Annotated in this window: 51 protein-coding genes (1 of these 51 running past the window's edge); 20 read left to right on the forward strand and 31 right to left on the reverse strand. The window is 60.0% G+C overall.

The genetic code is table 11. The features are described 5' to 3' along the window. Positions 1-88 precede the first annotated feature (88 nt). The 17 genes from AC3WWR_RS18155 to rpsB all read right to left on the reverse strand — a co-directional run bounded on the left by AC3WWR_RS18155 (position 89) and on the right by rpsB (position 19,375). A complete protein-coding gene (locus AC3WWR_RS18155; RefSeq protein WP_008057327.1) occupies positions 89-1,036 on the reverse strand; it encodes an acetyl-CoA carboxylase carboxyltransferase subunit alpha in 948 nt (315 codons plus the stop codon). A 140-nt stretch (positions 1,037-1,176) separates the two neighbouring features. Further along, a complete protein-coding gene (gene dnaE / locus AC3WWR_RS18160) occupies positions 1,177-4,698 on the reverse strand; it encodes a DNA polymerase III subunit alpha (RefSeq protein WP_020799856.1) in 3,522 nt (1,173 codons plus the stop codon). A 77-nt stretch (positions 4,699-4,775) separates the two neighbouring features. Beyond that, positions 4,776-5,402, reverse strand: a complete 627-nt coding sequence (gene rnhB, locus AC3WWR_RS18165) for a ribonuclease HII (RefSeq protein ID WP_033041566.1) — start codon at positions 5,400-5,402, stop codon at positions 4,776-4,778. A gap of 11 nt (positions 5,403-5,413) precedes the next feature. Next, the gene (gene lpxB, locus AC3WWR_RS18170) at positions 5,414-6,544 is read right to left on the reverse strand and encodes a lipid-A-disaccharide synthase (RefSeq protein WP_020799858.1); all 1,131 of its coding nucleotides are present in this window, start codon (positions 6,542-6,544) and stop codon (positions 5,414-5,416) included. 2 nt (positions 6,545-6,546) lie between these two features. Further along, positions 6,547-7,323: an acyl-ACP--UDP-N-acetylglucosamine O-acyltransferase gene (gene lpxA / locus AC3WWR_RS18175; protein ID WP_020799859.1), complete on the reverse strand. Its 777-nt coding sequence runs from the start codon at positions 7,321-7,323 to the stop codon at positions 6,547-6,549. After that, complete coding sequence (gene fabZ, locus AC3WWR_RS18180; RefSeq protein ID WP_007940511.1) at positions 7,320-7,760, reverse strand: 3-hydroxyacyl-ACP dehydratase FabZ; 441 nt, start codon at positions 7,758-7,760, stop codon at positions 7,320-7,322. The genes lpxA and fabZ overlap by 4 nt, the downstream gene beginning before the upstream one ends. A 108-nt stretch (positions 7,761-7,868) precedes the next feature. Next, complete coding sequence (gene lpxD / locus AC3WWR_RS18185) at positions 7,869-8,924, reverse strand: UDP-3-O-(3-hydroxymyristoyl)glucosamine N-acyltransferase (RefSeq protein ID WP_020799860.1); 1,056 nt, start codon at positions 8,922-8,924, stop codon at positions 7,869-7,871. Positions 8,925-8,927: 3 nt separating this feature from the next. Then, positions 8,928-9,431, reverse strand: coding sequence for an OmpH/Skp family outer membrane protein (locus AC3WWR_RS18190; protein WP_008057318.1), 504 nt, complete (start codon positions 9,429-9,431; stop codon positions 8,928-8,930). A 45-nt stretch (positions 9,432-9,476) separates the two neighbouring features. Then, positions 9,477-11,852 carry an outer membrane protein assembly factor BamA gene (gene bamA / locus AC3WWR_RS18195; RefSeq protein ID WP_020799861.1) on the reverse strand — a complete coding sequence of 792 codons (2,376 nt, stop codon included), beginning with the start codon at positions 11,850-11,852 and terminating at the stop codon, positions 9,477-9,479. A gap of 72 nt (positions 11,853-11,924) precedes the next feature. Continuing rightward, positions 11,925-13,277, reverse strand: a complete 1,353-nt coding sequence (rseP, locus tag AC3WWR_RS18200; protein WP_033041570.1) for an RIP metalloprotease RseP — start codon at positions 13,275-13,277, stop codon at positions 11,925-11,927. A 35-nt stretch (positions 13,278-13,312) separates the two neighbouring features. Further along, positions 13,313-14,503, reverse strand: coding sequence for a 1-deoxy-D-xylulose-5-phosphate reductoisomerase (ispC, locus tag AC3WWR_RS18205; RefSeq protein WP_492598929.1), 1,191 nt, complete (start codon positions 14,501-14,503; stop codon positions 13,313-13,315). Continuing rightward, a complete protein-coding gene (locus AC3WWR_RS18210) occupies positions 14,500-15,306 on the reverse strand; it encodes a phosphatidate cytidylyltransferase (protein ID WP_020799864.1) in 807 nt (268 codons plus the stop codon). Before AC3WWR_RS18210 ends, ispC begins: the two co-directional genes overlap by 4 nt. Further along, complete coding sequence (gene uppS / locus AC3WWR_RS18215; protein ID WP_020799865.1) at positions 15,306-16,061, reverse strand: polyprenyl diphosphate synthase; 756 nt, start codon at positions 16,059-16,061, stop codon at positions 15,306-15,308. Before uppS ends, AC3WWR_RS18210 begins: the two co-directional genes overlap by 1 nt. A 13-nt stretch (positions 16,062-16,074) precedes the next feature. Next, positions 16,075-16,632, reverse strand: coding sequence for a ribosome recycling factor (frr, locus tag AC3WWR_RS18220; RefSeq protein ID WP_008057309.1), 558 nt, complete (start codon positions 16,630-16,632; stop codon positions 16,075-16,077). Further along, positions 16,629-17,372 (reverse strand): UMP kinase, encoded by a 744-nt coding sequence (gene pyrH, locus AC3WWR_RS18225; protein ID WP_003222124.1) that lies wholly within the window; start codon positions 17,370-17,372, stop codon positions 16,629-16,631. The genes frr and pyrH overlap by 4 nt, the downstream gene beginning before the upstream one ends. Positions 17,373-17,583: 211 nt before the next feature. Next, positions 17,584-18,447 (reverse strand): translation elongation factor Ts, encoded by an 864-nt coding sequence (gene tsf, locus AC3WWR_RS18230; protein WP_008019553.1) that lies wholly within the window; start codon positions 18,445-18,447, stop codon positions 17,584-17,586. Between the two features lie 190 nt (positions 18,448-18,637). Next, complete coding sequence (rpsB, locus tag AC3WWR_RS18235) at positions 18,638-19,375, reverse strand: 30S ribosomal protein S2 (protein WP_008057307.1); 738 nt, start codon at positions 19,373-19,375, stop codon at positions 18,638-18,640. A 372-nt stretch (positions 19,376-19,747) separates the two neighbouring features. Here rpsB and map point away from each other — a divergent pair, with 372 nt between their 5' ends. The 4 genes from map (at position 19,748) to AC3WWR_RS18255 (ending at position 25,472) form a co-directional block, all read left to right on the forward strand. Next, the gene (gene map / locus AC3WWR_RS18240; protein WP_020799866.1) at positions 19,748-20,530 is read left to right on the forward strand and encodes a type I methionyl aminopeptidase; all 783 of its coding nucleotides are present in this window, start codon (positions 19,748-19,750) and stop codon (positions 20,528-20,530) included. Between the two features lie 40 nt (positions 20,531-20,570). After that, positions 20,571-23,273, forward strand: a complete 2,703-nt coding sequence (locus AC3WWR_RS18245) for a [protein-PII] uridylyltransferase (RefSeq protein WP_020799867.1) — start codon at positions 20,571-20,573, stop codon at positions 23,271-23,273. Between the two features lie 79 nt (positions 23,274-23,352). Continuing rightward, positions 23,353-24,555 carry a succinyldiaminopimelate transaminase gene (gene dapC, locus AC3WWR_RS18250; RefSeq protein ID WP_020799868.1) on the forward strand — a complete coding sequence of 401 codons (1,203 nt, stop codon included), beginning with the start codon at positions 23,353-23,355 and terminating at the stop codon, positions 24,553-24,555. 167 nt (positions 24,556-24,722) lie between these two features. Continuing rightward, positions 24,723-25,472 (forward strand): M12 family metallopeptidase, encoded by a 750-nt coding sequence (locus AC3WWR_RS18255; protein ID WP_020799869.1) that lies wholly within the window; start codon positions 24,723-24,725, stop codon positions 25,470-25,472. A gap of 22 nt (positions 25,473-25,494) precedes the next feature. Here the strand turns inward: AC3WWR_RS18255 and AC3WWR_RS18260 are convergent, their stop codons facing one another. Continuing rightward, on the reverse strand, positions 25,495-27,126 hold the full coding sequence (locus AC3WWR_RS18260) for a Na+/H+ antiporter (protein WP_033042550.1): 1,632 nt from the start codon (positions 27,124-27,126) through the stop codon (positions 25,495-25,497). Positions 27,127-27,323: 197 nt separating this feature from the next. On the opposite strand from AC3WWR_RS18260, the gene AC3WWR_RS18265 reads away from it, so the two are divergent. The 4 genes from AC3WWR_RS18265 (at position 27,324) to AC3WWR_RS18280 (ending at position 30,501) form a co-directional block, all read left to right on the forward strand. Then, on the forward strand, positions 27,324-27,686 hold the full coding sequence (locus AC3WWR_RS18265) for an ArsC family reductase (RefSeq protein WP_008057297.1): 363 nt from the start codon (positions 27,324-27,326) through the stop codon (positions 27,684-27,686). A gap of 32 nt (positions 27,687-27,718) precedes the next feature. Next, a complete protein-coding gene (gene dapD / locus AC3WWR_RS18270; protein ID WP_020799872.1) occupies positions 27,719-28,753 on the forward strand; it encodes a 2,3,4,5-tetrahydropyridine-2,6-dicarboxylate N-succinyltransferase in 1,035 nt (344 codons plus the stop codon). 141 nt (positions 28,754-28,894) lie between these two features. Next, entirely contained in the window at positions 28,895-30,100 is a 1,206-nt protein-coding gene (locus AC3WWR_RS18275; RefSeq protein ID WP_492598930.1) for an aminotransferase class V-fold PLP-dependent enzyme, read from the forward strand. Beyond that, on the forward strand, positions 30,097-30,501 hold the full coding sequence (locus AC3WWR_RS18280; protein WP_020799875.1) for a SufE family protein: 405 nt from the start codon (positions 30,097-30,099) through the stop codon (positions 30,499-30,501). The genes AC3WWR_RS18275 and AC3WWR_RS18280 overlap by 4 nt, the downstream gene beginning before the upstream one ends. A 37-nt stretch (positions 30,502-30,538) precedes the next feature. Here the strand turns inward: AC3WWR_RS18280 and tcdA are convergent, their stop codons facing one another. Then, positions 30,539-31,348, reverse strand: a complete 810-nt coding sequence (gene tcdA, locus AC3WWR_RS18285) for a tRNA cyclic N6-threonylcarbamoyladenosine(37) synthase TcdA (protein WP_020799876.1) — start codon at positions 31,346-31,348, stop codon at positions 30,539-30,541. A gap of 216 nt (positions 31,349-31,564) precedes the next feature. Here tcdA and AC3WWR_RS18290 point away from each other — a divergent pair, with 216 nt between their 5' ends. From AC3WWR_RS18290 to AC3WWR_RS18305, 4 genes are all read left to right on the forward strand, one after another. Next, the gene (locus tag AC3WWR_RS18290) at positions 31,565-34,156 is read left to right on the forward strand and encodes a glycosyltransferase (protein ID WP_020799877.1); all 2,592 of its coding nucleotides are present in this window, start codon (positions 31,565-31,567) and stop codon (positions 34,154-34,156) included. 229 nt (positions 34,157-34,385) lie between these two features. Then, a complete protein-coding gene (dapE, locus tag AC3WWR_RS18295) occupies positions 34,386-35,537 on the forward strand; it encodes a succinyl-diaminopimelate desuccinylase (RefSeq protein WP_020799878.1) in 1,152 nt (383 codons plus the stop codon). Next, positions 35,537-36,346, forward strand: coding sequence for a putative RNA methyltransferase (locus tag AC3WWR_RS18300; protein ID WP_020799879.1), 810 nt, complete (start codon positions 35,537-35,539; stop codon positions 36,344-36,346). The genes dapE and AC3WWR_RS18300 overlap by 1 nt, the downstream gene beginning before the upstream one ends. Before the next feature lie 84 nt (positions 36,347-36,430). Next, positions 36,431-36,808: a hypothetical protein gene (locus AC3WWR_RS18305; protein ID WP_492598931.1), complete on the forward strand. Its 378-nt coding sequence runs from the start codon at positions 36,431-36,433 to the stop codon at positions 36,806-36,808. A 90-nt stretch (positions 36,809-36,898) separates the two neighbouring features. Here AC3WWR_RS18305 and AC3WWR_RS18310 read toward each other — a convergent pair whose 3' ends face one another. Then, complete coding sequence (locus tag AC3WWR_RS18310) at positions 36,899-37,108, reverse strand: cold-shock protein (protein ID WP_008035470.1); 210 nt, start codon at positions 37,106-37,108, stop codon at positions 36,899-36,901. 164 nt (positions 37,109-37,272) lie between these two features. On the opposite strand from AC3WWR_RS18310, the gene plsB reads away from it, so the two are divergent. From plsB to AC3WWR_RS18325, 3 genes are read left to right on the forward strand one after another with little or no spacing between them, the layout of a single operon-like run. Then, the gene (gene plsB, locus AC3WWR_RS18315) at positions 37,273-39,777 is read left to right on the forward strand and encodes a glycerol-3-phosphate 1-O-acyltransferase PlsB (RefSeq protein WP_432669069.1); all 2,505 of its coding nucleotides are present in this window, start codon (positions 37,273-37,275) and stop codon (positions 39,775-39,777) included. Positions 39,778-39,828: 51 nt separating this feature from the next. Continuing rightward, positions 39,829-40,227 (forward strand): YbaY family lipoprotein, encoded by a 399-nt coding sequence (locus tag AC3WWR_RS18320; RefSeq protein WP_008058778.1) that lies wholly within the window; start codon positions 39,829-39,831, stop codon positions 40,225-40,227. Positions 40,228-40,266: 39 nt separating this feature from the next. After that, the gene (locus AC3WWR_RS18325; protein WP_020799634.1) at positions 40,267-40,956 is read left to right on the forward strand and encodes a DUF4197 domain-containing protein; all 690 of its coding nucleotides are present in this window, start codon (positions 40,267-40,269) and stop codon (positions 40,954-40,956) included. 496 nt (positions 40,957-41,452) lie between these two features. Here the strand turns inward: AC3WWR_RS18325 and AC3WWR_RS18330 are convergent, their stop codons facing one another. Together AC3WWR_RS18330 and AC3WWR_RS18335 are read right to left on the reverse strand one after the other, a co-directional pair. Next, positions 41,453-44,518, reverse strand: coding sequence for an efflux RND transporter permease subunit (locus AC3WWR_RS18330; RefSeq protein WP_033043313.1), 3,066 nt, complete (start codon positions 44,516-44,518; stop codon positions 41,453-41,455). 6 nt (positions 44,519-44,524) lie between these two features. Continuing rightward, positions 44,525-45,625 carry an efflux RND transporter periplasmic adaptor subunit gene (locus AC3WWR_RS18335; RefSeq protein WP_020799636.1) on the reverse strand — a complete coding sequence of 367 codons (1,101 nt, stop codon included), beginning with the start codon at positions 45,623-45,625 and terminating at the stop codon, positions 44,525-44,527. 93 nt (positions 45,626-45,718) lie between these two features. Here AC3WWR_RS18335 and AC3WWR_RS18340 point away from each other — a divergent pair, with 93 nt between their 5' ends. Further along, positions 45,719-46,357 (forward strand): TetR/AcrR family transcriptional regulator, encoded by a 639-nt coding sequence (locus AC3WWR_RS18340; protein WP_020799637.1) that lies wholly within the window; start codon positions 45,719-45,721, stop codon positions 46,355-46,357. A gap of 138 nt (positions 46,358-46,495) precedes the next feature. On the opposite strand, the gene AC3WWR_RS18345 is transcribed toward AC3WWR_RS18340, so the two are convergent. Next, positions 46,496-47,278 (reverse strand): class I SAM-dependent methyltransferase, encoded by a 783-nt coding sequence (locus tag AC3WWR_RS18345; protein ID WP_020799638.1) that lies wholly within the window; start codon positions 47,276-47,278, stop codon positions 46,496-46,498. A 93-nt stretch (positions 47,279-47,371) separates the two neighbouring features. Here AC3WWR_RS18345 and AC3WWR_RS18350 point away from each other — a divergent pair, with 93 nt between their 5' ends. Then, positions 47,372-47,992 carry an energy transducer TonB gene (locus AC3WWR_RS18350; protein ID WP_432669067.1) on the forward strand — a complete coding sequence of 207 codons (621 nt, stop codon included), beginning with the start codon at positions 47,372-47,374 and terminating at the stop codon, positions 47,990-47,992. Between the two features lie 3 nt (positions 47,993-47,995). Here AC3WWR_RS18350 and AC3WWR_RS18355 read toward each other — a convergent pair whose 3' ends face one another. The 7 genes from AC3WWR_RS18355 to ppc form a co-directional block, all read right to left on the reverse strand. Beyond that, positions 47,996-48,691 (reverse strand): extensin-like domain-containing protein, encoded by a 696-nt coding sequence (locus AC3WWR_RS18355; RefSeq protein ID WP_432669065.1) that lies wholly within the window; start codon positions 48,689-48,691, stop codon positions 47,996-47,998. A 2-nt stretch (positions 48,692-48,693) separates the two neighbouring features. Next, positions 48,694-49,515, reverse strand: coding sequence for an isocitrate lyase/PEP mutase family protein (locus AC3WWR_RS18360; RefSeq protein ID WP_020799641.1), 822 nt, complete (start codon positions 49,513-49,515; stop codon positions 48,694-48,696). A gap of 33 nt (positions 49,516-49,548) precedes the next feature. Further along, complete coding sequence (locus tag AC3WWR_RS18365; protein WP_173667173.1) at positions 49,549-50,409, reverse strand: DUF72 domain-containing protein; 861 nt, start codon at positions 50,407-50,409, stop codon at positions 49,549-49,551. After that, a complete protein-coding gene (locus tag AC3WWR_RS18370; RefSeq protein WP_432669064.1) occupies positions 50,406-50,711 on the reverse strand; it encodes a hypothetical protein in 306 nt (101 codons plus the stop codon). Before AC3WWR_RS18370 ends, AC3WWR_RS18365 begins: the two co-directional genes overlap by 4 nt. Before the next feature lie 234 nt (positions 50,712-50,945). Beyond that, positions 50,946-51,620: a tRNA (adenosine(37)-N6)-threonylcarbamoyltransferase complex dimerization subunit type 1 TsaB gene (gene tsaB / locus AC3WWR_RS18375; RefSeq protein ID WP_020799644.1), complete on the reverse strand. Its 675-nt coding sequence runs from the start codon at positions 51,618-51,620 to the stop codon at positions 50,946-50,948. 87 nt (positions 51,621-51,707) lie between these two features. Next, positions 51,708-52,355 carry an adenylate kinase gene (gene adk, locus AC3WWR_RS18380; RefSeq protein WP_020799645.1) on the reverse strand — a complete coding sequence of 216 codons (648 nt, stop codon included), beginning with the start codon at positions 52,353-52,355 and terminating at the stop codon, positions 51,708-51,710. A 289-nt stretch (positions 52,356-52,644) separates the two neighbouring features. Then, entirely contained in the window at positions 52,645-55,275 is a 2,631-nt protein-coding gene (gene ppc, locus AC3WWR_RS18385) for a phosphoenolpyruvate carboxylase (RefSeq protein ID WP_020799646.1), read from the reverse strand. Positions 55,276-55,475: 200 nt separating this feature from the next. Between ppc and AC3WWR_RS18390 the strand changes: the two genes are divergently transcribed. The 3 genes from AC3WWR_RS18390 (at position 55,476) to lptF (ending at position 57,337) form a co-directional block, all read left to right on the forward strand. Continuing rightward, entirely contained in the window at positions 55,476-55,820 is a 345-nt protein-coding gene (locus tag AC3WWR_RS18390; protein WP_020799647.1) for a hypothetical protein, read from the forward strand. Between the two features lie 270 nt (positions 55,821-56,090). Beyond that, positions 56,091-56,498 carry a DUF4398 domain-containing protein gene (locus tag AC3WWR_RS18395; protein WP_020799648.1) on the forward strand — a complete coding sequence of 136 codons (408 nt, stop codon included), beginning with the start codon at positions 56,091-56,093 and terminating at the stop codon, positions 56,496-56,498. Positions 56,499-56,545: 47 nt separating this feature from the next. Continuing rightward, positions 56,546-57,337, forward strand: coding sequence for a lipotoxin F family OmpA-related lipoprotein LptF (gene lptF / locus AC3WWR_RS18400; protein ID WP_020799649.1), 792 nt, complete (start codon positions 56,546-56,548; stop codon positions 57,335-57,337). 90 nt (positions 57,338-57,427) lie between these two features. Here the strand turns inward: lptF and AC3WWR_RS18405 are convergent, their stop codons facing one another. Continuing rightward, positions 57,428-57,671, reverse strand: partial view of a PA3694 family proteiin gene (locus AC3WWR_RS18405; RefSeq protein WP_020799650.1) — the 3' portion only. The gene runs 86 nt beyond the window's last position; only the last 244 of its 330 coding nucleotides appear in the window; its start codon lies off the right edge, out of view; the stop codon is at positions 57,428-57,430.

The raw sequence follows: 57,671 nt of genomic DNA on the forward strand, positions 1-57,671 counted from the left end.
GCCGCAGGCTGCGATCTTTTGATCTTGAAAAAGCAAGATCAAAAGATCGCAGCCTGCGGCAGCTCCTACAAGGGTACCGCGAGGTCTGTTACAGACCGTAGCTCATCAGACGCTCGTAACGACGATCCAACAGCGCCTTGTGGTCGAGCTTCTTCAGCATCGCCAGTTGCGTGCTCAGCTCGGCACGGATCGATGCAGCCGCAGCCGCCGGGTCACGGTGAGCGCCACCCAGGGGCTCGCCGATCACTTTATCCACGATACCCAGGCCTTTGAGGCGCTCGGCGGTGATGCCCATGGCTTCAGCGGCGTCCGGGGCTTTCTCGGCGGTTTTCCACAGGATCGATGCGCAACCTTCCGGCGAGATCACCGCGTAGGTCGAGTACTGCAGCATGTTCAGCTGATCGCAAACACCGATCGCCAGCGCACCACCGGAACCACCCTCACCGATCACGGTGGCGATGATTGGGGTTTTCAGGCGCGCCATCACGCGCAGGTTCCAGGCAATCGCTTCGCTCTGGTTACGCTCTTCGGCGTCGATGCCGGGGTAGGCGCCCGGGGTGTCGATGAAGGTCAGGATCGGCATCTTGAAACGCTCGGCCATTTCCATCAGGCGGCAAGCCTTGCGGTAGCCTTCCGGACGCGGCATGCCGAAGTTACGGCGAACTTTTTCGCGTACTTCGCGGCCTTTCTGGTGGCCGATGACCATCACAGGCTGGTCCTCCAGACGGGCAATACCACCGACGATGGCGGCGTCGTCGGAGAAGTGGCGGTCGCCGTGCAGCTCATCGAACTCGGTGAAGATGTGTTCGATGTAGTCCAGGGTATATGGACGCTTCGGGTGACGCGCCAGACGCGCGATCTGCCAGCTGGTCAGCTTGCCGAAGATGTCTTCGGTCAACGTGCTGCTCTTGTCTTGCAGGCGGGAGATCTCATCGCCGATATTCAGCGAATTGTCATTACCGACCAAGCGCAACTCTTCGATCTTGGCTTGCAGGTCGGCGATCGGCTGTTCGAAATCCAGAAAATTCGGGTTCATAGGCGTCCGTCTTGGGTCGGCGTCCAAGGGAGCTTGGGCCGGCCGGTTGTCTATTCGCGCCCTACCATAAGGGAGAGGCGCGCTAAGGTCGAGATTAAAAATTCTGCTCAAGCCCAGGGTTGCGTAATGTCACCCTGACCTTAACGGTATTGGAGGAAGACGTTGTCTCGCCCGAACTGGTCACGCAGGGCTTGAATCAACGCATCCGCCGGGTCGATTCGCCAGCCTTCGCCGAACTGCAGCAAGGCTTTCGCATCGGGACTGGTGTAGTCCATGGTAATCGGGCACGCACCGCGGTGACGCTTCAACAGCTCACCCAGCCAGCGTAGCTGATCGCCCTTGAGATCCTTGGCATGCAGCTTCAGGCGCAGGCTTTCGGCCAGGTTGGTGCGCGCATCTTCCATGCTCATCACCCGCTTGACCCGTAACCGCAGGCCGCCGGAGAAGTCGTCGTTGCTGACTTCGCCTTCGACCACCACCATCGCATCGGTCTGCAACAGCGATTGCGCGGAATGGAACGCATCGGCAAACAGCGATGCTTCGATCCGCCCCGAACGGTCGTCGAGGGTGATGAAGCCCATCTTGTCGCCCTTTTTATTCTTCATCACCCGCAGGGCGATGATCATGCCGGCAACGGTCTGGGTATCGCGCGCCGGCTTGAGGTCGATGATGCGCTGGCGGGCGAAACGGCGGATTTCGCCTTCGTATTCGTCGATCGGGTGACCGGTCAGGTACAGGCCCAGGGTGTCTTTCTCGCCCTTGAGACGTTCCTTGAGGGTCAGTTCCTTGGCTTTGCGATGATTGGCGTAGACGTCAGCGTCTTCTTCCACGAACAGCCCGCCAAACAGGTCGGCATGGCCGCTGTCGTGGGTCCGGGCAGTTTGCTCGGCGGCCTTGATTGCCTCTTCCATCGCGGTCAGCAAGACCGCGCGGTTACGGTCGATATTGGCCTGGTAGGCTTTGGCTTCGTCATGGAAGTACGGCCCCAGGCGATCCAGCGCACCGCTGCGGATCAAGCCGTCGAGGGTCCGTTTGTTGATGCGCTTGAGGTCAACCCGGGCGCAAAAATCGAACAGGTCCTTGAAGGGACCGTCCAGCCGCGCCTCGGTGATCGCCTCTACCGGGCCCTCGCCCACCCCCTTGATTGCGCCCAGGCCATAGATGATCCGACCTTCGTCGTTTACCGTGAACTTGAACTCGGAAGTGTTCACGTCCGGTGCGTCGAGACGCAGCTTCATCGTGCGCACTTCTTCGATCAAGGTCACGACCTTGTCGGTGTTGTGCATGTCCGCCGAGAGCACTGCGGCCATGAACGGTGCCGGGTAGTGCGCTTTCAGCCACGCGGTCTGGTATGACACCAGGCCATAGGCCGCGGAGTGGGATTTGTTGAAGCCATAACCGGCGAATTTTTCTACCAGGTCGAAAATGTTACCGGCAAGGTCCGCATCGATGTTGTTGGTGGCACAACCTTCAATGAAACCGCCGCGCTGCTTGGCCATTTCCTCGGGCTTTTTCTTACCCATCGCCCGACGCAGCATGTCCGCACCGCCGAGGGTGTAGCCGGCCATGACCTGGGCGATCTGCATCACCTGTTCCTGATACAGGATGATGCCGTAGGTCGGGGCCAATACGGGCTTGAGGCCTTCGTACTGATAGTCGGAGTGCGGGTACGCCAGCTCGGCGCGACCGTGCTTACGGTTGATGAAGTCGTCCACCATGCCCGATTGCAGCGGGCCCGGACGGAACAGGGCCACCAATGCGATAAGGTCTTCGAGGCAGTCGGGCTTGAGCTTTTTGATCAGCTCTTTCATGCCGCGCGATTCAAGCTGGAACACCGCGGTGGTTTCAGCTTTTTGCAGCAGCTGATAGGTCGGTTTGTCGTCCAGCGGGATGAACGCAATGTCCAGCGGCGGTTCGTTGACCTTGGCGCGGTCGCGGTTGATGGTCTTCAGCGCCCAGTCGATGATCGTCAGGGTTCGTAGGCCGAGGAAGTCGAACTTCACCAGGCCGGCCGCCTCCACGTCGTCCTTGTCGAACTGGGTTACCAGGCCATCGCCGGCTTCGTCGCAATAGATCGGCGAGAAGTCCGTCAGTTTGGTCGGCGCGATCACCACGCCACCGGCGTGCTTGCCGACGTTTCGCACAACGCCTTCAAGTTTGCGGGCCATCTCCCAGATTTCTGCGGCTTCTTCATCGACCTTGATGAAGTCACGCAGGATCTCTTCCTGTTCGTAGGCCTTTTCCAGGGTCATGCCAACTTCGAACGGGATCATCTTCGACAGGCGATCCGCCAGGCCGTAGGACTTGCCCTGCACCCGCGCCACGTCACGGACCACCGCTTTCGCCGCCATGGAACCGAAGGTGATGATCTGGCTTACGGCGTTACGGCCGTATTTTTCAGCCACGTAGTCGATCACCCGGTCGCGACCGTCCATGCAGAAGTCGACGTCGAAGTCGGGCATGGAGACCCGTTCCGGGTTAAGGAAACGTTCGAACAGCAGGTCATATTCCAGCGGGTCGAGGTCGGTGATCTTCTGCACGTAGGCCACCAGCGAGCCGGCACCCGACCCCCGGCCGGGGCCTACCGGCACGCCGTTGTTCTTGGCCCACTGGATAAAGTCCATCACGATCAGGAAGTAACCGGGGAAGCCCATCTGGATGATGATATCCAGCTCGAAATTCAACCGGTCGACGTAGACCTGACGCTTGGCCTCATAGTCTTCGGTGGTGTCCTTGGGCAGCAGGACGGAGAGCCGCTCTTCCAGGCCATCGAACGAAACTTTGCGGAAATACTCATCGATGGTCATGCCATCGGGGATTGGGAAATTGGGCAGGAAGTGCGTGCCCAGCTTGACCTCGATGTTGCAGCGCTTGGCGATCTCGACGGTGTTTTCCAGCGCCTCGGGAATGTCGCTGAACAGCTCGGCCATTTCCTCGGCGCTTTTGAGATACTGCTGATCGCTGTAGTTCTTCGATCGTCGCGGGTCGTCGAGGGCACGGCCCTCGCCGATGCACACGCGGGTTTCGTGGGCGGCGAAATCTTCCTGTTTGAGGAAACGCACGTCGTTGGTCGCGACCAGCGGTGCGCCGATTTTCTCGGCCAACGCCACGGCGCCATGCAGTTGTTCTTCATCGTTGGGGCGGTTGGTGCGCTGGATTTCCAGATAGAAGCGATCCGGAAACACGGCCATCCATTCACGCGCCAGGTTTTCCGCTTCTTGCGGGTTACCACTGAGCATGGCCTGGCCGATCTCGCCCTCTTTGGCCGCAGACAGCATGATCAGGCCATCGCTGGCCTCGGCCACCCATTCGCGCTCAATGATGATCGAGCCATTGCGCTGACCCTCGATGAACCCGCGAGAAATCAATTCGGTGAGGTTGCGATAACCCGCGGCGTTCATCACCAGCAGGCTGATCCGGCTCAGGGGGTTATCCGGGTCCTTGTTCGACAGCCACAGGTCAGCGCCGCAGATCGGCTTGATCCCGGCACCCATGGCGTTTTTATAGAATTTGACCAGGGAACACATGTTGTTCTGGTCAGTGACCGCTACGGCAGGCATGTTCATGCCGACCAGGGTCTTGACCAGCGGTTTGATCCGCACCAGACCGTCGACCAGGGAGTATTCAGTGTGCAGGCGTAGGTGAACGAATGAAGCCGGCATAGTGATCCTGCGTTAAGTCATGAAAACAACAAGGCCCGGATTGTACCGGGCCTTGGTAAAAAAAATCAGCCTTACAACTAACTCTCGATGAGACTCTCCCGAGCCTCATAAGCCAGCCGCACCGGGGCAAAGGAGCGTCGGTGAATCGGCGTCGGGCCCAGACGAGCCAGCGCTTCCAGATGAACGGGCGTCGGGTAGCCTTTGTGTCCGCCGATGCCGTAACCGGGGTAGATCAACTCGAAAGCCGCCATTTCACGGTCACGACTGACCTTGGCCAGAATCGATGCCGCGGCGATGGCCGGTACCTTGCCATCGCCCTGCACCACGGCTTCGGCGCGCATCGGTAATTTCGGGCAACGGTTGCCGTCGATCATCGCCAGTTTCGGCTGGATGTGCAGCCCGGCAACCGCGCGCTGCATGGCCAGCATGGTGGCGTGAAGGATGTTCAGCTCGTCGATCTCTTCGACTTCGGCGCGGGCAATGCACCAGCTCAGGGCTTTTTCGCAGATTTCGTCGAAGAGCTTTTCGCGGCGGGCTTCGGTGAGTTTCTTCGAGTCGTTGAGACCGAGGATCGGACGATTCGGATCAAGGATCACCGCCGCCGTCACCACCGCGCCACAGAGCGGCCCGCGACCGACTTCATCGACTCCGGCTACCAATTCTTCAACCTCCGCGACCAAGGTGAAATCCAGCCCCATCTGCATACTTTCTTTACTCATTTTACCGGGTCGATCAGGTTCAGCACTGCATCCGCAGCCTGGTTGGAGGCATCCAGACGAAGGGTCCGGTGAATTTCATCAAAACCGCGGGTTTGCTCTTCACCACCTTCGATCAGTGGCGACAAGGTTTGGGCCAGCGCTTCAACTGTCGCATCGTCCTGCAACAACTCAGGCACCAACAGGCGTTGGGCCAGCAGGTTCGGCAAGGACACGTAGGGGCTTTTCACCATGCGCTTTAAAATCCAGAACGTCAGCGGTGCCAGGCGATAGGCTACGACCATCGGTCGCTTGTACAACAACGCTTCAAGGGTTGCTGTACCGGAGGCAATCAGCACAGCGTTGCACGCCGCCAGCGCCAGATGGGACTTGCCGTCGAGCAAGGTCAGCGGCAAATCGCGACCGGCCAACAGCTCTTCAAGCTGTGCCCGGCGTTGCGGATTCGCGCAAGGCACGACAAACCGCACTCCGGGGCGCAGGGCCCGCAGGCGTTGGGCCGTATCGAGAAACAAGGCGCCGAGACGGCCGACTTCGCCGCCACGACTACCGGGCATCAACGCAACCAACGGCCCGTCAGGCAATCCCAGTTCGGCCCGCGCAGCAGCGCGGTCGGCTTCCAGCGGAATGGCATCGGCCAAGGTATGCCCGACAAACCGCACGGGCACGCCTTTCTCTTCGTAGAATTTCGCTTCGAACGGGAACAGCGTGAGCATCAGGTCGCAACCTTCGCGAATCTTCAGCACGCGCTTCTGGCGCCACGCCCAGACGGACGGGCTGACGTAATGCACAGTCTTGATCCCGGCCTGACGCAGCTTTAGTTCGATATTGAGGTTGAAGTCCGGGGCGTCGATACCGATGAAGACATCCGGCTTCGCGGCGATCAGGTCGGCTACCAGCTTTTTTCGGCGTTTGAGTAATTCACGCAACCGACCCAGCACTTCGACAAGGCCCATGACCGACAGGCGTTCCATGGGAAAATAGGACACCAGGCCTTCTGCCTGCATCAATGGGCCGCCGACACCGATGAATTCGACCACCGGATGGCGCGCCTTGAGCGCACGCATCAGACCCGCACCCAAAATGTCGCCGGAAGCCTCGCCCGCCACCAGCGCAATACGCAGATTGGCCATGATTAGCGGGTGATGCCGCGGGTCGAGGACTGTATGGAGTCGCGGAACACTGCCACTTCCGGGAACTGGGCAGAGGACTCGGCCAGTTCGGCGAGCGCTTGCTCAACCGTCAGCCCCTGGCGATAGACCACCTTGTAGGCACGACGCAGGGCGTGGATCGCGTCCTCGCTGAAACCGCGACGGCGCATGCCTTCAAAGTTCATGCTACGGGCTTCAGCCGGGTTGCCGAACACCGTGACATAGGCCGGGACGTCCTTGCCAATGGCGGTCCCCATGCCGGAAAAGCTGTGGGCGCCGATGTGGCAGTACTGGTGAACCAGGGTGAAACCGGACAGGATCGCCCAGTCATCCACGTGTACGTGGCCGGCCAGCGCCGTGTTGTTGACCAGGATGCAGTGGTTGCCGATAACGCTGTCGTGACCGATGTGCGCATAGGCCATGATCAGGTTGTGATCGCCCAGAGTCGTTTCTGAACGATCCTGGATGGTTCCACGGTGAATCGTCACGCCTTCGCGGATGACGTTGTGGTCACCGATCACCAGGCGGGTTTCCTCGCCTTTGTATTTCAGGTCGGGCGTGTCCTCACCTACCGAGGAAAACTGGTAGATACGGTTGTGCTTACCGATTCGGGTCGGGCCTTTGAGAATAACGTGTGGCCCGATGACCGTTCCCTCGCCGATTTCCACACCTGCGCCGACGATCGACCACGGGCCGACCTCGACACCGTCAGCCAGGACGGCTGTCGGATCGATGATTGCGCGAGGGTCGATCAAACTCATAGTTTGCGTTCCGCACAGATGATTTCAGCGGAGCAGACCGGCTTGCCATCGACCGAAGCCTGGCACTCGAACTTCCAGATCTGACGCTTGCAGCTGATGAACTTGGCCTCGAGGATCAGCTGATCGCCCGGCAATACAGGCTGGCGGAAGCGCAGCTTGTCGGAGCCGACGAAGTAGTAAAGGGTGCCATCGGCCGGTTTCACGTCGAGCATTTTGAAACCAAGGATCCCGGCAGCCTGAGCCATCGCTTCGATGATCAGAACGCCCGGCATGATTGGATGCGCGGGGAAGTGACCATTGAAGAACGGTTCGTTGATGCTGACATTCTTGTAGGCGCGAATGCGCTTGCCTTCCACATCCAGATCCACGACCCGGTCCACCAGCAGGAACGGGTAACGGTGAGGCAGGTATTCGCGAATCTCGTTGATGTCCATCATTTCGGGGGGAAGCCTATGTAAAGATTGGGAGCGCGCGACTGACGCACACTCCGCTAGCAAATCAAGGACGCAGTCTAGCGGCTGTGCACACTTGATATGGAAATGGTATCAGCCATCTGATGAAGCATTACCGCCAGGGGTCACTTCCCCTGTTTGCTTTTCCAGCTGTCGCAGACGTCGCGCGATGTCATCGAGCTGACGAATACGTGCCGCGCTTTTGCGCCATTCGGCGGCTGGCTGCATCGCCGTACCGGAGGAATAGGCACCCGGCTCGGTGATCGAGTGGGTCACCATGGTCATCCCGGTGATGAAAACGTTGTCGCAAATATCGATATGCCCCACCAGCCCTACGCCACCGGCGAGCATGCAGTGCTTGCCGATCTTGGTGCTGCCGGAAATCCCCACGCACGCTGCCATGGCGGTGTGATCACCTACCTGGACGTTGTGGGCGATCTGAATCTGGTTGTCGAGCTTCACGCCGTTGCCAATGACGGTATCAGCCAGCGCACCGCGGTCAATGGCGGTGTTAACGCCAATTTCCACGTCGTCGCCGACCAGCACACCACCAATCTGGGCGATTTTTTGCCAAATGCCTTTCTCGTTGGCAAAGCCAAAGCCTTCACCACCAAGCACTGCACCTGACTGAATCACCACCCGCTTGCCGACGCGCACGTCGTGATACAGCGTGACGCGCGGGGCAAGCCAGCCTCCCTCGCCAATAACGCTACGGGCACCGATGAAGCAGTGCGCCCCCACGCTCGTACCGGCAGCAATATGCGCCCCGCTTTCGATGACCGCAAATGCACCGATACTCGCCGTCGGATCGACCACCGCATCCGCCGCAATCACCGCCGTCGGATGAATTCCGGCCGCCGCCTTGGGCTTTGGGTCGAACAGGTGGGAAATACGCGCGTACGCTGCGTAAGGGTCAGGCACCACCAATACATCGCCGGCAAAACCTTCGGCATCAGCGGTCTTGAGCAACAACGCTGCCGCCTGACTGCCTGCCAGGTATTTGCGGTATTGGGGGTTTGCGAGAAAGCTCAACTGAGTTGGGCCAGCCTCCTGCAAGGTGGCTAGCCCAGTAATTGCTTTCTCCGGGTCGCCACGTAGCGTGGCGCCGAGGAACTCGGCCAGCTGGCCGAGCTTAATGGTCACGGTCATGGATTACTTCAGCTGATTCATGCGCTCGATGACCTGGCGCGTGATGTCGTACTGAGGCTTGACATCAATCACTGCACCACGCTCGAAGACCAGGTCAAAAGCACCTTTCTTGATGACTTCTTCCACAGCGCTGTCCAGTTTCGGCTTGAGCTGCTTCAGCATTTCACGGTCGGCAACGGCTTTGGCTTCGTTCAGTTCCTTGGACTGGAACTGGAAGTCACGCGCCTTTTGCTTGAACTCAAGCTCCAGACGCTCACGCTCGCCTTGCTGCATTTTGTCGCCACCGGCCATCAGGCGATCCTGGATGCCCTTGGCGCTGCTTTCCAGCGTCTTGAGCTTGCTCAGCTGAGGGCCGAATTTCTTCTCGGCATCCACGGCGTATTTCTTGGCCGCATCCGACTCCAGCAGAGCCATCTGATAGTTCAGAACAGCGATTTTCATGTCGGCAAATGCCGGGCCTGCAACCAGTACGGAAGCCAGGAGAACCAATTGAGTCAACTTACGCACGATGCACTCCTACAAAATCCATTGTCGTTATCTTGGGGCAGACGCTTAGAACGTCTGGCCGAGGGAGAATTGGAACACTTGAGTTTCAGCGTCATCCGGTTTCTTGACTGGCATGGCCAGCGCAAAGCTCAGAGGACCCAGTGCGGTGACCCAGGTCACACCCACACCGACGGAACTGGCCATATTGCTCAGACTGATGTCGTTGCACTTGGTGTTGGACTTCGTGCCATCAGCGTTGGTGGTATCAGAGCACGACGAATCGAATACGTTACCCACATCCCAGAATACCGAAGTACGCAGGGAACGCTGGTCCTTGACGAACGGCAGCGGGAACAGAACTTCCACACCACCCTGGATCAACACGTTACCACCGAACGGCAGCGGATCCTGGTCCGGGTCGAACGCAGTGCCAGGGTTCTTGCCGGTACTTGGCGTACTGCGAGGACCCAAGGTGCTGTCCTTGAAGCCACGAACCGAGTTGAAACCACCAGCATAGTAGTTTTCATAGAATGGCAAGCCATCGGTCGAACCGTAGCCATCGCCATAACCCAACTCGGTGTGCAGGCGCATGGTGTAGTTGTCGCTCAAAGGCTGGAACAGTTGGCCACGGTAATCGAGCTTGAAGAACGACAGGTCGCTGCCCGGCGTAGTGGTTTCCAGCACGAGGCTCTGGGAATGGCCACGCGTCGCCAGTACACCCTTGTTCAAGGTGGACTCGGACCAACCGGCCGAAGCCTTGAAGTTCAGGTACTTGTCGCCTTCCTTGTTAACGAAGTCGAAAATCTCGTCAACGGTATAGACACCGGTCTTGATCTCGTCCTGCTGGGCCGTCAGGCCGAAGGTCAGGCGCGAAGTCTCGCTGATCGGGTAGCCGACGCTCACGCCTGCACCCAGGCTGTCCACGGCATAGCTGGCAACGTCGACGTCGAGGTCATCGTAGTCAGTTGTACGATAGAAAGCGTTGTAACCTAGGCTCACGCCGTCGGCAGTCCAGTAGGGGTCGACATAACCGAAGTTGTAGCGACTCTGGTATTCACTGCGGGTCAGGCCGATGCTGACCTTGTTACCGGTACCCAGGAAGTTGTTCTGGGTGATCGAACCACCGAGGATCAGGCCCGCGCTCTGGGCGAAACCGACGCTGGCGGTGATCGAACCGGATGCCTGCTCTTCAACGCTGTAGTTGACGTCTACCTGGTCATCGACACCCGGTACGGCCGGGGTTTCAACGTTGACTTCCTTGAAGAAGCCCAGGCGCTCCAGACGAGTCTTGGATTGGTCGATCAGGTAAGTCGACGCCCAGCCACCTTCCATCTGGCGCATTTCACGGCGCAGTACTTCGTCTTCCGACTTGGTGTTGCCACGGAAGTTGATGCGGTTCACGTAGGCACGCTTGCCTGGATCGACAGCGAAGGTGATGTCTACGGTGTGGTCGTCATCGTGGGGCTGAGGAACCCCGTTGACGTTGGCGAAGGTGTAGCCCTCGTTACCCAGGCGACGGGTGATCAGCTCGGACGTGGTGGTCATCAGCTTGCGCGAGAACACCTGGCCTTTCTGCACCAGCAACAGGGACTTGACCTGGTCTTCAGGGACTTTCAGGTCACCGCTGAGTTTCACGTCACGAACGGTGTACTTGTCACCTTCGTTGATGTTGACGGTGATGTAGACGTGCTTCTTGTCCGGGGTAATGGACACCTGGGTCGAAGCGATATCCATGTTGATGTAGCCACGGTCCAGGTAGTAGGAACGCAGGCGCTCCAGGTCACCGGAGAGTTTTTCACGGGCGTACTTGTCATCGTTCTTGAAGAACGACAGCCAGTTGGTGGTCTTGAGTTCGAACAGGTCGATCAGGTCTTCATCAGGGAAGACCGTGTTGCCTACCACGTTGATGTGCTGGATAGCTGCAACGGTGCCTTCGTTGATGTTGACCTTCAAACCAACGCGGTTGCGCGGCTGCGGCACCACTTCGGTGTCGACGGTAGCGGAGTAGCGACCCTGGGCGACGTACTGGCGCTGCAGTTCGTTACGTACGCCTTCGAGGGTGGCGCGCTGGAAGATCTCGCCTTCGGCCAGACCGGATTGCTTGAGGCCTTTCATCAGGTCTTCGGTGGAGATCGCCTTGTTGCCCTCGATCTCGATACTGGCAACCGACGGACGTTCGACTACCGTGATGACCAGGACGTTGCCATCGCGGCCCAGTTGGATATCTTGAAAGAACCCGGTTTTGAACAGCGCACGAGTGGATTCCACCAGGCGTCGATCATCCGCCTGTTCACCGACGTTCAACGGCAAAGCACCAAAGACGCTACCCGCGGAGACCCGCTGGAGGCCATTGACGCGAATATCAGAGATAGTGAAGGACTCGGCGTGAACTTCGGCGATCATCAATACGGTGAGAACCGCAGTTAGCAGCAGACGTTTCATGAAGTCCTTTCTTATTCCAACTGGCAATAAACAAACTGCCGCAAAATGCGGCAGATTCGCAATTCAGCGACGTTACAGACGACCCAGATCATTAACCAGAGCGAGCAACATCACTCCGATTACCAAACTGATGCCAATCTGTATCCCCCAACCTTGCACCCGATCCGACAAGGGACGACCACGCGCCCACTCAATCAGATAAAACAACAAATGCCCCCCATCCAGCACAGGAATGGGCAGCAGATTCAGAACCCCCAGGCTAATACTCAGATAAGCAAGGAAATTCAGGAAATCAGCGACGCCCGACTGGGCCGAAGCGCCCGCCACTTTAGCAATGGTTATCGGTCCACTCAAGTTTTTTACCGAGAGCTCGCCGAACAACATTTTCTTCAGCGAATCGAGGGTCAGCAGGCTCATCGTCCAAGTGCGTCGAGCCCCCTCCCCCACGGCTGCCAACGGCCCGTAACTGACTTCGCGAATCATCTCTGGTGGCCAATCGACCGCTTTCACCCCCGCCCCAAGGTAACCGGTGGGCGCCTTGCTTTCGCCACGGGCAGCCAACATCACGGGGATGTCGATTTGAGCACCGTCACGCTCGACCCGCAGCATGATTTTGGTATCAGGATGCATACGGACCGTATCGACGACCTGTTGCCAGTCATCTACCGCCTTGCCATCTACTGCCAACAGTCGGTCGCCGGTCTTCAGGCCAGCAGCCTTGGCCGGGCCTTTGGAATCCAGCTCAGCCAATACCGGCGGCAATGCCGGGCGCCATGGACGAATACCCAGTGAACGAATCGGGTCCGGCTCATCAGCACCCTTGAGCCACTTGTCCAACACCAGCTCACGAGGCGAATCCACGGTGGATCCCTGCTCACGAACCAGCAGTTGCAGGGAGCCGCTTTCACCCAGGCGACGGACCAATTGCAGATTGACTGCAGCCCAACCTGAAGTCGGCTCGCCGTCGATGGCAATGATTTCCTGGCCGGCGCCCAGGCCCGCCTTGGCAGCAAGGCTGCCGGATTCGACAGCACCGATGACCGGGCGAACCTGCTCGGTACCGAGCATCGCCAACGCCCAGAAAAACACCATCGCCAACAAAAAGTTGGCAATCGGCCCTGCCGCCACGATCGCAATGCGCTGGCGCACCGATTTACGGTTGAAGGATTGATCGAGCTGATCGGCCGGCACTTCACCTTCACGCTCGTCGAGCATTTTCACGTAGCCGCCCAGTGGAATGGCAGCCACCACGAATTCAGTGCCCTGCTTGTCGTGCCAGCGCAGCAGCGGCATGCCGAAGCCTACGGAGAAACGCAGCACCTTGACCCCACAGCGTCGCGCGACCCAGAAATGGCCGAACTCGTGGAAGGTGACCAGCACGCCCAAAGCTACCAGGGTGCCGACAATCATATAGAGCGCGCTCATTTATTTTCTCCGCATTCCTATCCAGGCCTGCAATCTTACCGCCCGTGACGACTCAACCATTGTTCGGCCAGCACACGCGCCTTGGCGTCCGCCGTGAACACCGCATCAAGATCATTCACTACAACCACCGGCTCGAGATTGAGTACTTCCTCGATGATACTCGCGATTTCCAGGTAACGAACCCGTCCGTCGAGAAAGGCCGCGACGGCGACTTCATTTGCCGCATTCAACATCGCCGGAGCGCTGTTGCCCGCCTCGGCTGCCTGCCGAGCCAGGCGCAGGCACGGGAATCGATCTTCATCAGGCGCCCGGAAGTCCAGGCGCGCGACGGCAAACAGGTCCAACGGCGGCACGCCTGAGTCAATTCGCTCAGGCCATGCCAGCGCATTGGCGATCGGGGTTCGCATGTCCGGATTACCCAACTGGGCCAGTACCGAGCCATCGATGTAGTCGACCAGCGAATGAATCACACTTTGGGGGTGAATCACCACTTCAACCTGGGACGGCTTGGCATCGAACAGCCAGCAGGCCTCGATCAATTCAAGCCCTTTATTCATCATGCTGGCCGAATCGACCGAGATCTTGCGCCCCATGGACCAATTAGGGTGGGCACAGGCCTGCTCCGGCGAAACATGCGCCAGCTCGGCCATGGGCGTCTGCCGGAACGGACCGCCAGAAGCGGTCAGGAGAATGCGACGCACGCCGACCGCGTCCAGGCCTCGGGCTGAATCCCGGGGCATGCACTGGAAAATCGCGTTGTGCTCACTGTCGATCGGCAGCAATACCGATCCACTCTTGCGTACGGCCTGCATGAACAACGCGCCGGACATGACCAGCGCTTCCTTGTTGGCCAGGAGGATCTTCTTGCCAGCCTCAACGGCCGCCAGGGTCGGGCGCAAGCCCGCCGCGCCGACGATGGCCGCCATGACCGCATCGACTTCAGGGGCGGCAGCAACCTGACACAACCCCTCCTCCCCCACCAGAACCCGAGTCGACAGGCCCGCGGCGCGCAGATCATCCTGCAAACGGCGGGCAGCTGCGGTTTCAGGCACTACGGCAAACTGTGGGGCGTGACGCACGCACAGCGCCAGCAGTTCGCTCAGGCGGCTGAAACCGCTCAAGGCGAAGACTTGATAGCGCCCAGGGTGGCGGGCGATGACATCCAGGGTGCTCAAACCGATCGAGCCCGTGGCCCCCAGGACGGTAATCTGTTGAGGACGGCTCACGGCGCAGCCATCCACAACAGCACTGCGAACACCGGGATCGCCGCGGTCAGGCTGTCGATGCGGTCCAGCACGCCGCCGTGCCCCGGCAACAGATTACTGCTGTCCTTGATCCCGGACTGGCGCTTGAACATGCTTTCGGTGAGATCACCCACCACCGAGACGAACACGATCAGCGCAGCGCCGATCAAGCCCTTGAACAATTGCGCCACTGTCCAGTCACGCACCAGGGCAACCAGGGTGGTGATCACCAGGCTCAGGGCCAGGCCACCGTATACACCTTCCCAGCTTTTACCCGGGCTGACCTGCGGCGCCAGCTTGCGCTTGCCGAAAGCACGTCCCGAGAAGTAAGCACCGATATCGGCACCCCAGACCAGCACCATCACCGCCATGATCAGCCAGTTGCCCAACGGGTACTGCTTGATGTGCACCAGGCCTTGCCAGGCCGGCAACAGGATCAACAGGCCGATCACCAGCTTGCAGGCAGCGCTCGCCCAATGCTCGCTGGAACGCGGGTAGGTCAGCACCAGATAGGTCGCCACCGCCCACCAGAGCACCGAAGCACCCAACACCCATGGCGCGAGGCCAGGCAGGATGTACATGACGAACAGCATCAATGCGACGGCGGCGGCATAGCCGGCACGAAACGCTTGAGCAGTGAAACCGGCCAGGCGCGCCCATTCCCAGGCACCCAGGGTCACGACCAGGCCGATGAACAGCGCAAAAGCGGAACCTTCCAGCAGAAAAAACCCACACAGGGCAATCGGCAGCAGGATCAGCGCGGTGATGATACGTTGTTTAAGCATTAAACCCGGGCTCCAGCCTCGACCTGCTCGCTCGTTTTACCGAAGCGGCGCTGGCGAGATGCGAAATCGGCCAGCGCATTGCGCATGGCGTCGTGTTTGAAGTCCGGCCAGAACAGGTCGGAGAAGTACAACTCGGCGTAGGCCAGTTGCCACAGCAGGAAGTTACTGATGCGATGTTCGCCACCGGTACGGATGCACAAGTCCGGCAATGGCAGGTCGCCTGTGGCCAGACAGGTTTGCAGCAGCTGCGGCGTGATGTCTTCCGGCCGCAGGTGCCCGGCCTGGACTTCACGCGCCAGGCGCTGCGCGGCTTGCGCGATATCCCACTGACCGCCGTAATTGGCGGCGATCTGCAGGACGAAGCGATTGGCGCCGGCCGTCATGGCTTCGGCTTCACGCATGGCAGCCTGGAGTTCCGGATGGAAGCGTGAACGGTCGCCAATGATGCGCAAGCTGATGTTGTTGTCGTTGAGGCGCTTGGCCTCTCGACGCAATGCCTTGAAGAACAAATCCATCAAGGCACTGACTTCATCGGCGGGACGCTGCCAGTTCTCACTGGAGAAGGCGAACAAGGTCAACACCTCGACCCCCGCCTCGGCGCACACCTCGATGACCGCGCGCACCGCATCCACACCCGCTTTATGCCCGGCAACACCCGGCATAAAGCGTTTTTTCGCCCAGCGATTATTACCATCCATGATGATCGCGACATGGCGCGGCACCGTGGACGGTGCAACCTGCTTGGTCTTTTCCATGAAAACGCGACCCTTATACGGCCATCAGGTCTTTTTCTTTCTGCGCCAGGTTCGCGTCGATTTGAGCCACGTACTTCTTGGTCAGATCATCGATTTCGCCGGTTGCGCGACGCTCTTCGTCTTCGCTGATTTCCTTTTCCTTGACCAGATCCTTGAGCTGGCTGTTGGCATCGCGACGGATGTTGCGCACGGCAACCCGGGCATCCTCAGCCACGTCACGCGCCTGCTTGGTGAAGCCCTTGCGGGTCTCCTCGGTCAGGGCCGGCATGGAGATCAGCAGCAACTCACCCAGATTGGTCGGGTTGAGGTTCAGGCCGGCACTGCCGATGGCCTTGTCGACGGCGCCCAGCATGTTGCGCTCAAAGGCAACCACTTGCAGGGTACGCGCATCCTTGACGGTGATGTTCGCCACTTGCTTGATCGGGGTATCGGCACCGTAATACGGAACCATCACACCTTCCAGGATGCTTGGGTGCGCCTGGCCGGTACGAATACGACCAAAGTTGTGCGCCAGCGACTCCACGGACTTCTGCATGCGCTCTTGAGCGTCTTTCTTGATTTCGTTGATCATTGTTGGCCTTCCTCGATCAGGGTCCCTTCAGCGCCACCATGCACGATATTCAGCAGGGCGCCGGGCTTGTTCATGTTAAATACGCGCAACGGCATCTTGTGGTCGCGGCACAGGCAAATGGCCGTCAGATCCATCACGCCCAGCTTGCGATCCAGTACTTCATCGTAGGTCAGATGATCGAACTTCTCGGCATGCGGGTCTTTGAATGGGTCAGCGGTGTAGACGCCATCGACCTTGGTTGCCTTGAGCACGACATCGGCGTCGATTTCAATTGCACGCAGGCAGGCAGCCGAATCCGTGGTGAAGAACGGGTTGCCGGTGCCGGCCGCGAAAATCACCACATCCTTGGAATTCAAGTGGCGCATGGCCTTGCGGCGATCGTAGTGATCGGTCACGCCAACCATGGAGATGGCCGACATCACGATGGCCGAGATATTGGCACGTTCCAGCGCATCGCGCATGGCCAAGGCGTTCATCACAGTGGCCAGCATGCCCATGTGGTCGCCCGTGACCCGGTCCATGCCCGCCTTGCTCAACGCTTCGCCGCGGAACAGGTTACCGCCGCCGATCACCAGGCCGACCTGGACACCGATGCCAACCAACTGGCCGACTTCCAGCGCCATGCGATCCAGAACTTTCGGATCGATCCCGAACTCTTCCGAGCCCATCAGGGCCTCGCCGCTAAGCTTGAGTAGAATGCGTTTATAGCGAGCCTGATAACCACTGCCCTGCTGAGCCATTGCGAATCTCTCCTGCGGCGTATTTTAAAAAATTCTTTGCGAGCTGTTTTCAGCTGGCGTTCACTCTAGCGTGGCGCTGCTTCAGCGCCATCGGAACATGGCTTTGTAAGCCAGTTCCAAACGGAAACCAATAAAAATTGGTTACCCATCTGAAAAGAGGCTGCGCGCGTGAGCGGGCAGCCTCTTCAGGGCGACAGTTAAAAAAACTGTCTTATTGCTTGGCGGCAGCCAGCTGTGCGGCAACTTCTTCAGCGAAGTTGTCCACTGGCTTCTCGATGCCTTCGCCGACTTTGAAGTAGGTGAAGGAAACGATTTCAGCGCCAGCTTTCTTGGCCAGGGCACCCACGGTGAGCTCTGGGTTCATTACGAAAGCTTGCTCAACCAGGCTGGCTTCAGCCAGGAACTTGGTGATACGGCCAGCAATCATCTTCTCGACGATTTCAGCAGGCTTGCCTTTCATCTTGTCTTCGTTCAGCTGCAGGAATACAGCTTTCTCGCGCTCGATGGCTTCGGCAGAAACCTGCGATGGCAGCAGGAATTCAGGGTTGCTTGCCGCCACGTGCATGGCGATCTCTTTGGCCAGCTGAACATCGCCGCCCTTGAGAACAACAGCAACACCGATCTTGTTACCGTGCAGGTAAGTACCCACCACGTCACCTTCAACGCGAACCAGGCGACGGATGTTGACGTTTTCGCCAACTTTCGCCACCAGGGCTTCACGAGCCGATTCCTGAGCGGCGATCAGCGGAGCTGCGTCGGTCAGTTTTTCAGCGAAGGCTTTTTCTACGCTGGCAGCAACGAAGTTCTTGAAGTCGTCTTGCAGGGCCAGGAAGTCGGTCTGCGAGTTCACTTCCAGCAGTACGGCGGACTTGTCGTCGGCCTTGATGGCGATTGCGCCTTCAGCGGCAACGTTGCCCGCTTTCTTGGCAGCCTTGATGGCGCCCGAAGCACGCATGTCATCAATGGCTTTCTCGATGTCGCCGCCGGCCTTGGTCAAGGCCTTTTTGCAATCCATCATGCCTTCGCCGGTACGCTCGCGCAGTTCTTTGACCAACGCTGCAGTAATCTCTGCCATTTCAAAATTCCTCTTGGATAGGTTATCAACCATTCCACCCGATCGAACGGGCGTTCAATTCTTCCCGAACCACCCTTGTTAGCTGCCGCACGTTACAGATAGAGCAGTGGGCGCCGACAAACGGTTTTCGAGGTGGCAAAAAGGGGGCCAAGCCCCCTTTTTGCTTACTGAGTCAACGCCAGGGCGTCAATTACTCAGCTGCAGCTGCCGGAGCTTCTTCAACGAAAACTTCGGTGCCGCCAGCAACGTTGTTGCGACCACGGATAACAGCGTCAGCCATCGAACCCATGTACAGCTGGATAGCGCGGATTGCGTCATCGTTGCCTGGGATGATGTAGTCAACGCCTTCCGGGCTGCTGTTGGTATCGACTACGCCGATAACCGGGATGCCCAGCTTGTTGGCTTCGGTGATCGCGATGCGCTCGTGATCAACGTCGATAACGAACAGAGCGTCTGGCAGACCGCCCATGTCCTTGATACCACCCAGGGAACGATCCAGCTTTTCCAGGTCACGGGAGCGCATCAGCGCTTCTTTCTTGGTCAGCTTGGCGAAAGTACCGTCTTCGGCTTGTACTTCAAGGTCACGCAGACGCTTGATGGAAGCACGGATGGTCTTGAAGTTGGTCAGCATGCCGCCCAACCAGCGGTGATCGACGTACGGCGAACCGCAACGTGCTGCTTCTTCAGCAACGATCTTGCCAGCGGAACGCTTGGTGCCGACGAACAGAATCTTGTTTTTGCCCTGGGCCAGGCGCTCTACGAAAGTCAGAGCTTCGTTGAACATTGGCAGGGTTTTTTCAAGGTTGATAATGTGAATCTTGTTACGCGCGCCGAAAATGTATTTACCCATTTTCGGGTTCCAGTAACGGGTCTGGTGACCGAAGTGCACACCGGCCTTCAGCATATCGCGCATGTTGACTTGGGACATGATAGTTCCTTAATAAGTCGGGTTTGGCCTCCACGTATCCCAATGACCAACCACCAGCATTTCGCTTGCGGCACCCAGGTCATCGTGTCGACACGTGTGTGGATTTAAGCTTTTCGGGGCATCCCCGGAAAGCGGCGCATTTTATATCACAAGGCAGGAAAAAACGGAACCCGGATTCTGAAATCGAGGCGAATGCACAACACCATCCCTTGGAATCGGCCCAGAATGCACCATTCTATAGAGAGAAGCGATCTACAGAGCCGCGGATTTGCGTTGATCGTCTGTTAGAATCGCGTTTTTCAGGGCTGCGAAGATCGATCGCGCAATGCCCTTTTCGTCTGGAAAGCGCCATCGAGCGTAGAGAGAGCCTGTATGACCGTCACCCTCAAAACCCCAGAGGACATCGCTGGCATGCGTGTCGCCGGCAAACTGGCCGCCGACGTGCTGGAAATGATTGCCGAATATGTCAAACCGGGCGTCACCACCGATCAACTGAACCAGATCTGTCACGACTATATCGTCAACGAGCAGAAGGCCATCCCTGCCCCGCTGAACTACAAGGGCTATCCGAAGTCGATCTGCACCTCGATCAACCATGTGGTCTGCCACGGCATCCCGAACGACAAGCCGCTCAAGGATGGCGACACCTTGAACATCGACGTCACGGTCATCAAGGACGGCTACCACGGCGACACCAGCCGTATGTTCCACGTCGGCAACGTGCCGGTCTGGGCTGAACGCCTGTCGCAAGTGACCCAGGAATGCATGTACAAGGCGATCGAAATCGTCAAGCCAGGGTGCCGCCTGGGCGACATCGGTGAAATCATCCAGAAGCACGCCGAGAAGAACGGCTTTTCGGTGGTTCGCGAGTTCTGCGGCCACGGCATCGGCAAGGTGTTCCATGAAGAGCCGCAGATCCTGCACTACGGCCGTGCCGGTACCGGCATGGAACTGAAGGCTGGCATGACCTTCACCATCGAGCCAATGATCAACCAGGGCCGCGCCGACACCAAGGTGCTGGGCGATGGCTGGACCGCGATCACCAAGGACCGCAAGCTGTCGGCACAGTGGGAACACACCTTGCTGGTAACCGAAACCGGCTACGAGATCTTCACCCTGCGCAGCGATGACACCATCCCTCGCGTTTCGGCCTGATCCCGTCACCGTATCCAGCCTATAGAAAGGAAAGCAATCGATGCCGCAGGTGGATCCAGAACTCTTCGATCGCGGCCAGTTCCAGGCTGAACTGGCCCTGAAGGCCAGCCCGATCCCGGCCTTCAAGAAGGCGATCCGCCAGGCTCGCGAGGTGCTCGACGGGCGCTTTCGCAGTGGCCGGGAGATTCGCCGCTTGATCGAGGACCGTGCCTGGTTCGTCGATAACATCCTGCAAAAAGCCTGGGAGCAATTCAGCTGGAGCGAAGACGCCGACATCGCGCTGGTCGCGGTCGGCGGCTACGGTCGTGGCGAATTGCATCCTTATTCCGATATCGACCTGCTGATCCTGCTGGACAGTGCGGACCACGAAGTTTTCCGCGAACCCATCGAGCGCTTCCTGACCCTGCTGTGGGACATTGGCCTGGAAGTCGGCCAGAGCGTTCGCTCGGTTGACGAGTGCGCCGTCGAGGCCCGCGCTGACCTTACGGTTGTCACCAACCTGATGGAAAGCCGCACCATCTGCGGTCCCGAACACCTGCGCCAGCGCATGCTGGACGTCACCAGCACCGCACACATGTGGCCGAGCAAGGAGTTCTTCCTGGCCAAGCGCGCCGAGCAGAAAGCCCGTCACCACAAGTACAACGACACCGAGTACAACCTGGAACCCAACGTCAAGGGCTCGCCCGGCGGCCTGCGGGATATCCAGACGATTCTCTGGGTGGCCCGTCGCGAGTACGGCACCCTGAACCTGCGGGCACTGGCCGGCGAAGGTTTCCTGGTCGAAAGCGAAAACGCCTTGCTGGCCTCCTCCCAGGAGTTCCTGTGGAAGGTGCGTTATGCGCTGCACATGCTCGCCGGACGCTCCGAAGACCGCCTGCTGTTCGATCACCAACGCACCATTGCCGGGCTGCTGGGATTTGAAGGGGACGACGCCAAGCAGGCCGTCGAGAACTTCATGCAACAGTATTTCCGCGTGGTCATGAGCATTGCCCAGCTCAGCGACCTGATCATCCAGCACTTCGAGGAAGTCATCCTCGCGCCTGAGGATGCGGCACCGCCACAACCGGTCAACTCACGATTCCAGTTGCACGACGGCTACATCGAGGCGCGTAACGACAATGTGTTCCGCCGCACGCCGTTCGCCATGCTCGAAATCTTCGTGCTGATGGCCCAGCAACCGGAAATCAAGGGTGTGCGTGCCGACACCATTCGCCTGCTGCGCGAAAACCGGCACCTGATCAACGACGATTTCCGCAACGACATACGCAACACCAGCCTGTTCATCGAGCTGTTCAAATGCAAGATCGGCATCCACCGCAACCTGCGCCGGATGAATCGCTACGGCATTCTCGGGCGTTATCTGCCGGAATTCGGTTTCATCGTCGGCCAGATGCAGCACGACCTGTTCCACATCTATACGGTTGACGCCCACACCCTGAACCTGATCAAGCACCTGCGTAAGTTGCAGTACACCCAGGTTTCGGAAAAATTCCCGTTGGCCAGCAAGCTCATGGCCAAGCTGCCCAAGCCTGAACTGATCTACCTCGCCGGTCTGTACCACGACATCGGCAAGGGCCGGCATGGCGATCACTCGGACATCGGCGCGGTGGACGCCGAGGCCTTCTGCCAGCGCCATCAGCTGCCGGTATGGGACAGCCGCCTGATCGTCTGGCTGGTGCAAAACCATCTGGTGATGTCGACCACGGCCCAGCGCAAGGATTTGTCCGACCCCCAGGTGATCCATGATTTCGCCCAGACAGTGGGCGATGAAACACGCCTCGATTACCTGTATGTGCTGACGGTCGCCGACATCAACGCCACCAACCCGACCCTGTGGAACTCCTGGCGGGCCAGCCTGCTGCGCCAGCTCTACACCGAAACCAAGCGCGCCCTACGTCGCGGCCTGGAAAACCCGGTGGACCGCGAAGAACAGATCCGCCAGACCCAGAGCGCCGCCCTGGACATCCTGGTGCGCGGCGGCACCGACCCGGACGATGTCGAGCAGTTGTGGGCGCAACTGGGGGACGACTATTTCCTGCGCCACACCGCCGGCGATGTCGCCTGGCACAGCGATGCGATCCTCCAGCAGCCGGCCGACGGCGGGCCGCTGGTACTGATCAAGGAAACCACTCAACGCGAGTTCGAGGGCGGCACGCAAATCTTCATCTACGCGCCGGACCAGCACGATTTCTTCGCCGTAACCGTGGCCGCGATGGACCAGCTCAACCTGAACATCCATGACGCCCGGGTCATCACCTCCAGCAGCCAGTTCACCCTCGACACCTATATTGTGCTCGATACCGATGGCGACTCGATCGGTGATAATCCGGCACGGGTCAAGCAGATCCGTGACGGCCTGACCGAAGCCCTGCGCAATCCGGACAATTACCCGACCATCATCCAGCGCCGAGTGCCGCGCCAGCTCAAGCATTTCGCCTTCGCACCACAGGTGACGATCCACAACGACGCCCAGCGCCCGGTGACCGTCCTGGAACTGACTGCCCCTGATCGCCCTGGCCTGCTGGCACGGGTCGGCACGATCTTCCTGGAGTTCGACCTGTCGCTGCAGAACGCCAAGATCGCCACCCTCGGGGAGCGCGTGGAAGACGTGTTCTTCATCACCGACGCGAACAACCAACCGTTGTCCGACCCGTTGTTGTGCAGTCGCTTGCAGGATGCAATCGTCGAACAGTTGAGCGTCAACCAGGAACCCGATATCAAACTGTCGCGCATCAGCATTTGAATTAAGTATCTCCCCTCTGTAGGAGCCGGCTTGCTGGCTCCTACAGAGTGCAGGTCTTCACATTGAACGAGATCCATCGATGAACAACGCTCTGACCCAGCTCCAGCCCTACCCGTTCGAGAAGCTCCGCGCCCTGCTCGGCAGCGTCACGCCAAACCCGGACAAACGCCCTATCGCGTTGTCGATCGGCGAACCGAAACACCGCTCGCCAAGCTTCGTCGCCGAAGCCCTGGCCAGCAACCTGGATCAGATGGCCGTGTACCCGACCACCCTCGGCATCCCGGCCCTGCGTGAAGCCATCGCCGCCTGGTGCGAGCGCCGCTTCGGCGTTCCGAGCGGCTGGATCGACCCGGCGCGCAACGTGCTGCCAGTCAACGGCACCCGTGAAGCGCTGTTCGCGTTCACCCAGACCGTGGTCAACCGTAGTGACGACGCGCTGGTGGTCAGTCCGAACCCCTTTTATCAGATCTATGAAGGCGCCGCGTTCCTCGCCGGGGCCAAGCCGCACTACCTGCCGTGCCTGGACGAAAATGGCTTCAACCCGGATTTCGATGCCGTTTCGCCGGACATCTGGCAACGCTGCCAGATCCTGTTCCTGTGCTCGCCGGGTAACCCGACCGGCGCGCTGATCCCGGTCGAGACCTTGAAAAAGCTGATCGCCCTGGCTGACGAATACGACTTCGTGATCGCCGCGGACGAGTGCTACAGCGAGCTGTATTTCGACGAACAGACGCCGCCACCAGGCCTACTCAGCGCTTGCGTGGAACTGGGTCGCAAGGATTTCAAGCGCTGCGTGGTATTCCACAGCCTGTCCAAGCGCTCCAACCTGCCAGGCCTGCGTTCGGGCTTCGTGGCCGGTGACGCTGACGTCCTCAAGGGCTTCCTGCTCTACCGCACCTATCACGGCTGCGCGATGCCGGTTCAAACCCAACTGGCCAGCGTTGCCGCGTGGAACGACGAAGTGCATGTGCGCGCCAACCGTGCGCTGTATCGCGAGAAGTACGACGCGGTGCTGAAAATCCTCAGCCCGGTGATGGACGTGCAACGCCCGGACGGCGGTTTTTACCTGTGGCCGAATGTGGCCGGTGACGACGCAGCCTTCTGCCGCGACCTGTTCGAGCAGGAGCATGTGACCGTCGTGCCGGGTTCCTACCTGTCGCGGGATGTCGATGGCGTCAATCCGGGTGCCGGGCGCGTGCGCATGGCATTGGTTGCGCCGCTGGCGGAGTGTGTAGAGGCCGCAGAGCGAATTCGCAACTTCATTGATGCACGCAGTAAATAACAATGAGTTCCCCTGCACCGTGCAACGCGGTGCAGGCCAACTTAAACAACTTCACACCCAACAAACTAAACTTATACGCGCAACAAACTGAACAATTAACAATCTAGACAACCCCCTACCCACCCTTTAATTTGAGGCCTCACTCACAGACCACTAAGCACAACCAAATGAATCAACTTAAATGCTGCAAAACCATTGCAACTTCCGACCCTGCTGCCTCTTATCAAGCCGCCATCAATGAGCACCCCTCTAACGGAGTCACTCACGGCAATCGTAAAAAGCGCAGTATCAGCGACCACACCAAATATTGGAAGCCAGGGAAAACCCTGAGAATCCTGATCTTCGAATACAATGAACTCTCTTTTGCCGCGGTAAAAAACGCTGCAAGCAAATGGCTGCCGTACATCAATCTCAATTTCGAATTCATTGAAATGGATGAACAAGACATTTTTTCTTCGGAAGAATTCCTGGGTGACATTCGCATCGACTTTCAACCCTCGTTCGATAATAGCGGCGGTTCAAGAATCGGTACCGACGCGATTACCGGCGACCCCCAAGCGCCGTCCATGACCTTGGGAACCAAATTTTCCTCTCCCTATTTCGAATATACGGTTATTCATGAATTTGGGCATGCACTCGGATTGGGTCATGAGCATCAACATCCAGATGCAGGGATACCTTGGGACCGAGAAAAAACATACGCCCACATGATCAGCAGTACGTTTACCAGAGCTGAAGTTGATGCCAATGTCTTTCCCTTGGAGCGCAGTGCCTTTCAGGCTTTCACCCCCTATGACCGGCATTCCGTAATGCACTATGAAGTCCTCAACGAACTTACCGTGGGTGACTGGCATCAACCTCTAAACTTGCATATCAGCCAAGGCGACATTGCGGCCGTGCGCATGATTTACCCATAACCGCGCCAGCTCGACAATCCGCTTACTTTACCGCCCCCAGTTTAGCCTCACTCAAGTCCAGCTCACCCAATACCTCGCGCAACACGTCATCCCCAATCTGGTGATGACGACTAAGGCTATACAACTCCAGGCGCTGCGCTCGCAGGGCCTTCAAACGCAGGCGCCGTTCCAGCAAGTCCATTTGAAAGGCCAGTGCCTGGGCTTCGGCCGAGTCATTGAATACTTCAAGCTGATGCCGATACTCGGACATGATCCGCGCCTTGAGTTCTACCGCCAGCGCCGCTTGAGCGGCGTCCTGTGGGTTGACCTCTTCGGTTTCGAGGGCATGAATGGCCGCTTCGGCGGTTTTGCGCCAGGCGTCGCGCACTTCATTGCGGCGCTTGTCGTCCGGGCTTTTTTCGATGCCTCGCAGCAGCAACGGCAACGCCACGCACGCGGCGATCAACGACAGCAAAATCACCCCGGCAGCGATGAAGATCAGCAGGTCACGCTCGGGAAATGCCTCTGCCCCCATGAACATTGGCACCGACATCACACCCGCCAATGTTACCGCCCCGCGCACGCCACCAACGGTCAGTAACCAGCAGGAGCGCGCGCTCGGCACCCGGGTGATCTCATCCTTGCCGCGCCAGCGCCGCAGCACAATGGACAGGCGCCAGATGCTCTGCACCCAGACGAACCGCAACACCAGCAGCACCAGGAAAATCGCCAGCACATCGACACAGCGATAAAACAGCGTCGGCCACAGCGAAGTTTCATGGCTGGCCACGGCTTTGATGATGTCCGGCAACTGCAAGCCCAGCAGCAGGAAAATCAAGCCATTGAAGGCGAACTCCAGCAGTGACCAGACGCTGCGATTGAGCAACCGCGTGTTGGTCTGGCGCGGCAGCAGATCGAGCCAGCTTTGCATCATCCCCGCCGCTACCGCCGACAGAATGCCCGACGCTCCCACGCGTTCGGCGAGCACGTAGGCGGCAAATGGCAGCAACAACATGAAGACGACGTGGGTGGCCGGGTCATCCCAGCCACGGGCGATCATCCACGAGCGCAGGCGCCCTACCAGCCAGCTCAACGCCACGCCAATGGCCAGGCCGCCGACCGCCACCAATACAAAGGTGACACTGGCGTTGGCCAGCGAAAATGCCCCGGTCACTGCCGCCACCAGGGCGAACTTGAACGTCACCAGACCCGAGGCATCGTTCATCAACGCCTCGCCCTGCAGCATGTGCATCAAGGGCGTCGGCAAGCGATTCTGAGAGATCGCCGACACCGCCACGGCGTCCGTGGGCGACAGCACCGCCGCCAATGCAAACGCCACCGGCAACGGGATAGTCGGCAGCAACCAGTGGATGAAATACCCGGCACCGACCACGGTAAACAGCACCAACCCCACGGCCAGGGTGAGGATCGGTCCACGCAAACGCCAGAATTCACGTTTGGGCATGCGCCAGCCATCGGAAAACAACAACGGTGGCAGGAACAGAAACAGAAACAATTCAGGATCCAGCGCCACATGCAGGCCGAGGGTCGGCCAGGCAAGCAAGGCACCCGCGGCAATTTGCACCAACGGCAACGGCAGCGGGATCACCCGTCCGAGCAGGCGCGAAACACCTACCAGCATCAACAGAATCAGAACGGTGTAGGCGGTTTGCATAAAGCGTGGTTCCCGGACAATCGACAGCATTGAAGTGCCATATTAGCCGCTTAGACTGTGCGCTTGCCCTTACACCTATGTCGCACCCTGTCACAACTGTATTCCCAGGGGTTTTGTCCTACAGCCGCCGCGAAACCATCCGGCCATGGCATAATCCGGCACCTTTTATTTCCAACACCTGTAAAGGGGGCGATTCCTTGACCGTTTCAAGTAAAACGTTGCACCTTTTCGGCATCAAGGCGTGTGACACCATGAAAAAGGCGCGCACCTGGCTTGATGAACACGCTGTCAGCTATGACTTCCATGATTACAAAGCGGTCGGTATCGATCGTGAACACCTGACCCAATGGTGCAACGAGCACGGCTGGGAAGTGGTGTTAAACCGTGCAGGCACGACCTTTCGCAAGCTCGACGACGAACGCAAAGCCGATCTCGACCAGTCGAAAGCCATCGAACTGATGCTCGCACAACCTTCGATGATCAAGCGCCCGGTGCTCGATCTCGGTGACCGAACCCTGATTGGCTTCAAGCCAGATATCTACGCGGCCGCGCTCAAATAAGCAGCCCGTTTCAATTTGCTAGAGGTATCAACATGTCCACTACCCTGTTCAGCCTGGCCTTTGGTGTCGGCACCCAAAACCGTCAAGGCGCCTGGCTGGAAGTGTTCTACGCACAGCCATTGCTCAACCCGTCTGCCGAACTGGTCGCTGCCATTGCGCCGATCCTGGGCTACACCGAAGGCAACCAGGCCATCACCTTCACCACCGCGCAAGCTTCGCAACTGGCTGAAGCCGTGAAAGGTGTCGACGCTGCCCAGGCCGCCCTGCTGACCCGCCTGGCCGAGAGCCACAAGCCGCTGGTCGCCACTGTCCTGGCCGAAGACGCACAACTGACCTCCACGCCTGAGGCCTACCTCAAGCTGCACCTGCTGTCCCATCGCCTGGTCAAGCCACACGGCCTGAACCTGGCTGGCGTGTTCCCGCTGCTGCCAAACGTAGCCTGGACCAGCCAGGGCGCCATCGACCTGTCCGAACTGGCCGAGCATCAACTCGAAGCCCGCCTGCGCGGCGAGCTGCTGGAAGTGTTCTCGGTGGACAAGTTCCCGAAAATGACCGACTACGTCGTACCGGCCGGTGTGCGTATCGCTGACGCCGCGCGCCTGCGCCTGGGCGCCTACGTGGGCGAAGGCACCACCGTAATGCACGAAGGCTTCATCAACTTCAACGCCGGCACCGAAGGCCCGGGCATGATCGAAGGCCGCGTCTCCGCTGGCGTCTTCGTCGGCAAGGGTTCGGACCTGGGCGGCGGCTGTTCGACCATGGGCACTCTCTCGGGTGGCGGCAACATCGTGATCAAGGTTGGCGAAGGCTGCCTGATCGGCGCCAACGCCGGTATCGGTATCCCGTTGGGCGACCGCAACACCGTTGAGTCGGGCCTGTATGTGACTGCCGGTACCAAGGTGGCGCTGCTGGACGAGAACAACGAGCTGGTGAAAGTTGTGAAGGCCCGTGAGCTGGCCGGCCAGGCCGACCTGCTGTTCCGTCGCAATTCGCAAACCGGTGCCGTGGAGTGCAAGACCCACAAATCGGCGATCGAATTGAACGAAGCGCTGCACGCTCACAACTAAGCGTCAGTCGATTCCTGTAGGAGCGAGCATGCTCGCGATGAACGTCAACGATAACGCGGGGCACCAGACACCCCGTGTCGTCCAGGCGTCCATCGCGAGCATGCTCGCTCCTACAAGGGTCAGGCGTAAAGGCCGAACAACATGACGATTCTCTCCCCCTGGCGCGCCGACTTTCCGGCCATCGCCGCCCTGCAACGGCAAGGCCAGACCTATCTGGACAACGCCGCCACCACGCAAAAACCGCAAGCCCTGCTCGATGCCCTGGCGCATTACTACGCCAACGGCGCGGCCAACGTGCATCGGGCACAACACCTGCCCGGCGCCCATGCGACCCAAGCATTCGAGGACAGTCGGCGCAAAGCCGCGCAATGGCTCCATGCCGGCGACCGCGGGCAAATCATCTTCACGCATGGCGCGACGTCCGCGCTGAACCTCCTGGCCTATGGCTTGGAACATCTTTTCAATCCAGGCGATGAGATTGTCATCAGCGCCCTGGAACATCACGCCAACCTGCTGCCGTGGCAGCAACTGGCGCAGCGCCGCGAGCTAAACCTGGTGATCCTGCCACTGGATGCCGACGGTGTGATCGACCTTGACGCTGCCGGACGGTTGATCGGCCCACGCACGCGGCTGCTGGCGGTCAGCCAGCTGTCCAACGTCATCGGCGCCTGGCAACCCCTGCCCCCGCTGCTGGCGCTGGCCAAGGCGCATAACGCCTTGACCGTGATCGACGGCGCCCAGGGCGTGGTCCATGGTCGGCATGACGTGCAAGCGCTGGGGTGCGACTTCTATGCATTTTCCAGCCACAAGCTCTATGGCCCTGATGGCCTGGGCGTACTGTTTGGGCGCCATGAAGCGCTGCAACAGCTACGCCCCTGGCAGTTTGGCGGCGAAATGGTGCTGGACGCCAACTATCACGACGCCCGCTTCCGCCCTGCACCGCTGGGATTCGAAGCCGGCACGCCGCCGATTTCCAGCGTTATTGGACTGGGGGCAAGCCTGGATTACCTTGCCGGGCTCGATCAGCACGCTGTTTGCGCCCATGAATCGGCCCTGCATGACTATCTACTCAAGGGGCTCGCTGCACGTAATGGCATCCGCCTGTTGGGCAAGCCGCAAGTGGCACTGGCGAGCTTCACCATCGAAGGTGTACATAACTCGGATCTGGCGCACCTTCTGACCGAACAGGGCATTGCGGTCCGCGCCGGTCATCACTGCGCCATGCCGCTGCTCAAAAGCCTGCACCTGGCCGGAGCGATTCGGGTGTCGTTGGCGCTGTACAACGACTCCGAAGACCTGGAACGGTTCTTTGAAGCGCTGGATCAAGCACTGGAGTTATTGCGATGAGCCTTCCCGCTGAAGCCGTGGACGCGCTGCAAGCCTTTCAAGATCTGCCGGGCTGGGAACAACGGGCGCGCCTGCTGATGCAGTGGGGCGAGCGCCTGCCCGTACTGAACGAAGTAGAAATGTGTGACACCAACCGGGTGCACGGCTGCGAAAGCCAGGTGTGGCTGGTGGGCGAACTGAAGGATGGCCACTGGCAGTTCAGGGCCAACAGTGATGCACGGTTGATTCGCGGATTGGTGGCGTTGCTGCTGGCGCGGGTCAACGGGTTGTCGGCGAATGAGCTTCAGCAGGTGGACTTGGCGGACTGGTTCAATCAGCTGGGGTTGGGTCGCCAGTTGTCCCAGTCGCGCAGCAATGGCTTGAATGCGGTTTTACAACGGATGCGTGAACTCGCCGCCTGACTGATCATTCCCACGCTCTGCGTGGGAACGATCGGAGTCAGGAAGGTTTGACGCGCTCCGCCGGCCGCCGCACACCCGCCACGATCTTGTCCACCGCCTTGGTCGCCGCGACCATGCCGAAGGTCGCCGTCACCATCATCACAGCGCCAAAACCACCGGCGCAGTCAAGCTTCACACCATCACCGACGAAACTCTTCTGCAGGCAAATGCTGCCATCGGGTTTCGGGTAGCGCAGTTGCTCGGTGGAGAACACACACGGCACGCTGTAATGACGGGTCACGGTGCGCGAAAAGCCATAGTCGCGGCGCAAGGTGGAGCGCACTTTCGACGCCAGCGGATCATTGAACGTACGGTTGAGGTCGCAGACCTGGATCAGCGTCGGATCGATCTGCCCGCCCGCACCGCCGGTGGTGATGATCTGGATCTTGCGCCGCTTACACCAGGCAATCAGCGCCGCCTTGGCGTTGACGCTGTCGATGCAGTCGATCACGCAATCGATGTTCGGCGTGATGTACTCGGCCATGGTCTCGCGGGTGACGAAATCCGGCACCGCGTGCACCGTGCAATCGGGATTGATCCCGCGCAAGCGCTCGGCCATCACTTCGACCTTGGGTTTGCCGACGGTGCTGTCCAATGCGTGTAACTGGCGGTTGGCGTTGCTGACACAGACATCGTCCAAGTCGAACAACGAGATCTCGCCGACACCGCAACGGGCCATGGCTTCCGCCGCCCAGGAGCCGACGCCACCGACGCCAACAATCGCCACATGCGCCGCGCGCAGGCGCTCAAGGCCCTCGATGCCATACAAACGGGCGATGCCTGCAAACCGCGGATCTTCTGTACTCATGACCATCACCTCAAAAACCGGCGCGCAGTATAGGGCTTCGTCGCACGAAATTTTAGGGTTCGAGCGGTTAGTGTAAGAACTTATGTGAAAGTGAATTGCCCAATGTCGGGTAATTCCCTGTCCGCTATAGGTTCAGAGAATGCCTAGTGTAGGATTCGCCCCCCTTGGCGGTCCGACCGTTCCTTCGTTCCACAGTCTTTGGAACCCGAAATAACTATGTCATCGCGTAAATTTGGACTCAACCTGGTGGTGGTGCTCGCCATCGCTGCCTTGTTTACCGGTTTCTGGGCGCTGATCAATCGCCCGGTAACCGCTCCCAACTGGCCCGAACAGATCTCCGGCTTCTCGTACTCACCTTTCCAGCAGGGTCAATTCCCACAGAAGGAGCAGTATCCAACCGACGATCAAATGCGTCGTGACCTGGAGATAATGAGCAAGCTGACGGACAACATCCGTACTTACTCGGTCGACGGTACGCTGGAAAACATTCCCAAGCTGGCGGAAGAGTTTGGCCTGCGGGTGACACTGGGGATCTGGATCAGCCCGGACCAGGAACGCAACGAGCGGGAAATCACCCGTGCCATCGAAATCGCCAATTCTTCGCGCAGCGTCGTGCGCGTCGTTGTAGGTAACGAAGCCATTTTCCGCAAGGAAATCACCGCTGCCGAACTGAGTGTGATCCTTGATCGCGTCCGCGCCGCTGTGAAGGTGCCGGTGACTACGTCCGAACAGTGGCACGTCTGGGAAGAACACCCGGAACTGGCCAAGCACGTCGACCTGATTGCCGCGCACGTGCTGCCTTACTGGGAGTTCATCCCGATGGACAAGGCGGGACAGTTCGTCCTCGACCGGGCCCGCGACCTGAAAAAGATGTTCCCGAAAAAACCGCTGCTACTTTCCGAAGTGGGCTGGCCAAGCAACGGCCGCATGCGCGGAGGCGCCGATGCGTCGCCGGCAGACCAGGCGATCTATCTGCGAACCCTGGTCAACAAGCTCAACCGCCAGGGCTTCAACTACTTCGTGATCGAAGCGTTCGACCAGCCGTGGAAGGCCAGTGACGAAGGTTCGGTAGGCGCCTACTGGGGTGTGTTCAACGCCGCACGCCAACAGAAATTCAACTTCGAAGGCCCGGTGGTCGCGATCCCGCAATGGCGCGTGCTGGCCATTGGCTCGGTGGTATTGGCGCTGCTGTCGCTGACCCTGCTGATGATCGACGGCTCGGCCCTGCGCCAACGTGGTCGCACCTTCCTGACTTTTATCGCGTTCCTTTGCGGTTCGGTGCTGGTGTGGATCGGTTATGACTACAGCCAGCAATACAGCACCTGGTTCAGCCTGACGGTGGGCTTCCTACTCGCCCTTGGTGCACTCGGGGTGTTCATCGTGTTGCTGACCGAGGCCCACGAACTGGCCGAAGCCGTGTGGATCCACAAACGGCGCCGGGAATTCCTGCCGGTGGTCGGTGATTCAAACTATCGACCGAAAGTCTCGATCCATGTGCCGTGCTACAACGAGCCTCCGGAGATGGTCAAGGAGACCCTCAACGCCTTGGCCAATCTCGACTATCCGGACTTCGAAGTCCTGATCATCGACAACAACACCAAGGACCCGGCGGTCTGGGAACCCGTGCGCGACTACTGTGAAACCCTCGGCCCACGCTTCAAGTTCTTCCACGTCGCACCCTTGGCCGGTTTCAAGGGCGGTGCGCTGAACTACCTGATCCCCCACACCGCCAAGGATGCCGAAGTGATCGCGGTGATCGACTCCGATTACTGCGTGCACCCCAACTGGCTCAAGCACATGGTGCCGCACTTCGCCGACCCGAAAATCGCCGTGGTGCAGTCGCCGCAGGATTACCGCGACCAGAACGAAAGCACCTTCAAGAAGCTCTGCTACGCCGAATACAAAGGCTTCTTCCACATCGGCATGGTTACCCGTAACGACCGTGACGCGATCATTCAGCACGGGACCATGACCATGACCCGGCGCTCGGTGCTCGAGGAACTGGGCTGGGCCGACTGGTGCATCTGCGAAGACGCCGAGCTTGGCCTGCGAGTGTTCGAAAAAGGCCTGTCGGCGGCGTATTACCACGACAGCTACGGCAAGGGCCTGATGCCCGACACCTTCATCGACTTCAAGAAACAGCGATTCCGCTGGGCCTATGGCGCGATCCAGATCATCAAGCGTCACACCCGCAGCCTGCTGCGCGGCAAGGACACCGAGCTGACCCGCGGCCAGCGCTACCACTTCCTTGCGGGCTGGTTGCCGTGGGTCGCCGATGGCATGAACATCTTCTTCACTGTCGGCGCGCTGTTGTGGTCGGCGGCGATGATCATCGTGCCGCAGCGGGTCGATCCGCCGTTGCTGATTTTCGCGATCCCGCCCCTGGCGCTGTTCGTGTTCAAGGTCGGCAAGATCATCTTCCTCTACCGACGGGCGGTGGGGGTGAACCTCAAGGATGCGTTCTGCGCGGCACTGGCGGGACTTGCGTTGTCGCACACCATCGCCAAGGCGGTGTTGTACGGTTTCTTCACCAGCAGCATTCCGTTCATCCGCACGCCGAAGCATGCCGATAGCCACGGCTTCTGGGTGGCCATTGCCGAGGCCCGTGAAGAGGTGTTCATCATGCTGTTGCTGTGGGGCGCCGCGCTGGGGATCTACCTGGTGAACGGCATGCCGAGCAACGACATGCGTTTCTGGGTGACCATGTTGCTGGTGCAGTCTCTGCCATACCTGGCGGCGCTGATCATGGCGTTCCTCTCCTCCCTGCCGAAGCCGACCGCCGAAACCGAAACGGCGCCAGCGGTCTAATTCTTCACCGATGCACTAAACGGCGGCCAATGGTCGCCGTTTTGCTTTAAGATAACCGCCATTTTGCAGGGGCTACGGCCCAATGGCCGGACCTGATCCCTGTGGGAGCGAGCCTGCTCGCGAAGGCGTTGTAACAATCAACGTTTATGTTGACTGACACGCCGCCTTCGCGAGCAGGCTCGCTCCCACAGTGGGTCCGCGCCCACATTCATGATTTCCGGAGTTTCCCATGACGGCCCACGCCGACCTTTCGCCGACCCTTCAACTCGCCATCGACCTGATCCGCCGTCCGTCCGTGACGCCGGTCGACGCCGATTGCCAGAAGCAGATGATGCAGCGCCTGGGCGATGCCGGTTTCATGCTGGAACCGATGCGCATCGAAGATGTGGATAACTTCTGGGCCACCCACGGCAAACACGACGGCCCGGTACTCTGCTTCGCCGGTCACACCGACGTGGTGCCGACAGGTCCCGTGACCGCCTGGCAAATCGATCCGTTCAACGCAGTCATCGACGAACACGGCATGCTCTGCGGCCGTGGCGCGGCAGACATGAAAGGCAGCCTGGCATCCATGACCGTGGCCGCCGAGCGTTTCGTCGCCGATTACCCGGATCACAAGGGCAAGGTCGCCTTCCTGATCACCAGCGACGAAGAAGGCCCGGCGCACCATGGCACCAAGGCCGTGATTGAACGCCTGGTCGCACGCAAGGAGCGCCTGGACTGGTGCATCGTCGGCGAACCGTCGAGCACCACCCTGGTCGGTGACGTGGTCAAGAACGGCCGTCGCGGTTCCCTCGGCGCCAAGCTGACCGTGCGCGGTGTACAGGGCCACGTGGCCTACCCGCACCTGGCCAAGAACCCGATCCACTTGGCCGCTCCAGCGCTGGCGGAACTTGCCGCCGAGCATTGGGACCACGGCAACGATTTCTTCCCGCCGACCAGTTTCCAGATTTCCAACGTCAACTCCGGCACCGGCGCGACCAACGTCATCCCGGGTGACCTGGTCGCCGTATTCAACTTCCGCTTCTCCACCGAGTCGACCGTCGAAGGCCTGCAAAAGCGTGTCGCCGACATTCTCGACAAGCATGCCCTGGACTGGCACATCGACTGGGCACTGTCCGGCCTGCCGTTCCTCACCGAACCGGGCGCGCTGCTCGACGCCGTGTCCTCGAGCATCAAGGACATCACCGGTCGTGAAACCCAGGCTTCCACCAGCGGTGGCACTTCCGACGGCCGTTTCATTGCGACCATGGGCACGCAAGTGGTCGAGTTGGGGCCGGTCAACGCGACCATCCACCAGGTCAACGAGCGCGTGCTGGCGGCCGACCTCGATGTGTTGACCGAAATCTACTACCAGACCCTGATCAAGTTGCTCGCCTGATGCTCGCTTGCCCGATCTGCAGTGAACCGCTGAGCGCGGTGGACAACGGCGTGGCCTGCCCCGCCGGGCATCGTTTCGACCGTGCGCGCCAGGGTTACCTGAACCTGTTGCCGGTGCAGCACAAGAACAGCCGCGATCCTGGGGATAACCAGGCGATGGTCGAAGCCCGCCGCGACTTCCTCAACGCCGGCCATTACGCGCCGGTGGCCAAGCGCCTGGCGGAACTGGCGGCAAGTTACGCGCCACAGCGCTGGATCGATATCGGTTGTGGCGAGGGCTATTACACCGCGCAAATCGCCGACGCCTTGCCGGACGCCGACGGCTACGCCCTGGACATTTCCCGGGAAGCGGTCAAGCGCGCCTGTAAACGCAACCCCAAGCTCACCTGGTTGATCGCCAGCATGGCCCGCGTGCCGCTGGCGTCGGGCAGCTGTCAGTTCCTGGCCAGCGTTTTCAGCCCGCTGGATTGGGACGAAGCCAAGCGCCTGCTCAGCCCCGGTGGTGGCCTGATGAAAGTCGGTCCGACCAGCGGCCACCTGATGGAGCTGCGTGAGCGGCTGTACGACGAAGTCCGCGAGTACATCGACGACAAGCACCTGGACCTGGTGCCTGAAGGCATGGCGCTGGCTCACAGCGAAACCCTGACGTTCAAACTGACGCTTGCCAGTGGTCAGGACCGGGCGAACCTGTTGGCCATGACCCCCCACGGCTGGCGCGCCAGTGCCGAGCGCCGGGCAGCAGTCATTGAGCAGGTCGAGCCTTTCGAAGTCACCGTATCGATGCGCTACGATTACTTCGTACTTCAATAACTTCAACCATTTTTGGTCTTGGGCAACGGCTCAAGACCGGCTAAATCCGCGAATGGATTTTTCAGACACGCAGTGAGGACATCCATGCGCCAACCCGATATCGAGATTTACCTGAAAGACGCCGACGTCGACCACAAGGCCATCTCGGCCTGGCTCGGCGCGGCATTGGGCCCGTGCACCGACTGGGTCCAGAAAGGCCAGACCTACAAGTGCAAGGCCGGCATCGTGCCGGTGACCTGGTTGCCCAAGGCCGTAGGAAAGTGGAACAGCCTGTACCTGGAAAGCGATCAGACGCCGTGGGAAGACGACATCGCCTGCGCCCGCGCTGCCTTTGCCGCGTTGAACGTCGAAGTGCGCTGCGCACCGGGTAGCTGGGTCGAGGAAGAAGGTGAAGAGACGGCGGATCGCTGGATTCGCATCAGCGCCGACGGTGAAGAAGAGATCACCTGGAAAACTGCTTAACCGCCAAAGATCGCAGCCTGCGGCAGCTCCTACAGGGTTATGTGTACACCTGTAGGAGCTGCCGCAGGCTGCGATCTTTTGATCTCAGGATTACAGCCCCACCACATCCTCAGCCTGCAAACCCTTCTCGCCAGTCACCACCCCGTACTCGACCTGCTGGCCTTCAGTCAGCGAACGGTGCCCCTCACCGCGAATCGCGCGGTAGTGCACGAACACGTCCACCCCGTCCTCGCGTTGAATGAAGCCGTAGCCCTTGGCGTCGTTGAACCACTTCACATTGCCGGTTTCGCGCGTTGCCATCTCAGTACCCCCTTGTTTTTATTTTGAGCGCCCGAGTATATGACAGGCGCAGAAACTCTCAACTACAGATTGGTTGAGCGCTTTTTTGCCGATTTTCGACGAATCCGGCACACTGTCTCCCGCCCGAGCAAACGCTCGGTTTTATTCACTCACGCAGAAGCCGTATGACCCGCTCCCCGTTCCGCCGTCTTGTGTTTGGCACCCTGCGCCGACTGTTGTACCTCTGGGTTCGCTCGGAGACGATCAACCAGTCGTCGTTCACCCTCAACCTCGACCGCAGTCGCCCGGTGTTCTACGTCCTGCAAAATCCTTCGTTGACCGACCTGGCCGTGGTCGACACCGAATGCACCAAGGCCGGCCTGCCGCGTCCGGTGCTGCCGGTATCGGTGGGCAACCTGCTGGAACCGGCCGCGTTCTTCTACCTGACACCGGACCCGGACTGGCTCGGGCGCCAGGACAAGCGCGGCGCACCGCCCACCTTGACCCGCCTGGTCAGTGCCTTGAGCCAGAACGCCGCCGAAGATGCGCAGATCATTCCGGTCAGCGTGTTCTGGGGGCAGTCGCCGGACAGCGAAAACAGCCCGTGGAAACTGTTGTTCGCCGACAGTTGGGCGGTCACCGGGCGCTTGCGCCGCCTGCTGAGCATCATCGTGCTGGGGCGCAAGACCCGCGTGCAGTTCTCCGCGCCGATCCACCTGCGTGAACTGATCGAGCACGACAAAGGTCACGAGCGCACCGTGCGCATGGCCCAACGAATTCTGCGGGTGCACTTTCGCAACCTGAAAGCCGCGGTCATCGGTCCGGATATTTCCCACCGTCGCAACCTGGTCAAGGGTCTGGTCAACCAGCCGCTGGTAAAGCAGGCGATCCTCGACGAAGCCGAGCGCGAGAACATCTCGCCGGAGAAAGCCAAGGCCCAGGCCCTGCGGTACGGCAACGAGATCGCCTCGGACTACACCTACACCGCCATCCGCTTCATGGAAGTGGTGCTGAGCTGGTTCTGGAACAAAATCTACGATGGCATCAAGGTCAACAACATCGAAGGCGTACAAAAGGTTGCCCCGGGTTACGAAGTGATCTATGTACCCTGCCATCGCAGCCACATCGACTACCTGCTGCTGTCCTACCTGCTGTTTCGCAATGGCCTGACCCCGCCGCACATCGCCGCCGGGATCAACCTCAACATGCCCGGGATTGGCGGCCTGCTGCGCCGTGGCGGCGCCTTCTTCATGCGCCGCACCTTCAAGGGCAATCCGCTGTACACCTCGGTGTTCAACGAATACCTGCACACCCTGTTCACCAAGGGCTTCCCGGTGGAGTACTTCGTCGAGGGCGGCCGTTCGCGCACCGGGCGCATGTTGCAACCGAAAACCGGGATGCTGGCAATCACCCTGCGCAGCTTCCTGCGTTCGTCACGCATGCCCATTGTCTTCGTGCCGGTTTACATCGGCTACGAGCGCGTGCTGGAAGGCCGGACCTACCTGGGCGAGCTGCGTGGCGCGAGCAAGAAGAAAGAATCGATCTTCGACATCTTCAAGGTCATCGGCGCGCTCAAGCAGCGCTTCGGTCAAGTCGCGGTGAACTTTGGTGAGCCGATCAAACTGGCGCAATTTCTCGACAGCGAGCAGCCGGACTGGCGCGAGCAGGAACTGGGTCCCCAGTTCAAACCCGCCTGGCTCAACGAAACCACCAACCGCCTTGGTCAAAAAGTCGCGCAGCACCTGAACGAAGCGGCGGCGATCAATCCGGTCAACCTGGTCGCGCTGGCGCTGCTGTCCACAAGCCGCCTGGCCCTGGATGATCGCGCCATGGCGCGGGTTCTCGACCTGTACCTGGCGCTGTTGCGCAAAGTCCCGTACTCGCCGCACACCACCCTGCCCGAAGGTGATGGCCGAGCGTTGATCGAGCATGTGAAGGACATGGACCTGCTCTCGGAACAAAGCGATGCGTTGGGCAAGATTCTCTATCTGGACGAGCAAAACGCCGTCCTGATGACCTACTACCGCAACAACGTGCTGCACATCTTCGCGCTGCCGGCGCTGCTGGCGAGCTTCTTCCAGAGCGCCTCGCGCATGAGCCGCGAACAGATCCTGCGATACACCCGTGCGCTTTACCCCTACCTGCAAGCGGAACTGTTCATTCGCTGGTCGCTGGACGAGTTGGACGGGGTGATCGACCAATGGCTGCAAGCGTTCGTCGAACAAGGCCTGCTGCGCTTCGAGAATGACGTCTACCTGCGTCCGGCCCCAAGTTCGCGGCATTTCGTGCTGTTGACGCTGCTATCGAAAAGTATTGCCCAGACCTTGCAGCGCTTCTACATGACGGTGTCCCTGCTGCTCAACAGCGGCCAGAACAGCATCAGCGCCGAAGAACTGGAAGACCTGTGCACGGTCATGGCCCAGCGCCTGTCGATCCTGCATGGCCTGAACGCCCCGGAGTTCTTTGACAAGAGCCTGTTCCGCCATTTCATCCAGACTTTGCTGGACCTGGACGTACTCAAGCGCGATGAAGCCGGCAAGCTGAGCTATCACGAGCTGCTGGGGGAGTTGGCCGAAGGTGCGGCGAAGCGGGTGCTGCCGGCGGAGATTCGCTTGTCGATCCGTCAGGTGGCGCTGCATCGCAGTGAAGATGCCGCCGACCAACCCGCTACGCCCGAACAAACCGTCTAGATTGATCAAGGCGCCAGTCGGTCCTGGTGCCGTCGATACGGAGATCTGCCAATGAAAAAGCTTTCCCTGATAGCAGCCGCAGTGCTGCTGACAGCCTGCCAGCACCCGACTCCCGCGCCCAAGGCATCCCTTGATGGCGAAGTCTTCTACCTGCAACGCATTGCACTGCCACCGACGGCAATCCTGAGTGTCAGCCTGCAAGACATCTCGCTTGCCGACGCCCCGGCCAAGGTCATCGACGAACAACGTGGCCCGGTCAAAGGCCAGGTGCCGCTACCGTTCCACCTGAGCTACGACCCGCTGAAGATCGAACCCAACCACCGTTACTCGATCAACGCACGCATCGAAGTCGATGGCAAACTGCTGTTTATCACCACCGAAAATCACGCCGTGCGCCTGGACGGCTCCGATCCGCAGCCCGTGAAGGTCCGCGTTGACGCGGCCCGCTAGAGCTTATTCAAATAAGTGTCTTTGAAAAAGGAAGTTGCCATGCTCCGCCCTACCCTCCGTTTTGCCGGCCTGTGCGCAGGCTTGATGATCTCTGCCAGCGCCCTGGCACTGTCTCTGAGCGACCTGTCGCAAAAAGACGCCACTGGCGGTCTCAAGGACGCCCTGACCCAAGGCGCGCAACTGGCGGTGAAACAACTCGGCACCCCGGGCGGCTTCAGCAACAACCCGGACGTGAAGATCGAACTGCCGGGCAAACTGGGCAAAGTGGCCAGCAAAATGAAACAGTTCGGCATGGGCGATCAGGTCGATCAACTGGAAGCCAGCATGAACAAAGCGGCGGAAACCGCCGTGGTCCAGGCCCAACCGATCCTCGTCGACGCCGTGAAGAAGATGACGGTCGACGATGCCAAGGGCATTCTCAGCGGCGGCAATGACTCGGCCACCCAGTACCTGAACAAGACCAGCCGCGAACAAATCCGCGCCAAATTCCTGCCCATCGTCAAGCAAGCCACCGACCAGGTTGGCCTGGCCCAGCAGTACAACTCATTCGCCGGGCAGGCCGCGACCATGGGCGTGATCGACGCGAAGAGTGCCAACGTCGAAAACTACGTGACCGAGCAGGCGTTGAACGGTTTGTTCGAAATGATCGGCAAACAGGAAGAAACCATCCGCCAGAACCCGACGGCGGCGGCGACCAGTTTGGCGAAGAAGGTGTTTGGTACGCTCTAAGCCACCACCCTGATCGTTCCCACGCCCGCGTGGGAATGCATCCCGTGACGCTCCGCGTCACAGCGCAGGACTCAAGCCTTGCGTCGACAGCGGAACGCGGAGCGTCCCCGGCGGCATTCCCACGCAGAGCGTGGGTACGATCAAGATGCAGGTCGGCTGGCAGGCCGCCTTCGCGAGCAAGCCCGCTCCCACAGGGTATACACCCTCCGCTCTTCACCACTCATCAGGCCGAGCGTTAGCTCGCCTTCAGCTGTTGATCTTGATCCACCCGTCCCTTCGGGAGGCTGAGCGGAGGTGTTCATCCGGGGAGTGGCGCGCAGCGCCGTTCGACGCAGTCGAACACGCTGCATGTAGGTGCCAGCGAAGCCAACCGGAGGGGTTTGAAAAAAAGTGAGTCGCCGTAAGGGCGAAACCGTCAGCCGCCCTTACCGCAGAAACGGATATGTACTCGAAAACCAGAGCTTGGTCGGCCCAAAGGCCGCCAAGTCCAACGAACTCAGGCCGTTTCTTTCTTGACCCGGAACCAAGCCGCATACAACGCAGGCAAAAACAACAACGTCAACGCCGTCGCCACGATCAAACCGCCCATGATCGCCACCGCCATCGGCCCGAAAAACACACTGCGCGACAATGGAATCATCGCCAGAACAGCAGCCAGCGCCGTCAGCACAATCGGCCTGAACCGCCGCACGGTCGCCTCAATAATCGCCTGCCACGGCTTCAACCCGGCCGCGATATCCTGCTCGATCTGATCCACCAGGATCACCGAGTTGCGCATGATCATCCCCGACAACGCGATGGTCCCAAGCATGGCCACAAACCCGAACGGCTGGCGGAACACCATCAGGAACAACGTCACCCCGATCAACCCCAGGGGCGCCGTCAGGAACACCATCGCCGTGCGTGAGAAACTGCGCAACTGCAGCATCAGCAACGTCAACACCACCACGATGAACAACGGCACGCCCGCCTTCACCGAGTTCTGCCCGCGAGCGGAATCCTCGACCGTACCGCCGACATCCAGTAGATAGCCATCCGGCAATTCGGCGCGGATCGGATCGAGGGTCGGCATGATCTGCTGCACCAGGGTCGCCGGTTGTTCCTTGCCATAGATGTCGGCGCGAACCGTCACGTTGGGCAGGCGATTACGGTGCCAGATCACGCCTTCTTCAAAGCCGTATTCCAGGGTCGCGATCTGCGACAGCGCAACGCTGCGACCATTGTCGGTCGGCACCGCCAGGCTTGGCAGCAGCGACAGTTCGGTGCGCTCATGCACGGTGCCGCGCAACAGGATCTCGATCAACTCGTTGTCTTCGCGGTACTGGCTGACGCTGGAACCGGTCAGCGAGCTCTGCAGGAACTTCGACAGGTTTGCCGTGCTCACGCCCAATGCCCGTGCACGGTCCTGATCGATATTCAGATAGACGACCTTGCTGGGCTCTTCCCAGTCCAGGTGGACGTTGACCACATGCGGGTTTTCGCGAACCTTGGCCGCGACCTTTCGGGCCAGTGCGCGGACTTCCTCGATGTGCTCACCGGTCACCCGGAATTGCACCGGATAGCCAACCGGCGGACCGTTCTCCAGGCGCGTGACCCGCGAGCGCAAGGCCGGAAATTGTTCGTTGAGGGTCGTGATCAGCCAGGTGCGCAAGGGTTCGCGATCTTCGATGGTTTTTGCCAGGACGACGAACTGGGCGAAGCTCGCTGCTGGCAATTGCTGATCAAGCGGCAGGTAAAAACGCGGTGAGCCGGTCCCGACGTAGGCCACGTAGTTGTCGATGCCGGCTTTGTCCTTGAGCAACGCTTCGAGGCGCTTGACCTCCTCGGCCGTATTGCTCAGGGACGCGCCTTCGGCCAGCTTCAGGTCGACCATCAACTCCAGTCGACCCGAGGCCGGGAAGAACTGTTGAGGCACAAATCGAAACAGCACGATGGAGGCAATGAACAGCACCACAGTCGCCGTGATCACGGTCTTGCGCCAGCGCACGCACCACTCCACCAGACGCCGTACGCGTTGATAAAACGGCGTGCCATAGGGATCGGGTTGATCAGTGCCATGTTTGGCCGCGTGAATTTTCGCCAGGTCCGGCAGGAGCTTTTCCCCCAGATAAGGCACGAAGAGCACCGCCGCCACCCAGGACGCCACCAGTGCAATGGTCACCACTTCAAAGATCGAACGGGTGTATTCGCCGGTGCCCGATTGCGCGGTAGCGATAGGCAGGAAACCGGCGGCGGTGATCAGCGTACCGGTGAGCATCGGGAACGCGGTGCTGGTCCAGGCATAACTCGCCGCCTTGATCCGGTCGAAGCCCTGCTCCATTTTGATCGCCATCATTTCCACGGCGATGATGGCGTCGTCCACCAGTAAGCCCAGCGCCAGCACCAGGGCGCCGAGGGAGATCTTGTGCAGGCCTATCCCGAGGTAATACATGCAGGCGAACGTCATCGCCAATACCAGCGGGATGGCCAGGGCCACCACCATGCCGGTGCGCACCCCGAGGGAGAAGAAGCTCACCAGCAAGACGATGGCCAACGCTTCGACCAACACCTGGACGAACTCGCCGACGCCGGTTTTCACGGCGGCCGGTTGGTCCGAGACCTTGCGCAACTGCATGCCGGCCGGGAGGTTCTTCTGGATACGGGCAAACTCGATTTCCAGGGCCTTGCCCAGCACCAGAATGTCGCCGCCGTCCTTCATGGCCACGGCCAGGCCAATGGCGTCTTCACCCATGAAGCGCATGCGCGGCGCCGGTGGATCGTTGAAACCGCGACGCACGTTGGCGACATCGGCGATGCGGAACGTACGATCGCCGACGCGAATCGGGAAGTTCTTGATCTCTTCGACCGTCTGGAAATTCCCCGAGACCCGTAGCTGCAATCGTTCGCTGGTGGTTTCGAAGAAGCCGGCGGTGGACACCGCATTCTGTTCTTCAAGGGCTTGCTGCACCGCCGCCAGCGGCAATCCGAGGGTGGCGAGCTTGACGTTGGACAACTCGATCCAGATCTTTTCGTCCTGCAAACCGAGCAGGTCGACCTTGCCCACATCCTTGACCCGCTGCAGCTGGATCTGGATGCGGTCGGCGTAGTCCTTGAGCACGGCGTAATCGAAACCTTCGCCTGTCAGGGCGTAGATATTGCCGAAGGTGGTGCCGAATTCATCGTTGAAGAACGGCCCCTGGATACCCGGCGGCAGGGTATGGCGAATATCGCTGACCTTCTTGCGCACCTGATACCAGAGGTCCGGTATCTCCACCGAGTGCATGGAGTCTCGGGCGATGAAGGTCACCTGTGATTCACCCGGGCGCGAGAACGACACGATGCGCTCGTACTCGCCGGTTTCCATCAGCTTCTTTTCAATGCGTTCGGTGACCTGGCGCGAGACTTCCTGTGCGGTCGCCCCCGGCCAGTTGGTACGGATCACCATGGCCTTGAAGGTGAACGGCGGGTCTTCGCTTTGACCCAGCTTGGTGTAGGACAGTGCGCCGACAATCGCCAGCAAGAGCATCAGGAACAGGACGATCTGGCGATTGCGCAGCGCCCAGGCAGAAAGATTGAAACCCATCGGGGACTACTCCTTGCCAGCCAGATTGACCACGCGGTTGGAGCGATCCACCGGGCGCACGGACTGCCCGTCGAGAAGCACATGGACGCCGGCGGCCACCACCCAGTCGCTGGCATTGAGGCCTTCGAGTACCGGGACGGTTTTCTCACCGAAGGCACCGACCCGAACCGGGGTCTTTTTCAAGGTGTTGTTGGCGCTGACGACCCAGACGTAGGTCACGCCGTTCTCCGCGGTCAGCGCCGACAGTGGCACTGACAACGGCACGGATTGGGCGCTCTGAACGAAGACACGGGCGCTCTGGCCGAGTTCGGCCGGTACCGTGCCCGCATTGAAGGCGATACGCGCGGCGAAGGTGCGCGACTTTGGATCAGCGGCCGGCGACAGTTCGCGGATGTGCCCGGCGAAGCGCTGATCCGGTTGCGTCCACAGTTCAACCGAAACCGGTTGACCCACCTTGAAGCGGCCGAAGCTTGCCTCCGGCAAGCTGATCAACACTTCACGCTCACCATCGGTGGCCAGGGTAAACACCGTTTGCCCCGCCGCGACCACTTGCCCGACTTCCACGGCTCGCTTGGCCACAACGCCATCTTGCGGCGCCCGCAGCACCGCGTAACTGGCCTGATTGGTGGAGACGTTGAACTCGGCCTTGATCTGTTTAAGACGCGCTTCACCGGACCGGTACAGGTTTTCGTGATTGTCATACTGCGAGCGACTGACCAGTTGGCGCTCCATCAGCGTTTTATAGCGATCACGCTCGGCACGCACCATGTTCAGGTTGGCCTCGGCGGCCGCGACCTGGGCACGGGTGGCCTCCAGTTGCAGGCGCACGTCCTGGGGATCGAGTTCCGCCAGTGGCTGGTCGGCCTTGACCCGCTGCCCTTCGTCGACCAGTCGTCGGCTGACTTTTCCGCCAATGCGGAACGCCAGCTCCGGTTCAAAGCGGGCACGGACTTCACCGGGATAACTTTCCATCGCCTGGGTTGAAGGCTCTGGCTGGACCACCATGGCCGGTCGAACGCTGACTTGAGGCGCCTCTTCGTGACCGCACGCGGTCAATAAAAACGCCAGGGTGACTGGCAACGCGAGGGGCAAGGCATAGCGGAACATGGTGAAGGACCTTTCGCCAATGGTGCTTGGAATAATTATACTGACGAGTATGTTATTAATAGCAAACTCACCAGTCCAGTAATAAAAGCGAATATGCCGAACAATCTTTCAGCACCCAATGGCCCGGGCCGCCCCAAGGATCTGGCCAAGCGCCAGGCGATCCTCGATGCAGCGAAAACGCTGTTTCTGACCAAGGGATATGCCAACACCAGCATGGATGCTGTCGCTACGCAGGCCGGTGTGTCGAAGCTCACGGTCTACAGCCACTTCAACGACAAGGAGACGCTGTTCTCCGCTGCCGTGGTGGCCAAGTGCGAGGAACAGTTGCCGTCACTGTTCTTTGAATTGCCCGAAGGCGTGGCAGTGGAAACCGTACTGCTGAACATCGCCCGCGGCTTTCACCAGTTGATCAACAGCGACGAGTCGGTGAACCTGCACCGGTTGATGATGACCCTGGGCAGCCAGGACCCGAAACTCTCGCAAATCTTCTTTGAGGCGGGCCCGCAACGCATGCTGCATGGCATGGAGCGTTTGCTGACCCGGATCGACGAAAGTGGCGCGTTGAGTATCGACAAACCGCACAATGCGGCTGAGCACTTCTTCTGCCTGCTCAAGGGCGCGGGGAATTTTCGGTTGTTGTATGGCTGCGGTGAGCCACTGACCGGGGACGCGGCCGAGAGCCATGTGCAGGAAGTGGTGGGATTGTTTATGCGGGCTTATCGGCCGGAGTAGGCCTGACAGATATTGGTTGGCTGATCTGACGCCATCGCGGGCAAGCCCGCTCCCACAGGGTTCGAGGTATTCATAGAAATTGTGTTCAACACAAATCCTGTGGGAGCGTGGCTTGCCCGCGATGAAGGCGACTCGGTCTTAGGGCTTGAGCGCTTTCTTCGGATAAATGTCATACCGGCTGGACTTGCCATCCAGTGCATGGCTCGGCTTGGGCCCCTCAATGCACGGCGCCTTGCGCGGACGCTTGACCACCACCCGGTGGCTGGCCAGGGCCAGGGCGGCTTCAAGCAAAGCCGGCGCATCCGGATCATCCCCAACCAGCGGCCGGAACAGGCGCATTTCCTTTTTCACCAGCGCGGTTTTCTCACGATGGGGGAACATCGGGTCGAGGTAGATCACCTGCGGCGGTTCGCCCTGCCAATTGCGCATCACCTCGATCGAATTGCCCTTGAGCAAGCGCATGCGCGCCACGATGGGCGCTACGTCAAAATCTTCCGCGCCACGGGCCAGGCCATCTTCAAGCAAGGCACCAATCAACGGCTGACGCTCGATCAGGCTCATCTCGCAACCCAGGCTAGCCAGCACGAACGCATCCTTGCCCAGCCCCGCAGTGGCATCCAGCACACGCGGACGCACGCCTTGGGCGACGCCGACGGCCTTGGCGATCATCTGCCCACTGCCGCCACCGTACAACCGGCGATGCGCCGCGCCACCCTCGACGAAATCCACCCGCACTGGTCCGGGCGCGTCCGGCCCCAGCTGTTGCAGCTGCAGACCCTGGTCACCCACCTGCAACGCGAACTCGCCATCAGTCACTTGCAACGGCAGGCCGAGACGCTCGGCCCATTGCTCGGCCTGGGGCTCGAAGGCCGCGCTCAGCGCCTCGACATGGATGCGGCAGGCCGCAGGTTGATCAATCATGGGAAAACACGCTCAAAAAATTAATGATCGGCAAAAACGGCCGATAACAAAACTATCGAGCATTTTGCCAGAGCTGAGCGTCGACCGAGAGAAATGTCAGACATTCAACCCACAATCACAGGCTTTATCTCGCCCTACGGCGATTACAACCTGCGAAATACCCAGGTACTGGGCGGCGTCAGTCACATATGGCAGGATTTCTTTGCCCGTGCGCTGGCCGAACAGTCGGGTGAAGTGCTTCCGCAATCGCTGAATTTTCCACCGGTCGATTTGCAAAGCCCGGTTGAACCTACCGTGGGCAGTGACCTGCTGGCACACATCGTTTCCCAGCGCGAATGCGACGTGAAAGACAACGAAGTTCGCCCGCCCGAACCGCTGTTCCTGCCAATTGCCGAGTTCGAAATGGACCTGGCCGACAAACCATTCCCACCGTTCCCCGCCGAAGAAATCGTTGCCCAGCAGCAACAGCAAGACTTCGAGAGCGGCTGGGTGCGCCCGATCGTGCTCACCGCCGGTCAGCCGTTGCCGCAAGTCGGTCCCGCGCCGCAACCGCGTCCACTGCATTTGCCGATCGCCGAGTTCGAGCTCGATCTGCTGGACAAGCCATTCCCGCCGTTCTCGCCGGAAGAACTGCTGGAGCAACAGAAACAACTCGATTTCGATAACGGCTGGGCACGCCCGGTCATCCTGCAGAACCTGCGCCTCGCCGCCTAAGCATCACCGACAGACCCACCAAGGCCCGACATCCAGATGAAAGTGATTGCGATGGGCCGCGTTGTAATCCGGGCTCAGCACCACGCTGAACAGGCCACAGGCGCCATCGCGCACCTGCCTTAAAAATCTTCCATCCTGATTATCCTTCGACCAATCCTTGAGCACATTGACGGTCCGGCCATCCGCCAGTCGAAAACCGGCGATATCCAGTGCATTGGCCGACGCGTGCTGGCTGAGCCTGCCATTCTCGCGACTGTAGACATTGCGGCAGGCAAAGCTGCCAAGGTGATCGACCCGCGTGACCGCTTGCCCGTAGATCGCCTGCGCCGCAGGTTGCAGCGCGTGATGCTCGAACAGGGCAAACGACACGGCGAGTCGGCAGCTGGCAAGGAAACTGCTGCTCAGGGCCACGTCCCCGCCCTGCACACGCAGGGCATTGGTCAGCGGACATTTGGCGTCCGGGCTGTCGGCCTGACGGGTCACGCGCAATCCGGAGCTGCTCAACGCCTGATCGCACAGCTGCGAATCAGCGCGCAGACGCATCAGTTTGTAGCGGGTCAGCAGGTTGGGCTCCGCCTTGACGTCCAGCGGCGCCCAGGGATTCCACTGCGGCGGCAGAAGGATCCAACCGCGCCAGACGCCCACTCCCGCAGCTGCGATGATCAACAGGATCAGCAGCAGCCACCCGCGAAACCGCACCGTCAGCCTTTGAAAAACTGATTGGCCTGGGCGTAGGGCATGGAGCGCGACGTGAAGCCGAACGTGCCCGCCGTCTTGATCTCTTCGGCCGCGCGGTAGAACTCACCCAGCGCCGCCAGGGCCAGCGCCGAGCCGACACTGATGCGCTTGACGCCCATTTCGCCCAACTGCTCGACCGTCAGCTTCAAGCCGCCGGACATCAACACGTTGACCGGTTTCGGCGCCACGGCGCGAACCACCGCCAATACCTCTTCAGCGCTGCGCAACCCTGGCGCATACAACACGTCGGCACCCGCTTCGGCGAACGCCTGCAAGCGGAGGATCGTGTCGGCCAGATCCGGATTGCCATGCAGATAGTTCTCGGCACGGGCTGTCAGCGTGAACGCGAAAGGCAAGCTGCGAGCGGCAGCGACGGCGGCCTCGATGCGCGCCACGGCATGTTCGAAGCAATAAATCGGAGCGTCCGGTCGGCCCGTGAAGTCCTCGATCGAACCGCCGACGGCACCCGCGGCCGCCGCCGCCAGAATGCTTTGCGCGCATTCGGCGGGATCATCGGCGAATCCGTTTTCCAGATCGACCGCGACCGGCAGGTCGGTGGCGGCGACAATCGCCCGGACGTTGGCCAGGGTGTCGTCAAGCGTCAGGCCGCCATCAGGGCGACCCTGGGAAAAAGCGTAACCGGCGCTGGTGGTCGCCAGCGCCTCGAAACCCAGGCTGGCGAGCATCTTGGCCGAACCAGCATCCCACGGGTTGGGAATCACAAAAACCCCGTCGCGTTCGTGCAAGGCTCTGAACGCTTGGGCTCGAAGGGTTTGCGCATCCATTGGCAGGCTCCTCTGAAGGGAAACGAGTCCGCTTCAGAGCAAGCCAAGTTGCTCCGCCGCGGGCTCTCTGTATAGCTCAGGCAGCGCCGGCAAGCCAGGCAGACGCAGCATCAGGCGCGCGTGGAAACGTTGTGCCAGTTTGGCCGCGAGCACATTGTCGGCGGTGTGCAGGAAGATGTAGGGCGTACGACCTTCTTCGATCCACAGGGCGATTTTCTCCACCCACGGCAACAGGAACGGTTCATTGGCCTCAAGCTGCGGATGACCGATGAAACGCACCTGCGGGAACTGCGTGAACGCTGCAGGGCGCGGCGGCACACGGGGTTTCTTCGATTGGGCGTGCAGCACCGAAGGGTCGGTGGAGGTACAGCTGAACAAAGCACGGGGATCAAGGCAAATGCGCTCGACCCCACGATCGAGCAACAGGCGATTGAGCATCCGCTCGTTCTCGCCCTTGGCAAAGAACTCGTCATGCCGCACTTCAACGGCCAGCGGGCGCTGCAGCGCGTCGATGAATCCGGCCAGCTCGGGCAAGCGTTGCGGCGTAAAGCCCTTGGATAATTGCAGCCACAACGGCGCTATCCGCTCGCCCAGCGGGCTGAGCAATCGGGTGAAGGTTTCGGCGGCAGTCAGTTGTTCTCGCAGGTCCCCGCCGTGACTGATCTCGCGGGGAAACTTCGCGGTGAAGCGAAAGTGTGCGGGCATGACCTCGGCCCATCGCTGCACGGTACTGGCAGAGGGACTCGCGTAGAAGGTCGTATTGCCTTCCACGGCGTTGAACACTTGGGAATAGAGACCCAGAAAATCGGCGGGCCTGGCCGCTGCCGGGTAGAGGTAATCACGCCAGGCGTTTTCGCTCCAGGACGGGCAACCAAGGTAGTAAGGCAACATCAGATGTACAGGTCGAGGCCCAGCACTTGTGCATCCCAATCGACGAAACTGGCGGTGCTCAGGTAACTGGCCAGCGCCATTGCCACGCTTTTGTTCATCGCGCGGTGATAAAGCATGTCCTGCTGGCGGGCGGGAAGATTGCTCAGCTTCTGCGCAGCGGCTTTGGCGGCACGGGCAGCCAGCTGTTCTTCAGTCGCAAATGCAAGTTCGCCTTCGATATCGACGGACTCGTCTTCCACTCGCGGGTCTATGCGAGGCTTGCGCTTGATGGGGTAGGACTGAGAGGAAACGCCGTCTATACGCATAGGTGCATGCTCGGTATCAGTAATGGCAGTCTAGTGGCACATAACCCACATCGCAAACTGCCTAGTGATAACTAGAACACATAAAAGGCAAAAGGTTTAAAACCCGGGGTTAGAAAACGACGATTGGCTTCGCCAGGCATGATCGTCTTCGCGAGCAGGCTCGCTCCCACAGCGATTGGCATAACTCCTGTGGGAGCGAGCCTGCTCGCGAAGCGGACACCTGGGACCAAGGGATTAACGCGCTTTCGGCGTCGCCACTTTATCGCGCAGATAAACCGGCTGCGCCTCATCCGCCACGATCGCCTCGCCACGATCCCAAGCGAAACGCGCCAGGGTCAGCAAATCTTCAGCATGGGGCAACATGCCCGCATCCTGCCCGCTCAGGCTGACGCCAATGCGTTCGGCATAGCCCCAACCGGTGCCCGCGCCGAACCACTCACCGCTGGCATCGGCCGGCAATGCAGCGACTTCCGGTGGCAATACCGCTTCGGAGCCGACCAGGCGCATCTCCCCTGCGGTTTCTCGGTAGCAGCCCCAATACACCTCGTCCATCCGCGCATCGATGGCCGCCGCGACCTGGCTGGCACCGTGTTCGCGATAGGCGCGTTGGGCCAGCACCGCCAGGTTCGACACCGGCAAGACTGGGCGATCGAGTGCAAAGGCCAGGCCTTGCACCACACCGATGGCAATCCGCACGCCGGTGAATGCACCCGGCCCGCGACCGAAGGCGATGGCATCGACCGCTTGCAGGGTGGTACCGGCATCGGCAAGCAACTGCTGGATCATCGGCAGCAGCTTCTGTGCATGCAGGCGCGGAATCACCTCGTAATGGCTCGTCACTTTGCCGTCATGCAGCAAGGCAACGGAGCAAGCTTCAGTCGCGGTGTCCAGGGCCAGCAAGGTGCTCATCGATGTTTCCACAAGAGAGGTCAGAAAAAAGTCCGTCAGTATAAACAACTACGGCCCGCAAGCGGGCCGTAGAAGATCAAGCTATTTTCAGCTCAGGGCAGCCAGCACCTTGTCGGTGATCGCTTCAACCGAGCCGACGCCTTCGATATGGCTGTACTTCGGCTTGCCGTTGGCAGCAGACAGCTTCTGGTAGAAGTCCACCAGCGGTTTGGTCTGCGAATGGTAGACGGACAGGCGATGACGCACGGTTTCTTCAGTGTCGTCCTTGCGCTGTACCAGCTCTTCGCCGGTGATGTCGTCCTTGCCAGCAATTTTCGGCGGGTTGTAGACGATGTGGTAGACACGACCGCTGGCCTCGTGAACACGGCGACCGGCGATACGCTGCACGATCTCTTCGTCTTCAACGGCGATTTCAACCACCGCGTCGAGCTCGACACCGGCAGTCACCAGGGCTTCAGCCTGTGGAATGGTGCGCGGGAAACCGTCGAACAGGAAACCGTTGGCGCAGTCGGACTGGGCGATACGGTCCTTGACCAGGGCGATGATCAAGTCATCGGACACCAGGCCACCGGCATCCATGATGCTCTTGGCCTTGATGCCCAGCTCGGTGCCAGCCTTGACCGCGGCACGCAGCATGTCGCCGGTGGAGATTTGCGGAATACCGAATTTTTCGGTGATGAACTTAGCCTGAGTACCTTTACCGGCCCCGGGAGCTCCCAGCAGAATGACGCGCATCGATGTGCTCCTCAATTTTTTATATGGATAACGTCAGATTCGCCTCGTGGGGCCAATCTCAAAAATAGGGTCGTGACCGCCCAAACGGCCAAAGGCTGATCAAGATACACAGCAGGCTTCGCCCACACAAGCCGCCAAAAGTCGGAGAAACCACTGCCTGTCGTGACCGCGCAACCGGGTTCCCCAAGTCGCAACCCCATCATTAACTGTCGCCTGGCAGCACTTTTTAACCCGCCTTGGAACCGCATCCGGCGCCCCCGCCGGATGCCCAAAAGCATGGCAAAAATCCTCAGCCGGTGTTGCGCAAACCGGCGGCAATCCCTGCTACAGACACCAGCAACGCCTGTTCTACCGGGCTGTCCTGGGCCACATCCGGTTGCCGCGATCGTGCCAGCAACTCTGCCTGCAATAGATGAAGCGGGTCGAGGTAAGTGTTGCGCAAGCGGATGAATTCCAGGGTGGCTGGGCTATGTGCCAGCAGCTGCGACTGACCGGTCAAGCCGAGAACGATGGCGCATGCCTGCGACAATAGGTCGCGTAAATGCGCGCCCAAAGGTAGCAAGTCCGGCTCGACCAGACGCTCGTCGTAGGAGCGGGCGATATCCGCGTCGGCCTTGGCCAGGACCATTTCCAGCATGTCGATGCGCGTGCGGAAAAACGGCCACTGCTCGCGCATCTGCTGCAGCAGTTCGCCCTCACCGCGCTCCAGCGCTTTGCTCAGGGCCGCTTCCCAGCCCAACCAGGCGGGCAGCATCAACCGGGTCTGGGTCCATCCGAAGATCCACGGGATGGCCCGCAGGCTTTCGATCCCGCCAGCACGGCGCTTGGCCGGGCGACTGCCCAGCGGCAGGCGCCCAAGCTCCTGTTCCGGGGTGGACTGGCGGAAATATTCCACGAACTGCGGATTTTCCCGCACCACCGCACGGTAGGCGCTGACCCCATCGGCGGCCAGTTCGTCCATCAGATGGCGCCACTCAGGTGTCGGCGGCGGCGGTGGCAGCAAGGTCGCTTCGAGCACCGCGGCCAGATACAGATTGAGGTTTTGCTCGGCGATGTCCGGCAGGCCGAACTTGAATCGAATCATTTCTCCCTGCTCGGTGGTGCGGAAACGTCCGGCGACCGAACCCGGCGGCTGCGACAGAATCGCCGCGTGCGCCGGGCCGCCACCCCGCCCCACGGTGCCGCCGCGACCATGGAACAACAGCAGTTCCACGTCGTGCGAGCGGCAGATATCCACCAGTTGTTCCTGCGCCCGGTACTGGGCCCAGGCGGCTGCCGTGGTCCCTGCGTCCTTGGCCGAGTCGGAATAACCGATCATCACTTCCTGCGGGCCTTGCAGGCGCGAGCGATAGCCCGGTAGCAACAAGAGCTTCTCGATCACCGGACCTGCGTTATCGAGGTCGGCAAGGGTTTCGAAAAGCGGCACCACGCGCATCGGCCGCAATACCCCGGACTCCTTGAGCAGCAGCTGCACGGCCAGCACATCGGAAGCGGCACCGGCCATGGAAATCACGTAGGAGCCCAGCGACGCTCCTGGCGCCGCAGCGATTTCCCGGCAAGTCGCCAGCACTTCGGCGGTATCGGCCGAAGGCTTGTAGTAGGCCGGCAACAAGGGTCGACGGTTATTCAGTTCGCGCGTCAGGAAGGCGATGCGCTCTTCTTCGCTCCAGTCTTCATAGCGACCCAGGCCAAGGTAGTCGGTGATTTCGGTCATGGCCGCGGTATGGCGCGACGAGTCCTGGCGTACATCGAGGCGCACCAGGAACAGGCCGAACGTCACGGCCCGGCGCAGGCAATCGAGCAAGGGACCGTCGGCGATGACGCCCATGCCGCACTCATGCAGCGAGTGGTAGCACAGCTCCAGTGGGTCGAGCAGGTCGCGATTGTCTTGCAGTACATCGGCCGGTGCAGGCGTCGGCGTCGACAACGCGGTGTGCGCCCAGCTTCGCGTGGCGCGCAGGCGTTCGCGTAGCTGCTTGAGCACAGCGCGGTAAGGTTCGGCGCTGTCGCCAGCCTTGGCCTTCAATTCTTCACTGGCCTGCTGCATCGACAACTCGGCAGCCAGATGATCGACATCGCGCAGGTACAAATCGGCCGCCATCCAGCGCGCCAGCAGCAGCACTTCACGGGTCACGGCCGCCGTCACGTTGGGGTTGCCGTCGCGGTCGCCGCCCATCCACGAGGCGAAGCGAATCGGCGCCGCTTCCAATGGCAAATGCAGTCCCGTGGCGGCATGCAGGGCTTGGTCGGCCTTGCGCAAGTAGTTGGGGATCGCTTGCCACAGTGAATGCTCGATCACCGCGAAGCCCCATTTGGCTTCGTCGACCGGTGTCGGGCGCGTGCGGCGGATTTCTTCGGTGTGCCAGGCTTCGGCGATCAGGCGCTGCAATGTCGACTTGATCTGCTCGCGCTCGGCGCTGGTCAGGTCGCGATGGTCCTGCGCCGCCAGTTGCGCAGCGATGGCGTCGTATTTCTGGATCAGCGTGCGGCGCGCGACTTCGGTCGGGTGCGCCGTCAGCACCAGCTCGATTTCCAGCCGCCCCAACTGACGGGCCAGGGACTCGGCGCCATGACCTTCGGCGCGCAGGCGGGCGAGCAGCTCCGGCAGCACCCGCGCCTCGAATGGCGCGGGCTGGGATTCTTCGCGACGATGAATCAGTTGGTACTGCTCGGCGATGTTGGCCAGGTTGAGAAACTGGTTGAACGCCCGCGCCACTGGCAGCAGCTCGTCCTCCGTCAACTGGTTCAGACTGGCGCTGAGCTCGGCATCCATGGAACCGCGACGGTCAGCCTTGGCGCCCTTGCGGATCTGCTCGATCTTGTCGAGAAAACCGTCCCCATACTGTTCCCGAATGGTGTTGCCCAACAACTCACCGAGCAGGTGAACGTCTTCGCGCAAGCGTGCATCAATATCGGTCATCAACAGTTCTCCAGCGAAAAATCCGGTCGACCAGGAACCTTAAGAGTGCCGCTCCAGACCGGTTCTTACAAGCAAGACGACGAAGGGCCTTTAAACCTTTGGCGTAAAAGCTAGTCTCAAGGGTAAGCCGTACAACGGCTGTCGCCGGCATCTGCCGGACATTCCCCGCCTGCCGGGAGCAGGAGTGCAATGAGGTCATTATGAAAATCCGCGAGCTTGCCAACCACTGGGAAGAAAACGCCAAGGGTCGCCTGACCGACACAGGCTATTCGATTCATCTGGACGTGGAGGCTGCCGCACGGCTTGCGGCGATTATCGAGATGTACCCCAAGCGGCATCCTGAAGAACTGCTGGGCGAACTGATCGGGGCTGCCCTGGAAGAACTGGAAAAAAGCTTTCCCTATGTGAAAGGTTCCACCGTAGTGGCCACTGATGAAGAGGGCGATCCGTTGTACGAAGACATCGGCCCGACCCCACGTTTCCTCGCTTTGTCCCGTCGTCATTTGCATGACCTGTCGGCCGCTGGCGACAAGCAAAAGCACTGATTTTTTTTGTATTTGTCCCTCCTGAAAATCACTGTTCGCACCCCCTTCGAGGGGTGTGATCAGCTGTGTTCATCGCCACATTCCTCGATATAGAGCCCTTCGCGCTGCGTCGAAATTTTTTCGATAGCCAGCTAAATTTCTGAACTTTCAAAAAACGCCTCGGGTCAACCCAGTAACCACGCCTGGGACGGCCGTTTCAAAAAGCCTTGTGAAATACGGTTTCGGCTCATTGCCCAGGATGGATATTCACGTTGCTCAGGAGTTAGCCCAATGGAGTTGAAAACGATGAAAACCCGAACTGGCAAATCCTCTTCCCTGCACGGACTGAAAATGGCGGCACTGGCCATCGGCACAGGCCTCGTGCTGGCCGGCTGCGCGGGTAACCCACCCACCGAGCAATTCGCCGTCACCGAGTCAGCGGTCAACAGCGCCGTCAGTGCCGGTGGTACCGAATTCGCTGCAGTGGAAATGAAGGCTGCACAAGACAAACTCAAGCAAGCCGAAATTGCCATGCACGACAAGAAGTTCGATCAAGCCAAGACCTTGGCCGAACAGGCTGAGTGGGACGCTCGTGTAGCCGAGCGCAAAGCCCAGGCGATGAAAGCCGAACAATCTGTGAAGGACTCTCAGAAAGGGGTTCAGGAACTGCGTCAGGAAAGCCAGCGCACCGTTCAGTAACAGCGCTGCACGACGTATTTCTTACTCGATTGAAAAGGACTAAAACCATGAATTCAAAAAATTTGATGATCCCTGCCCTGCTGGCCGCCAGCGTTACTTTGGCCGCATGCTCAACGCCACCGAACGCCAATCTGGAACAGGCCCGCACCAATTATTCCGGCCTGCAAGCCAACCCGCAGGCGAGCAAAGTCGCGGCGCTGGAAACCAAGGACGCCAGCGATTACCTGGACAAGGCCGACAAGGCCTATCTGGATAAGGAAGACCCGGCCAAGGTTGACCAGTTGGCCTACCTGACCAACCAGCGTGTCGAAGTGGCGAAACAGACCATCGCCCTGCGCACCGCCGAAGCCAATCTGAAAAACGCTTCTGCACAACGGGCCCAGGCGCGTCTTGACGCCCGCGACCAGCAGATCAAACAGCTGCAAGACAGCCTCAATGCCAAACAGACCGATCGCGGCACGTTGGTGACCTTCGGTGATGTGCTGTTCGCCACCGACAAGGCCGAGCTGAAATCCAACGGCATGATGAACATCAACAAACTGGCCCAGTACCTACAGGAGAATCCGGACCGCAAAGTGATTGTCGAGGGTTACACCGACAGCACCGGTACCGCCTCGCACAACCAGTCACTGTCGGAACGCCGCGCCAGCTCCGTGCGCATGGCGCTGGTGAAGATGGGTGTTGATCCAACCCGCATCGTCGCCCAAGGTTATGGCAAGGAATATCCCGTGGCGGAAAATACCAGTGTCTCGGGCCGGGCACAGAATCGTCGGGTGGAAGTGACGATTTCCAATGACAACCAGCCGGTGATTCCGCGTTCGGCGGTGAGCTCGAATTAAGCATCACGCAATAATCCAAAAGCCCCACCTGATCTGATCAGGCGGGGCTTTTAGTTTTCAAGATCAAAAGATCGCAGCCTTCGGCAGCTCCTACTGTTCCAGCTTCTGCGGGGTTTCCTGCCCCATGCAACGCACCGCTTTCTTCTTGTTGTTGACCAGCACGCCGGTCAGGCCTTTCTGTTCGGTGTCGAACAGCACCAACACGCCATCAATGCACTGCGCCACTTGCGCCGCCGGTTCCAGGGAGACCTTGTAGTCTTCGCCCGGCACGGTCTTGAGCATGGTGAATTCGTTGAGCAGCAACGCATCCTCTGGCTTGGCGAAGTGCAGGTAG

It is taken from the genome of Pseudomonas sp. EB271-G4-1 (assembly GCF_058791355.1).

Excerpts from the sequence above, each read along its gene's own strand:
- rseP (WP_033041570.1), bottom strand. The coding sequence starts at position 13,277 with ATGAGCGCGCTCTATATGATTGTCGGCACCCTGGTAGCTTTGGGCGTG.
- dnaE (WP_020799856.1), bottom strand. The coding sequence starts at position 4,698 with ATGCCGGCTTCATTCGTTCACCTACGCCTGCACACTGAATACTCCCTG.
- pyrH (WP_003222124.1), bottom strand. The coding sequence starts at position 17,372 with ATGGCTCAGCAGGGCAGTGGTTATCAGGCTCGCTATAAACGCATTCTA.
- dapE (WP_020799878.1), top strand. The coding sequence starts at position 34,386 with ATGACGGCCCACGCCGACCTTTCGCCGACCCTTCAACTCGCCATCGAC.
- AC3WWR_RS18280 (WP_020799875.1), top strand. The coding sequence starts at position 30,097 with ATGAGCCTTCCCGCTGAAGCCGTGGACGCGCTGCAAGCCTTTCAAGAT.
- AC3WWR_RS18290 (WP_020799877.1), top strand. The coding sequence starts at position 31,565 with ATGTCATCGCGTAAATTTGGACTCAACCTGGTGGTGGTGCTCGCCATC.
- AC3WWR_RS18320 (WP_008058778.1), top strand. The coding sequence starts at position 39,829 with ATGAAAAAGCTTTCCCTGATAGCAGCCGCAGTGCTGCTGACAGCCTGC.
- lpxB (WP_020799858.1), bottom strand. The coding sequence starts at position 6,544 with ATGGCCAATCTGCGTATTGCGCTGGTGGCGGGCGAGGCTTCCGGCGAC.
- AC3WWR_RS18360 (WP_020799641.1), bottom strand. The coding sequence starts at position 49,515 with ATGGATGCGCAAACCCTTCGAGCCCAAGCGTTCAGAGCCTTGCACGAA.
- AC3WWR_RS18305 (WP_492598931.1), top strand. The coding sequence starts at position 36,431 with ATGCGCCAACCCGATATCGAGATTTACCTGAAAGACGCCGACGTCGAC.
- AC3WWR_RS18345 (WP_020799638.1), bottom strand. The coding sequence starts at position 47,278 with ATGATTGATCAACCTGCGGCCTGCCGCATCCATGTCGAGGCGCTGAGC.
- AC3WWR_RS18310 (WP_008035470.1), bottom strand. The coding sequence starts at position 37,108 with ATGGCAACGCGCGAAACCGGCAATGTGAAGTGGTTCAACGACGCCAAG.
- AC3WWR_RS18350 (WP_432669067.1), top strand. The coding sequence starts at position 47,372 with ATGTCAGACATTCAACCCACAATCACAGGCTTTATCTCGCCCTACGGC.
- lptF (WP_020799649.1), top strand. The coding sequence starts at position 56,546 with ATGAATTCAAAAAATTTGATGATCCCTGCCCTGCTGGCCGCCAGCGTT.
- AC3WWR_RS18325 (WP_020799634.1), top strand. The coding sequence starts at position 40,267 with ATGCTCCGCCCTACCCTCCGTTTTGCCGGCCTGTGCGCAGGCTTGATG.
- ppc (WP_020799646.1), bottom strand. The coding sequence starts at position 55,275 with ATGACCGATATTGATGCACGCTTGCGCGAAGACGTTCACCTGCTCGGT.
- bamA (WP_020799861.1), bottom strand. The coding sequence starts at position 11,852 with ATGAAACGTCTGCTGCTAACTGCGGTTCTCACCGTATTGATGATCGCC.
- AC3WWR_RS18210 (WP_020799864.1), bottom strand. The coding sequence starts at position 15,306 with ATGCTTAAACAACGTATCATCACCGCGCTGATCCTGCTGCCGATTGCC.
- frr (WP_008057309.1), bottom strand. The coding sequence starts at position 16,632 with ATGATCAACGAAATCAAGAAAGACGCTCAAGAGCGCATGCAGAAGTCC.
- tsaB (WP_020799644.1), bottom strand. The coding sequence starts at position 51,620 with ATGAGCACCTTGCTGGCCCTGGACACCGCGACTGAAGCTTGCTCCGTT.
- lpxD (WP_020799860.1), bottom strand. The coding sequence starts at position 8,924 with ATGACCGTGACCATTAAGCTCGGCCAGCTGGCCGAGTTCCTCGGCGCC.
- tsf (WP_008019553.1), bottom strand. The coding sequence starts at position 18,447 with ATGGCAGAGATTACTGCAGCGTTGGTCAAAGAACTGCGCGAGCGTACC.
- fabZ (WP_007940511.1), bottom strand. The coding sequence starts at position 7,760 with ATGATGGACATCAACGAGATTCGCGAATACCTGCCTCACCGTTACCCG.
- AC3WWR_RS18255 (WP_020799869.1), top strand. The coding sequence starts at position 24,723 with ATGAATCAACTTAAATGCTGCAAAACCATTGCAACTTCCGACCCTGCT.
- AC3WWR_RS18395 (WP_020799648.1), top strand. The coding sequence starts at position 56,091 with ATGGAGTTGAAAACGATGAAAACCCGAACTGGCAAATCCTCTTCCCTG.
- AC3WWR_RS18335 (WP_020799636.1), bottom strand. The coding sequence starts at position 45,625 with ATGTTCCGCTATGCCTTGCCCCTCGCGTTGCCAGTCACCCTGGCGTTT.
- tcdA (WP_020799876.1), bottom strand. The coding sequence starts at position 31,348 with ATGAGTACAGAAGATCCGCGGTTTGCAGGCATCGCCCGTTTGTATGGC.
- AC3WWR_RS18390 (WP_020799647.1), top strand. The coding sequence starts at position 55,476 with ATGAAAATCCGCGAGCTTGCCAACCACTGGGAAGAAAACGCCAAGGGT.
- rpsB (WP_008057307.1), bottom strand. The coding sequence starts at position 19,375 with ATGTCCCAAGTCAACATGCGCGATATGCTGAAGGCCGGTGTGCACTTC.
- plsB (WP_432669069.1), top strand. The coding sequence starts at position 37,273 with ATGACCCGCTCCCCGTTCCGCCGTCTTGTGTTTGGCACCCTGCGCCGA.
- adk (WP_020799645.1), bottom strand. The coding sequence starts at position 52,355 with ATGCGCGTCATTCTGCTGGGAGCTCCCGGGGCCGGTAAAGGTACTCAG.
- AC3WWR_RS18155 (WP_008057327.1), bottom strand. The coding sequence starts at position 1,036 with ATGAACCCGAATTTTCTGGATTTCGAACAGCCGATCGCCGACCTGCAA.
- lpxA (WP_020799859.1), bottom strand. The coding sequence starts at position 7,323 with ATGAGTTTGATCGACCCTCGCGCAATCATCGATCCGACAGCCGTCCTG.
- AC3WWR_RS18245 (WP_020799867.1), top strand. The coding sequence starts at position 20,571 with ATGCCGCAGGTGGATCCAGAACTCTTCGATCGCGGCCAGTTCCAGGCT.
- dapC (WP_020799868.1), top strand. The coding sequence starts at position 23,353 with ATGAACAACGCTCTGACCCAGCTCCAGCCCTACCCGTTCGAGAAGCTC.
- rnhB (WP_033041566.1), bottom strand. The coding sequence starts at position 5,402 with ATGCAGATGGGGCTGGATTTCACCTTGGTCGCGGAGGTTGAAGAATTG.
- AC3WWR_RS18340 (WP_020799637.1), top strand. The coding sequence starts at position 45,719 with ATGCCGAACAATCTTTCAGCACCCAATGGCCCGGGCCGCCCCAAGGAT.
- AC3WWR_RS18370 (WP_432669064.1), bottom strand. The coding sequence starts at position 50,711 with ATGCGTATAGACGGCGTTTCCTCTCAGTCCTACCCCATCAAGCGCAAG.
- dapD (WP_020799872.1), top strand. The coding sequence starts at position 27,719 with ATGTCCACTACCCTGTTCAGCCTGGCCTTTGGTGTCGGCACCCAAAAC.
- AC3WWR_RS18300 (WP_020799879.1), top strand. The coding sequence starts at position 35,537 with ATGCTCGCTTGCCCGATCTGCAGTGAACCGCTGAGCGCGGTGGACAAC.
- map (WP_020799866.1), top strand. The coding sequence starts at position 19,748 with ATGACCGTCACCCTCAAAACCCCAGAGGACATCGCTGGCATGCGTGTC.
- AC3WWR_RS18260 (WP_033042550.1), bottom strand. The coding sequence starts at position 27,126 with ATGCAAACCGCCTACACCGTTCTGATTCTGTTGATGCTGGTAGGTGTT.
- AC3WWR_RS18330 (WP_033043313.1), bottom strand. The coding sequence starts at position 44,518 with ATGGGTTTCAATCTTTCTGCCTGGGCGCTGCGCAATCGCCAGATCGTC.
- uppS (WP_020799865.1), bottom strand. The coding sequence starts at position 16,061 with ATGGAAAAGACCAAGCAGGTTGCACCGTCCACGGTGCCGCGCCATGTC.
- AC3WWR_RS18275 (WP_492598930.1), top strand. The coding sequence starts at position 28,895 with ATGACGATTCTCTCCCCCTGGCGCGCCGACTTTCCGGCCATCGCCGCC.